The 57,671-nt window shown below is 40.5% G+C and carries 44 protein-coding genes (2 of these 44 only partly in view); 26 read left to right on the top strand and 18 right to left on the bottom strand.

Annotated elements, in window-relative coordinates; translation table 11 throughout:
• From B3600_RS12375 to B3600_RS12365, 3 genes are all read left to right on the top strand, one after another.
• On the top strand, nucleotides 1-2,401 hold the 3' portion of the coding sequence (locus tag B3600_RS12375; protein ID WP_286753151.1) for an efflux RND transporter permease subunit. Its footprint begins 707 nt before the window's first position; the window shows 2,401 of its 3,108 coding nt (coding positions 708-3,108); its start codon lies beyond the left edge, outside the window; the stop codon is at nucleotides 2,399-2,401.
• A gap of 230 nt (nucleotides 2,402-2,631) precedes the next feature.
• Nucleotides 2,632-3,465, top strand: coding sequence for a sulfite exporter TauE/SafE family protein (locus B3600_RS12370; protein WP_070562867.1), 834 nt, complete (start codon nucleotides 2,632-2,634; stop codon nucleotides 3,463-3,465).
• A gap of 78 nt (nucleotides 3,466-3,543) precedes the next feature.
• Nucleotides 3,544-3,945, top strand: a complete 402-nt coding sequence (locus B3600_RS12365; protein ID WP_070562870.1) for a DUF1634 domain-containing protein — start codon at nucleotides 3,544-3,546, stop codon at nucleotides 3,943-3,945.
• A gap of 7 nt (nucleotides 3,946-3,952) precedes the next feature.
• Here B3600_RS12365 and B3600_RS12360 read toward each other — a convergent pair whose 3' ends face one another.
• Nucleotides 3,953-4,492 carry a GNAT family N-acetyltransferase gene (locus tag B3600_RS12360; RefSeq protein WP_286753150.1) on the bottom strand — a complete coding sequence of 180 codons (540 nt, stop codon included), beginning with the start codon at nucleotides 4,490-4,492 and terminating at the stop codon, nucleotides 3,953-3,955.
• Between the two features lie 246 nt (nucleotides 4,493-4,738).
• Here B3600_RS12360 and B3600_RS12355 point away from each other — a divergent pair, with 246 nt between their 5' ends.
• Nucleotides 4,739-5,326 carry a Crp/Fnr family transcriptional regulator gene (locus tag B3600_RS12355; protein WP_070562877.1) on the top strand — a complete coding sequence of 196 codons (588 nt, stop codon included), beginning with the start codon at nucleotides 4,739-4,741 and terminating at the stop codon, nucleotides 5,324-5,326.
• A 105-nt stretch (nucleotides 5,327-5,431) separates the two neighbouring features.
• Entirely contained in the window at nucleotides 5,432-6,025 is a 594-nt protein-coding gene (locus tag B3600_RS12350; RefSeq protein ID WP_286753149.1) for a YceI family protein, read from the top strand.
• Between the two features lie 153 nt (nucleotides 6,026-6,178).
• Here the strand turns inward: B3600_RS12350 and B3600_RS12345 are convergent, their stop codons facing one another.
• From B3600_RS12345 to B3600_RS12330, 4 genes are all read right to left on the bottom strand, one after another.
• Nucleotides 6,179-6,964 carry an SDR family oxidoreductase gene (locus tag B3600_RS12345; RefSeq protein WP_286753148.1) on the bottom strand — a complete coding sequence of 262 codons (786 nt, stop codon included), beginning with the start codon at nucleotides 6,962-6,964 and terminating at the stop codon, nucleotides 6,179-6,181.
• Between the two features lie 77 nt (nucleotides 6,965-7,041).
• On the bottom strand, nucleotides 7,042-8,694 hold the full coding sequence (locus B3600_RS12340; RefSeq protein ID WP_286709728.1) for an ABC1 kinase family protein: 1,653 nt from the start codon (nucleotides 8,692-8,694) through the stop codon (nucleotides 7,042-7,044).
• Nucleotides 8,695-8,899: 205 nt separating this feature from the next.
• Nucleotides 8,900-9,541, bottom strand: coding sequence for a hypothetical protein (locus B3600_RS12335; protein ID WP_070562889.1), 642 nt, complete (start codon nucleotides 9,539-9,541; stop codon nucleotides 8,900-8,902).
• Entirely contained in the window at nucleotides 9,531-10,034 is a 504-nt protein-coding gene (locus tag B3600_RS12330) for an RNA polymerase sigma factor (protein ID WP_112375536.1), read from the bottom strand. The genes B3600_RS12335 and B3600_RS12330 overlap by 11 nt, the downstream gene beginning before the upstream one ends.
• A gap of 117 nt (nucleotides 10,035-10,151) precedes the next feature.
• Between B3600_RS12330 and B3600_RS12325 the strand changes: the two genes are divergently transcribed.
• Complete coding sequence (locus B3600_RS12325) at nucleotides 10,152-10,589, top strand: acyl-CoA thioesterase (protein WP_070562894.1); 438 nt, start codon at nucleotides 10,152-10,154, stop codon at nucleotides 10,587-10,589.
• 154 nt (nucleotides 10,590-10,743) lie between these two features.
• Here the strand turns inward: B3600_RS12325 and B3600_RS12320 are convergent, their stop codons facing one another.
• From B3600_RS12320 to B3600_RS12310, 3 genes are all read right to left on the bottom strand, one after another.
• A complete protein-coding gene (locus tag B3600_RS12320; RefSeq protein WP_112375535.1) occupies nucleotides 10,744-11,187 on the bottom strand; it encodes an Hsp20/alpha crystallin family protein in 444 nt (147 codons plus the stop codon).
• 464 nt (nucleotides 11,188-11,651) lie between these two features.
• Nucleotides 11,652-12,362 carry an AAA family ATPase gene (locus B3600_RS12315; protein WP_070562900.1) on the bottom strand — a complete coding sequence of 237 codons (711 nt, stop codon included), beginning with the start codon at nucleotides 12,360-12,362 and terminating at the stop codon, nucleotides 11,652-11,654.
• Nucleotides 12,363-12,440: 78 nt separating this feature from the next.
• A complete protein-coding gene (locus tag B3600_RS12310) occupies nucleotides 12,441-12,809 on the bottom strand; it encodes a dihydroneopterin aldolase (protein ID WP_046672427.1) in 369 nt (122 codons plus the stop codon).
• A 72-nt stretch (nucleotides 12,810-12,881) separates the two neighbouring features.
• On the opposite strand from B3600_RS12310, the gene B3600_RS12305 reads away from it, so the two are divergent.
• Both B3600_RS12305 and B3600_RS12300 read left to right on the top strand, forming a co-directional pair.
• On the top strand, nucleotides 12,882-13,610 hold the full coding sequence (locus B3600_RS12305; RefSeq protein ID WP_286753147.1) for a 3-keto-disaccharide hydrolase: 729 nt from the start codon (nucleotides 12,882-12,884) through the stop codon (nucleotides 13,608-13,610).
• Between the two features lie 269 nt (nucleotides 13,611-13,879).
• Nucleotides 13,880-16,063, top strand: a complete 2,184-nt coding sequence (locus B3600_RS12300) for a S9 family peptidase (RefSeq protein ID WP_286753146.1) — start codon at nucleotides 13,880-13,882, stop codon at nucleotides 16,061-16,063.
• A gap of 78 nt (nucleotides 16,064-16,141) precedes the next feature.
• On the opposite strand, the gene B3600_RS12295 is transcribed toward B3600_RS12300, so the two are convergent.
• The 3 genes from B3600_RS12295 to asnB form a co-directional block, all read right to left on the bottom strand.
• Nucleotides 16,142-17,113: a polysaccharide deacetylase family protein gene (locus tag B3600_RS12295; protein ID WP_286753145.1), complete on the bottom strand. Its 972-nt coding sequence runs from the start codon at nucleotides 17,111-17,113 to the stop codon at nucleotides 16,142-16,144.
• Entirely contained in the window at nucleotides 17,113-18,681 is a 1,569-nt protein-coding gene (locus B3600_RS12290; protein ID WP_112375533.1) for a M20/M25/M40 family metallo-hydrolase, read from the bottom strand. The genes B3600_RS12295 and B3600_RS12290 overlap by 1 nt, the downstream gene beginning before the upstream one ends.
• A gap of 313 nt (nucleotides 18,682-18,994) precedes the next feature.
• Nucleotides 18,995-20,683 (bottom strand): asparagine synthase B, encoded by a 1,689-nt coding sequence (gene asnB / locus B3600_RS12285; RefSeq protein WP_286753144.1) that lies wholly within the window; start codon nucleotides 20,681-20,683, stop codon nucleotides 18,995-18,997.
• A gap of 235 nt (nucleotides 20,684-20,918) precedes the next feature.
• On the opposite strand from asnB, the gene B3600_RS12280 reads away from it, so the two are divergent.
• Nucleotides 20,919-21,494, top strand: coding sequence for a Crp/Fnr family transcriptional regulator (locus tag B3600_RS12280; protein WP_070562917.1), 576 nt, complete (start codon nucleotides 20,919-20,921; stop codon nucleotides 21,492-21,494).
• Between the two features lie 178 nt (nucleotides 21,495-21,672).
• Nucleotides 21,673-22,134 (top strand): VOC family protein, encoded by a 462-nt coding sequence (locus tag B3600_RS12275; RefSeq protein ID WP_046672434.1) that lies wholly within the window; start codon nucleotides 21,673-21,675, stop codon nucleotides 22,132-22,134.
• A 203-nt stretch (nucleotides 22,135-22,337) separates the two neighbouring features.
• On the opposite strand, the gene B3600_RS12270 is transcribed toward B3600_RS12275, so the two are convergent.
• The 3 genes from B3600_RS12270 to B3600_RS12260 all read right to left on the bottom strand — a co-directional run bounded on the left by B3600_RS12270 (nucleotide 22,338) and on the right by B3600_RS12260 (nucleotide 25,591).
• Nucleotides 22,338-22,673 (bottom strand): HopJ type III effector protein, encoded by a 336-nt coding sequence (locus B3600_RS12270; protein WP_115046714.1) that lies wholly within the window; start codon nucleotides 22,671-22,673, stop codon nucleotides 22,338-22,340.
• A gap of 77 nt (nucleotides 22,674-22,750) precedes the next feature.
• The gene (locus B3600_RS12265; RefSeq protein WP_286753143.1) at nucleotides 22,751-24,589 is read right to left on the bottom strand and encodes a UbiD family decarboxylase; all 1,839 of its coding nucleotides are present in this window, start codon (nucleotides 24,587-24,589) and stop codon (nucleotides 22,751-22,753) included.
• Between the two features lie 132 nt (nucleotides 24,590-24,721).
• Nucleotides 24,722-25,591, bottom strand: coding sequence for a hypothetical protein (locus B3600_RS12260; RefSeq protein ID WP_286709734.1), 870 nt, complete (start codon nucleotides 25,589-25,591; stop codon nucleotides 24,722-24,724).
• Between the two features lie 482 nt (nucleotides 25,592-26,073).
• On the opposite strand from B3600_RS12260, the gene B3600_RS12255 reads away from it, so the two are divergent.
• From B3600_RS12255 to B3600_RS12240, 4 genes are all read left to right on the top strand, one after another.
• Complete coding sequence (locus B3600_RS12255; RefSeq protein WP_286753142.1) at nucleotides 26,074-27,330, top strand: deoxyribodipyrimidine photo-lyase; 1,257 nt, start codon at nucleotides 26,074-26,076, stop codon at nucleotides 27,328-27,330.
• A gap of 181 nt (nucleotides 27,331-27,511) precedes the next feature.
• A complete protein-coding gene (locus tag B3600_RS12250) occupies nucleotides 27,512-30,253 on the top strand; it encodes a 2-oxoglutarate dehydrogenase E1 component (RefSeq protein WP_115046707.1) in 2,742 nt (913 codons plus the stop codon).
• 61 nt (nucleotides 30,254-30,314) lie between these two features.
• Nucleotides 30,315-31,556 (top strand): 2-oxoglutarate dehydrogenase complex dihydrolipoyllysine-residue succinyltransferase, encoded by a 1,242-nt coding sequence (gene odhB / locus B3600_RS12245; RefSeq protein WP_286753141.1) that lies wholly within the window; start codon nucleotides 30,315-30,317, stop codon nucleotides 31,554-31,556.
• A 344-nt stretch (nucleotides 31,557-31,900) separates the two neighbouring features.
• On the top strand, nucleotides 31,901-32,971 hold the full coding sequence (locus B3600_RS12240; RefSeq protein ID WP_286753140.1) for a hypothetical protein: 1,071 nt from the start codon (nucleotides 31,901-31,903) through the stop codon (nucleotides 32,969-32,971).
• 11 nt (nucleotides 32,972-32,982) lie between these two features.
• On the opposite strand, the gene B3600_RS12235 is transcribed toward B3600_RS12240, so the two are convergent.
• Entirely contained in the window at nucleotides 32,983-34,908 is a 1,926-nt protein-coding gene (locus B3600_RS12235) for an LTA synthase family protein (protein ID WP_286753139.1), read from the bottom strand.
• Nucleotides 34,909-34,912: 4 nt separating this feature from the next.
• Entirely contained in the window at nucleotides 34,913-36,793 is a 1,881-nt protein-coding gene (locus B3600_RS12230; RefSeq protein ID WP_286753138.1) for an LTA synthase family protein, read from the bottom strand.
• 287 nt (nucleotides 36,794-37,080) lie between these two features.
• Between B3600_RS12230 and B3600_RS12225 the strand changes: the two genes are divergently transcribed.
• From B3600_RS12225 to B3600_RS12195, 7 genes are all read left to right on the top strand, one after another.
• Nucleotides 37,081-39,717: a valine--tRNA ligase gene (locus B3600_RS12225; RefSeq protein WP_286753137.1), complete on the top strand. Its 2,637-nt coding sequence runs from the start codon at nucleotides 37,081-37,083 to the stop codon at nucleotides 39,715-39,717.
• A gap of 638 nt (nucleotides 39,718-40,355) precedes the next feature.
• The gene (locus B3600_RS12220) at nucleotides 40,356-40,658 is read left to right on the top strand and encodes a DUF4342 domain-containing protein (protein ID WP_286753136.1); all 303 of its coding nucleotides are present in this window, start codon (nucleotides 40,356-40,358) and stop codon (nucleotides 40,656-40,658) included.
• Nucleotides 40,659-40,677: 19 nt separating this feature from the next.
• On the top strand, nucleotides 40,678-41,052 hold the full coding sequence (locus B3600_RS12215) for a MauE/DoxX family redox-associated membrane protein (protein WP_286753135.1): 375 nt from the start codon (nucleotides 40,678-40,680) through the stop codon (nucleotides 41,050-41,052).
• 347 nt (nucleotides 41,053-41,399) lie between these two features.
• A complete protein-coding gene (locus B3600_RS12210) occupies nucleotides 41,400-46,685 on the top strand; it encodes a translocation/assembly module TamB domain-containing protein (RefSeq protein WP_286753134.1) in 5,286 nt (1,761 codons plus the stop codon).
• The gene (locus B3600_RS12205; protein ID WP_286753133.1) at nucleotides 46,657-48,981 is read left to right on the top strand and encodes a BamA/TamA family outer membrane protein; all 2,325 of its coding nucleotides are present in this window, start codon (nucleotides 46,657-46,659) and stop codon (nucleotides 48,979-48,981) included. Before B3600_RS12210 ends, B3600_RS12205 begins: the two co-directional genes overlap by 29 nt.
• A 372-nt stretch (nucleotides 48,982-49,353) precedes the next feature.
• Entirely contained in the window at nucleotides 49,354-50,292 is a 939-nt protein-coding gene (locus B3600_RS12200; protein WP_046671868.1) for a malate dehydrogenase, read from the top strand.
• 153 nt (nucleotides 50,293-50,445) lie between these two features.
• Entirely contained in the window at nucleotides 50,446-50,889 is a 444-nt protein-coding gene (locus B3600_RS12195; RefSeq protein ID WP_070563232.1) for a retropepsin-like aspartic protease, read from the top strand.
• Here the strand turns inward: B3600_RS12195 and B3600_RS12190 are convergent.
• The gene (locus B3600_RS12190; RefSeq protein ID WP_286753132.1) at nucleotides 50,875-52,095 is read right to left on the bottom strand and encodes an MFS transporter; all 1,221 of its coding nucleotides are present in this window, start codon (nucleotides 52,093-52,095) and stop codon (nucleotides 50,875-50,877) included. The two genes, B3600_RS12195 and B3600_RS12190, sit on opposite strands and share 15 nt — an antisense overlap.
• A 181-nt stretch (nucleotides 52,096-52,276) precedes the next feature.
• Here B3600_RS12190 and fsa point away from each other — a divergent pair, with 181 nt between their 5' ends.
• From fsa to rnr, 3 genes are all read left to right on the top strand, one after another.
• A complete protein-coding gene (gene fsa, locus B3600_RS12185; protein WP_075994110.1) occupies nucleotides 52,277-52,936 on the top strand; it encodes a fructose-6-phosphate aldolase in 660 nt (219 codons plus the stop codon).
• A 267-nt stretch (nucleotides 52,937-53,203) separates the two neighbouring features.
• Nucleotides 53,204-53,632: a Fur family transcriptional regulator gene (locus B3600_RS12180; RefSeq protein ID WP_286753131.1), complete on the top strand. Its 429-nt coding sequence runs from the start codon at nucleotides 53,204-53,206 to the stop codon at nucleotides 53,630-53,632.
• A gap of 257 nt (nucleotides 53,633-53,889) precedes the next feature.
• On the top strand, nucleotides 53,890-56,022 hold the full coding sequence (gene rnr, locus B3600_RS12175; RefSeq protein ID WP_286753130.1) for a ribonuclease R: 2,133 nt from the start codon (nucleotides 53,890-53,892) through the stop codon (nucleotides 56,020-56,022).
• 121 nt (nucleotides 56,023-56,143) lie between these two features.
• On the opposite strand, the gene B3600_RS12170 is transcribed toward rnr, so the two are convergent.
• Entirely contained in the window at nucleotides 56,144-56,563 is a 420-nt protein-coding gene (locus B3600_RS12170) for a hypothetical protein (protein ID WP_286753129.1), read from the bottom strand.
• 584 nt (nucleotides 56,564-57,147) lie between these two features.
• On the opposite strand from B3600_RS12170, the gene rpsL reads away from it, so the two are divergent.
• Both rpsL and rpsG read left to right on the top strand, forming a co-directional pair.
• Nucleotides 57,148-57,561 carry a 30S ribosomal protein S12 gene (gene rpsL, locus B3600_RS12165; RefSeq protein ID WP_002993550.1) on the top strand — a complete coding sequence of 138 codons (414 nt, stop codon included), beginning with the start codon at nucleotides 57,148-57,150 and terminating at the stop codon, nucleotides 57,559-57,561.
• A 19-nt stretch (nucleotides 57,562-57,580) separates the two neighbouring features.
• Nucleotides 57,581-57,671, top strand: the 5' portion of a protein-coding gene (gene rpsG, locus B3600_RS12160; protein WP_046671863.1) for a 30S ribosomal protein S7. The gene runs 377 nt beyond the window's last position; only the first 91 of its 468 coding nucleotides appear in the window; the start codon lies at nucleotides 57,581-57,583; the stop codon falls past the right edge of the window.

The following is a 57,671-nucleotide window of genomic DNA, read 5'->3' as shown; positions in this document are numbered from 1 at the left end:
CAACTCGATCAATGATATCGAAAACATCACGGTAATCAACCAAAAGGGAAATCCGGTCTTTGTTAAAAATGTAGCCGAGGTAAGAGAAAGCGCAATGCCTCGGGTGGGCCAAGCTGGTTTTGGTAAGAATGATGATGTGGTAGCAGGAACCATCGTGATGCGGAAAGGCGAAAATCCAAGAGAGGTCCTGACCGCTGTAAAAGCGAAAATAGACGAGCTCAACAACAAAATCCTTCCCAAAGATGTCAAAATGCAAACCTTCTATGACCGTGACAATCTCATGGATTTCACGACCCATACCGTTATGCACAACTTGATTGAAGGTATTGTCCTCGTCACCTTGATGGTATTGCTCTTTATGGCAGACTGGCGCACGACGGTCATCGTTTCTATCATTATACCCCTCGCCTTACTTTTTGCTTTTCTATGTCTTAAACTAGCTGGCATGAGCGCCAACCTGTTGTCTTTGGGTGCAGTAGACTTTGGTATTATCATCGACGGTGCCGTGGTCATGGTGGAAGGGATATTTGTCATGTTGGATCACCAGGCTCATAAGCTGGGTATGGAGAAATTCAACAAAATGGCCAAAGCCGGCTGGATCAAACAGACAGGAACAGGTTTGGGAAAAGCAATCTTTTTCTCCAAGCTGATTATCATCACCTCCTTGATGCCCATATTCTCCTTCCAAAAAGTAGAAGGAAAGATGTTTTCGCCACTAGCCTTTACCCTAGGTTTTGCTTTGCTGGGTGCATTACTGTTTACCTTGACACTCGTTCCGGCTTTATCGCATATTCTGCTCAATAAAAATGTAAAAGAACGCCACAATCCATTTGTTGAATTCTGGAATAGAATTGTCGCCAAAGGTTTTGGATTTACATTCCGAAACAAGCGTCTGAGTATGATCATTGCAATTACTTTACTAGCTGCAATCTTGTTTTCTGCAAAATTTTTAGGGACAGAGTTTTTACCGACATTAAATGAAGGTTCCCTTTGGGTTACTGCCGAGATGCCCATGAGTACTTCATTACGTGAATCGGTTAAAACAACCAAACTGTTAAAGAGCACTTTGGAAACCTTTCCTGAGGTCACCGGCGTACTTTCCCAAACTGGACGGAGCAACGACGGTACCGACCCCAATGGGTTTGGTTTTGTTCAGTTTGCTGTGGCCCTAAAACCTAAAGAGGAATGGACACGTAAAATCACCATGGATCAGCTGATTGAAGAGATGGACCATAAACTCAAACAATTCCAGGGGATCACCTATAACTATTCGCAGCCTATCTCGGATAATGTTGCTGAAGCCGTTGCTGGTTTCAAGGCCGAAAACGGCATCAAGATCTTTGGCGATAACCTCGCGACCTTAGACCGCCTGGCGAAAGAAGTTTATGCACAGGTCAAAGGTATTCAAGGCATTAAAGAACCCGGTATCATCTTAAATATCGGCCAACCTGAAGTTAGTGTGGTATTGGATCGGACCCGTATGGCGGCATTCAATGTCCTGCCAGCAGATGCACAGGCGGTACTGGAAATGGCCTTTGGTGGAAAAACCGCTTCCATTTTGTACGATGGTGAGCGCAAATTCAACATTCGACTGCGTTATGCGCCCGAATATCGGAAAACAGAAAAGGATATTGCACAGCTGATGGTTCCATGTGGTGATGGCACATTAATTCCGTTGAAAAGTATCGCGACCATTGAAAAAGATAATGGTGCTGCTTTTATCTATCGCGACAACATCAAACGTTATATCGGCATCAAATTTTCCATCCGTGACCGTGACTTAGGAAGCACCATAGCTGAAGCACAACAAAAAGTAAGTAAAATTAAGCTTCCGGAAGGATATTCTATTGGCTGGACTGGACAATTTGAAAATCAGCAGCGTGCGACACACCGCCTAGCACAGGTTGTACCGATCAGTTTGATCGTCATCTTCTTTCTATTGTTTATTCTATTCGGAAATATCAAGGATTCGCTGCTCGTGTTGGCCAACGTTCCTTTTGCACTGATCGGTGGAATTATCGCCTTGCACGTGACGGGTATGAATTTTGGAATCTCGGCAGGGGTAGGTATGATCGCATTATTCGGGATCTGTATCCAGAATGGTGTTATCCTGATCTCAGAATTCCACCAGAATAAGAAGGATGGCCTACCCAATGACCAATCAATTTATAAAGGTGTAAAATCGCGAACACGACCTGTGGTCATGACGGCACTCATGGCTTCCATCGGGCTATTGCCGGCTGCATTATCGACCGGTATAGGTTCGGAATCACAAAAACCTTTGGCGATCGTCATCATTGGCGGATTAATCTCAGCGACGATATTGACATTGTTGGTATTCCCAATCATCTACGATATCTTCAACAGAAAAGAAAAGGTACAACAAACAATAGCTGAATAATATTGTCCATATTTTATATACTATATACTTAGACCAATAAAGGTCATCGGTACTGCCTCAGGCTGTGAAGCGACAGGCAGTACCATTTTTTTGATAATACTTTTGATGTAACATTTGTATCTATTCCAGGTTTAAAGTTTCAAAAGCAATAAAAAGCCCTTAAGTTTACAACAAATTACCTTCCATTAAACAGCTGCTGTTTTTTGGATCACACAAACAAACACATATTTATGACTATTCTCACCTTTACAATCATCCTTCTCCTGGGTGCTTTTGTAGCAGGACTCTTAGGATCCCTGACAGGCTTAGGCGGAGGGGTCGTTGTCATCCCTTTATTGACTCTTCTGTTTCATGTCGATATCCGTTATGCCATTGGAGCGGCCTTGTTGGCTTCCATAGCGACATCATCCGGTGCAGCCACAGCCTATGTCAAAGAAGGCATCACCAACATCCGGCTTGGCATGTTTTTAGAAATAGCGACCACGATTGGTGCTGTTATCGGGGCTGTCATCGCCATTTACATGCCGACGAATACCATTGCAATCATTTTTGGTATTGTACTGATCTTCTCCGCAGCAATGACTATACGGAAGAAAAACGAACATGCGCTATCCGGCGGTTCTGCTTTGGCTGAAAAATTGAAACTGAATAGCACCTACCCTGCTGATGGAAAATTGATCCCGTATAAGCTGACCAACGTCGTCGGCGGCTTCTCTTTGATGGGGGTTGCAGGAATACTTTCCGGATTATTAGGCATTGGTTCGGGCTCCCTTAAAGTACTCGCGATGGACAGCATGATGAAAATTCCATTTAAAGTCAGTACGACAACGAGCAACTTTATGATCGGTGTCACCGCAGCTGCTTCTGCAGTGGTCTATTTACAAAGAGGATATATGGATCCAGGTATTGCTTTTCCGGTTATCCTGGGTGTATTATGCGGTGCCATTACGGGATCCAAACTCTTAAAGCGCATGAACCCAAAGACTTTACGTATCATTTTCGCCGTCGCTATTACTTTGGTGGCCTTGGAAATGATCTTCAACGGATTCCAGCATAAATTCTAAAAACGGTAGCTTACCCGATTTAGGATTTTAAGTTTGTAACGTCCTTCTGCTAGACAATGAAGGACCTAATTACTCAAAATGAAACAAGTATTTTCGAAACACTATTGGGGAGACAAAGACATCTCACTGTTGGTAGGACAAATTTTACGAATAGGCGTTATATTGGCTTCCTCTATTCTTATTCTCGGCGGTATCTTCTACCTGATTGTTCATGGACAGGACACCGTACCGAATTATCGAGATTTTGTCGGTGAAGGGAATTCCAATACAACAATTACTGGAATTATTTCGGGGGCATTTAGCCGAAATATTCCCCAAGTTATACAGCTGGGTGTTCTTTTATTGATTTGTACACCTATTGTACGGGTGATTGGTTCTTTATTTGGTTTTGTAATCGAAAAGGACAGACTTTATATCATCATTACATTGATTGTATTAACCGTCATTATCGGCAGTATACTTAGCGGCATCAAGGGATAATAAGGCTTTATCTCTTGATCCGCCGCCAAGCGGATTTTTCCAATGCGTATTCAAAATTTTTACGTTCTGGCTCATTTACATAGCTGACCATCTTTTCGGCCACTTTCATAGCGCCCAAACGTTCCACGGCCTTCTGAGAACGATAGTTTTCCGCCCCCACATGCAGATAGATTCGATCCACAAAGTTGAAGGCAAAATCAAACATCATCTCTTTGACCAAGGGATTAATTCCTGCCCCCCAATAGGCACGGGCATAAAACGTATATCCAACAAAAATAGATTTTTCCGCCTCATCAAGTCCATAGTACCGGGTGCTCCCAATGCAGGCTCCACTTTCCTTATCCAGGATCAAATAAGCAGCCTTACTTTCCAAGGCCCCTTCAAAAAATCCCTGAAAAACCTCTTCCTTCCAGCGATCCTTATTGGGATGCTGTTCCCAGATCAGCGGATCTTTGGCAACCTGATACAGCGTATCAAAATCCGTTGGTTCGATGATGCGTAATACGACCTTATCATTTTCAAGGGTGTTGGGGGCGACAAACTTCATGAGACACTTTTATAGTTATAGCAATTCAAATATTTTAAATCTGACAAAAGATACCAATTATTGATCAAACTATCTGAATTTTGCGAATATCCGGTCAAATATTACACCAAGATGTAGATTTTATCACCGTGTTGACAAAATTGAATGCAAGAAATCCCCTACAACTGAATTATTTTACCTTAGAATTGATAGGAATTGGACAACTTATTCAATTAGCATGGCAAAAAATTCGTATTTTACAGCCAAATGGAACAATTCAGGGAATTTGTAAAACAGCGTATTGATGTCACTGAGGAAGAACTAAATGACATCGTCTCACGTTATCAGGTACGGAAAATAAAGAAAAAAGAATACTTTCTCCGGGCAGGCGAGGTATGCCACCATGAAGCATACGTAATCAGCGGTTTATTTAAATCATTCTATGTCACCGCCGATGGGATTGAACATATCCTACAGTTTGCAATTGAAGATTGGTGGATCGGTGATATTGCCAGCTTCAATTATCAGGAGCCGGCCCTCCAAAACATTCAGGCCCTGGAAAACTCCGTCGTCCTGACCCTTTCAAAAAAGGCTAAGGACAAACTTTACGAAGATCATCCCATCTTCGAGAAACTCTCCAGGATTATGGCACAACGTGCGCAAATCGCATCGCAGCACCGTATTATCTCGAGCATAGGTTTCACTGCACAGGAACGCTATCTGGATTTCATCAAAAGGTACCCTAAAATCTATCCGAGGATCTCCAATATGCAATTAGCCTCCTATCTTGGTGTTACGCAGGAGTTTCTTAGCCGCCTAAAAAGGCAGATCTTAAAGCCGAATCGAAATTCTTGACCTACATCAATTTTTTCTTTGTCTGTTTATCCCACCTTTGCAGAAGCTTGTTCAAACAAACAATTTGAACTTTTGAAGGTTAGATAAATAAAAAAAGAAAATAAGATGAATAAATTTTTCCAAATTCTGGCAGTAGCAGTATTAATGATTAATGTTGCTGTGGCACAAGTAAAATGGTCTGCAGACCCTGCACATACCAACGCAAGATTTGATGTAAAACACCTTGGTATCAGCTTTGTTGATGGTGAATTTACTAAGGTAGAAGGAACAGTTGAAACCCCAACAGGAACAAGTTTCAATAATGCCAAAGTTAATTTCTCTATCGACGTCAACAGTATCGATACGCGCATTGCTGCACGTGACAACCACTTGAAGACCGATGATTTTTTTGCTGCGGAAAAATTCCCTAAAATGACATTAAAGTCTATCAGTTTTAAAAATGCGAAAGTAAAAGGAAAATATGTGATGATAGCGGATCTGACGATCCGTGATGTAACGAAAAAAGTAACTTTCGAGATAACACAAAACGGTGGAATCATTACGGATCCTTGGGGAAAAACACGTGCTGGATTTACAGCTAAAACAAAAATTAACCGTCAGGATTTCGGCATGAAATACAATGATAAATTACCTTCAGGTGTAGAAGCGGTTGCTTCTGATGTCGACATCATTGTCAACACCGAATTGGTGTTGAACTAATTGAAAATAATAAATCACACTAACATTAAGGGGTGTCCAAACGGATTGGACACCCCTTTTTATGCAATTTTACACCGAGTTCTGGCTACAGCAATCAGCTATGGAATGCTCAAATCAAGGGCTTTGACCTGACGTAATTGAGCAGCTCATTTTTTATAAGCCTTTTAACATCCCGCCGTCCAGAGGAATATTGGCTCCAGTCAGATAACTTGCATATTCGGAGCAAAGGAAAGCGACGAGATAACCGTATTCTTCAGGTTTACCCAGACGCTGCGCAGGAACCTGTTTTAACCGCAATTGTAGCGCTTCCTCGTAGGATATACCCATACGTTGAGCGTCAAGGTTGGTTAGCGACTGGATACGGTCCGTATCAAATAGGCCTGTCAAGATGCTATTGACCGTCACCCCTTCTTTAGCGACATCCGTTGCCAGCGATTTACTCCAGCTAAGCAATGCTGTACGGATCGTATTAGACAACACTAAATTAGATACCGGTTCTTTCACAGTTGAAGAAGACACATTAATAATACGTCCGTATCGATTTGCCAACATATAAGGCAGCGCACATGAGGTCGTGTAACAGTGATTTTGAAATAAGAGTTCAAAAGCATGCTGGTAATCCGCCAATTTTTTTTGGTCTATGGTTCCTGCTTGCGGCCCATTCGAATTGTTGATTAAAATATCAACCTTATTCGACTCAAAATAATGTGTTATCTGCTTTTTGTATGCTTCGTGATCATTGTAGTCCACTACGATATATTGGTGTACCTGTCCTTTGGAGGTATCAAGACCTTCACAGGTACGTTGTAGCTTTTCCTCCTGTCGGGAAGCCAATGTTACAGATACGCCACATGAGGCAAGCACTTGGGCAATACCTGCACCTATACCAGCAGAGCTCGCTCCGATCAGGGCTTTTTTCCCATTTAGATTGATTTCCATATCTTTTTATTTTTTATTTTATAGCGTGTATGTATGCATAGCCAATCATCATGGCTGAAAATGCTTTCTAACCCCGGTTAATCGTTGTCCTTTGCTCGGATCATAGCAACAAATAAATATATGGCAAAGACCCATGCTGAGCCAAGGCATATCCAAGCAAAAATGGGAATTCCCCACCACTGTGGTTCTACGCGTGCGACAATAATCATCCCACCTAGTAAATTGAGTGACATAAACATAATTCCGATGACAATACGATTGACCCCCTTGCGTAAAATAGCATTAAAAGATCGCGCACTGATCAATCGATGGTTGAGTGTAAAATTTCCTGTTCGAAATAAGCGCACAAGGGCGCGCATATCTTCAGGAAGTTTTTCGACATCGCGCGCAAAAGATTCAACTTTATGTTTTCCTTTTTTGAAGATTGCCTCTGGAGAGAGCCGCTCCATCATAATCCTACGTGCAAAGGGCTTGATACTCTCCATAATATTAAGATCGGGATATAACTGGCGTCCAATACCTTCCATCAACGAAATGCCCCGCATCAATTGATAAATATATTCCGGAAAATACAAGCGGTTGTCACCAATGATGTTCCACAATTTATTGAACAATAAATCTAAGCTAAGATCCCCGAGAGATACATTATCAATCATATCGAAAATCTCATATAGGGATCTTTCAAACCGGTTACGATCCGGAATATGGCTCACCACGGCAACGTCTTCAATCACGTCAGCAAGCCGGACAGCATCTTCGGAAATAGCCGATTGAATAAACTCTTCAAGCTGCCTACGGTCTATCCCCAATAATTTACCCATATTTCCGAAATCCAAAAAAGCAATCCGCCCATCCGGCATCACCATCATATTGCCGGGATGCGGATCGCCATGAAAGAAACCATGGATAATCACTTGCTCAAGGTATAAATTGATCCCATTTTTTACCAGCGTTTGGACATCCATTCCCCGACGCTTAATTTCATCGGCATCAGTTACCTTGAAACCATCGAGATATTCCATGCAAAGAACATGGTCCGACGAGAGTTCAGGATAAACACGGGGTACCTTGATCAGTTTATTTCCTTTAAAGTTCTTTGTGAAGCGTTCGATGTTATGCCGCTCAATCACCAGGGACATCTCTTCCTGCATGGTCGTAGCGAAAGATTCAACAATCAGCAGAAGGTTAAGGTTTTCCAGTACATCATTGTACATGGTTAGGATTTTGGCAATATCACGCATAAGTGCCAGATCACAGCGCATAACCTCATCGATGCCAGGACGGCGGACTTTTAAAACGACTTGGGTTCCATCTTTTAAGATTGCGCGATATACCTGTGCGATAGAGGCCGCAGCAAAAGGTTCGGCAGTAATCTCCTGGAAATGCCCATCAATATCCAGCTCAAGTTCTTCTTTGAGATAAGATTTAATATCCACTTCAAAAGGGGGAACATTATCCTCAAGGCGCTTAAGTTCATCTACGAGATCTTTGGGCAACAACCCCTCCCGCGTCGAAGCCGATTGTCCAAGCTTGATAAAAGCCGGACCGAGCTCCTCAAGAGCCATGCGAATACGGGCATAAACACTGATATTATCGACGTCAATAGCATGTTCTACAGCAGATCGGGGTCCCTTCCACGGCAATCGAGCGATCGCATCTTTAAAACCATATTTGGCCAATATACTTAAGATCTGGGAACTGCGCTGTAACTTCTTTGTCGGATTAAACATAACGGACAATGGTTTTCAATGACAATATACGAAATATCCATGCCCCAAAAAGCAAACAAGCATAAAATGAAGCGGATATTCCATATGGACTAAAAAAACTAATCAGAAGGAGATGAAACAAAAACCTTACCTATTTTAGTTCGAGCCATTTTGAACGGAAAATCAAGTCTTCAACAGCATAAAATACATACAAGGACGCTGTAAACTATTCGGCTTCCATTTGATCTAGCTTTTCCTTTATCTGTGTAATATAATTGCTATAATAAGCACGAATCATAAATTCTGTCAGACCAACAACAAGAATAATGGAAGCAATTGCGGAAAGGATCATCCACACAATAAAGTTTGGATCCTGTTGGAAAGTTTCCTTGAAATGGTATAATCGATCAAACCAGACGGTAGTCCGATTCTGTGCGATCATAATAAGATAAAGAAATAGAGCTTGCGGTATCATCACGTAGGCCGCGATCCGATAGGTCTCTACGGCATACTTCAAATCGTAATACAATTTGAGCAAGTGTTCTTTAGAAGCCAACAACTCGATCTTTTTCGTACTCTTTACCAAATAAAAGAACCTCCGATAATATAAAAGACTAGATAAGGATATCTGTACGATAAAAAAGTAATAGGCAAATGCAGCATAACCTTCAATCTTATATATCGGTAAGATGGGCACCAAAAACAGAAAGCCCATACACACGGCCCAAGAGATAAACTCACGTTTGATATTCTTGCGCAGCTTACCCATGATATTGCCGACTTCCTTATAGTATTTGAGATTTGGATTCTGTAAATCCTCGTCTGTAGGCTGTTGCTGCCAAGATTTTTTTAACTCATCAAAATTCATACTTGTATTTTTTAATGATTTGTTGAATTCGCTCCTTCGTGCGGTTTAATTTTACGCGGGCATTGACTTCCGATATACCCAGATTTTCTGCAATCTCGCGATGACTCTGACCTTCCAAAAACAAAAATATCAGGGCTTTTTCAATGGCGTTGAGCTCTTGAACGGCCTGATAAAAAACGTTCAGTTGCTCATCTTTATCGGTATCGTAAGCTTCTTCTGCAAAATCATGTCGTTCCTCTAACGTATCATAAATCTGATGTTTCTTTTCTTTTTTTAAGAATACCATTGCGGTATTGAGGGCAACACGGTACATCCACGTTGAAAATTTACTCTGTTGCTTAAATGTTGCATAGGATTTCCACAGCTGATAGACGATCTCCTGATACAGATCTTGTCGCCCTTCATGATCATCCATATACATACGGCTCACCTTAACGAGAATACCTTTATTCTCGTCAATCAGTCGAAGAAATTCTATTTCTGATGGGTTCACCTAGCGATTTTTCTTTAAATATATTTAGGTAATAAGTATAGCAAACAAACAAAGTGTTACAGCTTTATTTAAAAATATGTAAATTGTTATGAAAAAAGAGGCTAATCGTTGAAGATTATGGAGAATATATTTTATCAAGGTCAGATTATATGGGCGCAGATCGATGCAAATAGACATATGCGGCATTCTGCTTACGCTGATATCTGCGCACAGGCCCGCAGTAACATGTTGAACAAAATGGGCTTTTCACTGGATAAATTTGCCGAATTTCATATCGGTCCAATTTTATTTCGGGAAGAACTCATCTATTTTAAAGAAGTGCATTTAGATGAATATGTACAGGTAAAAGTAGAACTGACGAAATACAACAAAACAAATAGTCGTTTCTCATTTATACACCAAGTTTTTCGTAATGACGGAGTTTTGTGCTGTACCGTCAACGTCGATGGAGCCTGGCTCGACCTTCATAAGCGGAAATTAACGAAGTTACCGGAAGAGATGGAGCCTTATCTCGCCAAAATTCCCCGATCTGAAAACTATGCGGAAACTGAATAGTCTTTTCATCATGTCAGGACCATCCTGATAAAAAAATCCCTCGGAACGCAAACGGAATTCCGAGGGATTAAAACATAAACTAAACCTAAAAACTATTGTCTTTTGCCCACCTTTGGTCATTTCCAAAATGAACTATTTCTTGTATGCTGCTGGATTATTTAACTTCAATCAAACGTTTTGCAATGATTGCATCTTCTTTTTTGCCAACAGTCAAAATTAATATACCACCTTCATAGGCAGCCTCGATATTGCTGTAATCTACGGTCTCTGGCAAGGTAAATGATCTTGAGAACGAAGAATAATTGAATTCTTTTTTGCTGTATAATTTTTCTTCACTCACACTTTCCTCTTTTTTCTCAGCTGAAATGGTAATTAGATTTTTATCGACATTGATCTTAAAATCAGATTTATCCAATCCAGGCGCTGCCATTTCAATTTTAAAGGATTTTTCTGTTTCTGATATATTGACCGCAGGTACACGGGACACCAAACGATCGGAGATGAAGTTATCATTGAATAAGTTGTCGAATACAGTGTTCACAAATGGATTTACTGCATCCGTGTTTAAACTTTTTGTAGGGAATTTAATTAATGCCATTTTTTTGTCCTCCTAATTTTTTGTTTTATTGTTAAGCTTTTTTTGTTCTACCTATTTGAAGAGAGCTATTCAATTTGCGTACCAGCAGGTTTTAAAAGACAAAATGTCATTTAAAAATAAAAAATAATGTCATTTTGTCTTAAAAACAATTATTTCCTACTACCTAGCGATCAATTTGTCATTAGCGGGCTCCCTGCCCCCTATCCCAAATTGTCCCTATACACAGACTAACGTATAGGAGATAAAACAGTTTATCAGAAATTGTCATTTTTTATTAAGAGTCTGAAACAGAGCGCTCAATTAGCAGCGTACCGTATAAGAGAAAAATCTTTTATGAAACGTTGTTATTTTTACTGAGCACCTCAAACAGAGCGTTCGAATAGTAGTGTATCATATAAGAGAAAAAGATTTTATCAGAAGTTGGTATTTTATTAGGCATCCGAAACGTAACGTTCAAAAAACCATTAAGGTTGATTTTGTTCCAGCGAAGCAATCAATAAGAATTTGACAGCATCGTAAATATAGTCCTTAGCCTCTGCATAGGAGATCCCATAGCGTCGCTGTACGACATCAGCATAATGTGGAAATGGCGTAAATAATTTATCATAATAGGCATCCAGTTGTACTATGGTCGGCAACTCAAAAGCCAAACGAAGCTGAAACCGCCGGATAATGGCTGTATCCAATATTTCAGGATGATTCGTTGCTGCAATCAATACCGCTTCAGCAGGAAAATAATCGATCAGCTGTATAATGGTGTTCACGAGACGGCGCATTTCACCCACATCCTTTTCTTCACTAATCCGCGCCTTTCCGATCTGATCGAATTCATCTAAAAACAGAACTGCTTTTTCACGCCCTGCTTTATCAAAGACCTGTTTGATGTGCTGCGAGGTTTCGCCAATACGAGAAGAAATGAGGTTGCTCAAATTCAACACATAAATTGGTTTTTCAAGCGCTGTAGCCAGCGCTTTCGCCGTTGTTGTTTTTCCGCAACCCGAATAACCGTGCAGTAAAATCTTATTGCTCACCGGCAGACCATATTGCGAAAGCTCTTTAATATAACGATGCTCTTTAATCAGCTGATGCAGCTTTTGACGACTGTCCTTTTCCAAGAAAACATCCTCCAAAGCAATCCTTTCCTTATCGGCTATGACAAGATCGTAAATATTCATACTATTAATTTAAGACTATCAGATAACGATTGGCAAAACTAATTCTTTCAGTTGATATTGCGCTGATCCAGTTTCGTTTTAATCCTTAAAATATTTAAGACTAACTTGGGAGCAAGAAAGGTCCCCTCCAAAGGGAGGGTTCGATTTGCGTATCACCACTTCGATCGTCAGAGCATGGGATACTCTTTCCCGAATCTGTTCAAGTATTTCTGAAGCCGCAGATTCCAGTAGTTTGCGTTTAGGTAGCATGACACCGGCTGTAATCTGGTAAAGTTCTTCGTAGTTGAGCGTATTGTTTAAGTCCTCTGTCTCGGCATTCAAAAAGGGAAAACATACGTCAATAGAAACAAAAAATTCATTGCCTAGCACCTGTTCTTCTTCATAGTAACCTATTGGTGCATAGAACCGAGCTTCTTTCAGCGATACTGTCTGTAAAATGGTTGCCATGCACAAACCTACTGAAATTGTTCCAAACAAGTGGGATTATTTGTATATTTAACCATACCAAAAACCCAACAGATGAACTTTTCTTTATCCTCAGCGATAGCAACAACACTCTTATTTGGCGCCACTGCATTACAGGCCCAAACAAATATGAAACCCAGCGACACCGAATATTATAGTCCGGTACCACCGACAGTTACAATCAATCAGGGTATACCAAGCGATGCCATTGTCCTTTTTGACGGCAAGGATCTTAGTCAATGGAAAAGTGAAAAAGGCAAAGCCAATTGGACGGTAGCCAACAACGTATTTGAAGTAAAACCGGGGGCTGGAGCCATTGAGACCAACGAACACTTTAGCGATTTTCAATTGCATATTGAATGGAAAAGCCCCGAAGTAATCAAAGGCGAGGGCCAAGGAAGAGGTAATAGCGGAATTTTCCTACAAGGGCTTTATGAAATTCAGGTATTGGACAACAATAACAACCCAACCTATGTCAACGGCGGAGCAGGCAGTATTTACAAACAGCGCCCACCCCTGGCGCAGGTAATTGCTCCGGAAAAATGGCATGTGTACGATATTATTTATAAAGCCCCTCAGTTCAATAAGGATGGAATCTTGACCGCTAAAGGAACAGTAACGGTCCTACATAATGGCGTCGTTGTACAAAACAATACTCAAATCGATGGCACAACCGAATATATCGGACTACCAAAACAAATAAGCCACGGCCCAGGTCCAATTGTACTGCAGGATCATGGTGATCTGGTCCAGTTCAGAAACATCTGGCTACGTAAACTATAACTTAGCAGCAAGACGTAGCGGTTTATAGCAAACAATTTAAGTTAGAAAAGCAACAATTCTGTACTAGGTTTTATAGGGCTATTTCCCTAATTTAGCCCTATAAAATTTAAAAACAAACGGAATGTAATGAGCTACTTGTGCCTTTAATTTCCTATCGCAACAGGTTTAGAAGCCTCATGTGATTATTGGACTAATGAAGCGCAAAATAACCACTGGAATGGGCTCACGTATGCCGTTGTGTATAAACATTCACACAATATTACAGTTTAATGAAAAGAATTGCGCTATTCTTCTTGTTGGCAAGCTCCATCAGCAGCTATGCACAACGCAACCTCAATTTAGAAGAAACAGTATTTGGACCCCGAACTTACGCCCCAACATCAATAGCCGGAGCATCGTGGATCCCAAAATCAAACAACCTCTCCTATCTCGATAAATCGTACCAGAACCTATTATCAAAAAGCGCTTCCAGCAACTGGAGCGAAACAAATCTGGTCTCTAAAACAGACCTCGAAAAAGCACTAAAAACGGCTATTCCGAATGAAACGTTCAATCTGCGGATGTTTCCTTACGACTATAAATGGCGTGATGGAAACGCGCTATTACTCCAAGTCGATGGAAAAGATAAAACTTACACGGTGGCTTACAATATCAAATCAAAAAATATTGAAAGCTTTATCGGCAATGACAACAAGGGAGCTAATCGCGAGGTAAGTTCGGATTTTTCAAAAATCGCCTACTTAGTAGACAATAACATCGCAATTGTTGACAAAGACGGCAAAATTACTTCCGTCACCAACGATAACGACAAAGGAATTGTCAATGGTAGTGATTACACCCATCGCCAGGAATTTGGCATCAAGAAAGGAATGTGGTGGAACAATCAAAATGACAAACTGCTGTACTATCACAAAGACGAAACGATGGTCGCCAATTATCCATTACCGCAATGGAGTTCCAAAATTGCGGATATCAAATGGATAAAATATCCAATGACAGGCCAAAAATCGGAAGAAGTTTCGTTGATCGTTTACAACACCACTACGGGACAAAAGGTAACCCTTCAAACCGGTGAGCATTCAGAGCAGTATTTGACCATGGTTACCTGGGATCCTTCTGGTAAATACATCTACGTCGGAGTACTTAACCGTGGGCAAAATGATCTTAAAGTCAACAAATATAATGCAGAAAACGGTTCTTTGGTCAAAACCCTGTTTGAAGAAACTGCGACAACCTGGGTTGAACCTGAAAACCCATTAACATTCTTACCAAACAAACCGGATCAATTCCTTTATCAATCCGATAGAGATGGTTATAATCAACTTTACCTCTACAACACGGAAGGTAATCTGATCAAAAAACTCGGCTATAAAGACATCGTTATGGAGGCATTGCTCGACTTTTCGGCTGATGGCAGCAAAGTTAGCTATACAGGAGTCACCAACAACGGTTTAGATCGCCAATTATTTGAGGTCGACCTAAAATCTGGGAAAACGGTTCAATTAACAAATGAATCGGGCACGCATCATGCTGCACTAAGTAGCGATGGCAAGTATATCTACGATCAATATAGTAATTTAAAAACACCAAATAAAGTTCAGGTCAAAGAAGTTAAATCTGCTAAAGAAACCACCTTAGTCAATGCAGAAAACCCTTTTTCCGGAAAAATAAATGATCCTAAAATCGAATTTGTACAGTTGACATCCGCAGATGGGAAATACCCATTGACAGGACGTATCATTTATCCCAACGACTTTGATCCAGCTAAGAAATATCCGGTCATGTATTATTTATACGGCGGATCACATTCGCAGCTTGTTTCCAACAAATGGCTAGGAGGCGCTGGATATTTTGATATGTATATGGCGCAACAGGGCTATATCGTCTTCACGATGGATAATCGCGGCACGAATTACAGAGGCCGGGATTTTTATACAGCTACGCATCGCAACCTCGGACAAAATGAAATGGCCGACCAGATGAAAGGAATAGAGTTCCTTAAATCAAAATCTTTTGTTGACCAACAGCGCATGGGTATTTTCGGGTGGAGTTTCGGTGGTTTTATGACAACTTCCTTCATGCTGCATCATAACGATATCTTCAAGGCTGCAGTAGCTGGAGGTCCTGTAATCGACTGGAAATTTTATGAGGTGATGTACGGCGAACGCTACATGGACACGCCGCAAGAAAATCCGGAAGGTTATAAATTGACATCACTCCTCAATAAAGCCGATCAACTGAAAGGAAGATTATTGATTATTCACGGCGCACAAGACCCTGTCGTTGTACAACAAAACAGCATGGAGTTTTTAGAAGCCTGTATTAAAGCCGGAAAGCAAGTAGATTATTTTCTATACCCGACTCATGAGCACAATGTAATGGGAAAAGACCGTATTCATATGTACGAAAAAATTGCGGACTACTTCAATCAGCACCTCAAAAATCCGTCATAAACTCAGGAAAACAAGAAAAACCAAAAAGGGCTATCCAAAAAGATTTGGACTGCCCTTTTTTATGCAATTTAGTACAGGTTAATGTGACTCCTGATCCAGGCCTTCGGATAAACTATACAATGTCCAGTGTTTTGTTTTTATGGCCTGAGATTCTGTCCGAAGCAATCGGATAAAATCCTGCACCCCAACTTCCTCATTCCCATTACCATGAATCAGGACAATACTTCCGTTTTTGGCCTGCTGTCCTTTAGCCAACCAGGCATCCGAGCCTACCGCAATAAGACCATAGGACAATAGCTGCTCAATGATGCGCCGATCGGAAACTAAGCCCGGACAACGAAAAAATACCGAAGGCAGAAGACCGTTTTTCAGCATCAATTTTTCATTCTCCAACACTTCATAACCTAGATTCGTATTTTTGGAAAGCAAAAAATTGGATGTTAAAGGATTACTAGTAAAAACATGGTCATACGTATGATTTACCCAGGTAATCTTTACTCCCTTTGCATCCAATGACTTTAGCCATGCTAGATCTGCGGCGTGATTTAGCATCCATTTACCCGAAACAGAAACGGCCAGTGGCAGGCTTCGATCTATCCCCTTAAATGCAGCGAGAAGATCTTCAAAAATAGCCCTGTCCAAAGGTTTATGTGAAGGACATAGATCAATCGTCAAATTAATACCAGCCTCTTTGGGAAGCCTAAAATTCAGCCCCGCATCCTGTAAGTTGTTTTCAGTTTTTCTGACTAAAGAGAAGCAGCTTTCGTATACCGAACCACTTAGACTTTTTGTAACCTGAGCCGCATCGTTGTACAGAACGCTGACCGATCGATCTCCTACTATACGCGTTTGCAGTGTAGTAGGATCTACCGTCAAATAATATTTTACAGTATTTGTCGTGAAACTACGGATCCCCACCAGAGAATTATTATTTTCACGGAGGATCAACCACTCGGTTCTGTAGTTTTCTAAATTGGCAAATGAAACCTGTCCATAAGAGAGTAGGGCGCACACCAAAAATAGACCAACAAAAATGAGCTGTTTCATCATCAGTTGCCACTCGTTCTTTTAGACTGTAGATTAGTTGGCCATACCGTCGGCTTGCCATCTTTATCAATTGGCAATGTGATCTTATCGCGGGAGACCAAAGCAGGCTCTTCACAGGCAAGGTAAGTCAAAATCGCAACGATAATGGCGTTTTGTTTTACTTCATCAAACACAATCTTATCATAGGTATCCCGATTGGTGTGCCAGGTCACCTTACCATAGTCCCAGGATGTGGAAGAGAGCCCAAAGGCCGGAATTCCTTTTTGAACGAAAGAAGAATGGTCACTTCCCCCCGTCCCCGGCATACCTGGAAAACTGGTTTGGATTTCATTACGGAACTCTTCAGGCAAATATTGCACCCAGCGGCTTATATATTCGTAAGATTTTTCAAAACCACTGCCTCCTATCCGGACAATTCGCCCTGTGCCGTTATCCTGATTCCATACCACCTGTATATTTTTAGCGATCTCGGGATGATCTTCGACAAAAGCTGAAGAGCCATTCAGCCCCTGCTCCTCACTTCCCCAGTTACCGACCAAAATCGTTCTTTTATTATCCGGGTAAACCTTCCTTAAAATGCGGACAGCCTCCATCATGGTAATTACTCCTGTCGCATTGTCTGTCGCTCCCGAAGCGCCGTCCCACGAATCTAGATGCGCCGAAAGCACAACATACTCGCCCGGTTTTTCCTTTCCCTTGATCTCTGCGATACTATTATAGGTCTTTGATATTCCAAGCTCTTTTGAATTTCCCTGCAGCGAAACCCGAGGTTTGACCCCATGTTCTGCCATGCGGTATAACAGACCGTAATCTTCCAGCCCTACGTTAAATACCGGAATCTGTTTGGACTTCGCATCAAAAATCCGTGTAATACCAGGCAACTCTGTCCAATAGGAATCAATGGCACCAACGGCGCCAGCATTCTCCAAAGCCAAGGGCAATGTCCGACGCGTGCTTCCCGTATAGGACATACTACTCTCCCATTTTTTCAACTGATCATTTTTTAAGGCTTGATATTTTTCATAACCTTTCGGGGAAGCTGACTCCTTCCAGTTGGCATCTGACCGTCCTGAAAGCGGATTCATTCCAATCAATACGATCTTGCCTTTGACTGTCTTAAGCCAAGACTGAAAATCAGACGGGGAACTAAATAAAGGCATTACCACAACCTCGGCTTCAACCCCTTTTTCCTTGGTCACGGGACTGAACGCCAACTGTGTACCTTCCAAAGATTTTATGCGGGGATAGGTCATCGTCACCTGAGAAGTTCCTCGTTCCCACGAACGCCATTCACCATAGGGCTCATTGCGGGCCTGTGCGCCAAGCGCATTATAATTTTTGACAACCCAATCATGCGCCTGTTGCATTTGTGGACTCCCGACAAGACGGGGGCCAATCATATCGACAAGCTCAAACGCATACTTCTCCAATTGTGAATTTGCATTTGCCTCCTGCACAATTGACGAAACCATCGCTTCTTTATTTTGAGCAAAAATAGCTGGAGTGCTCAGCAATAGAAGTGCCAGCCCTAAAGATTTCATTCCACGCTGTTTCATTAAATCTACCTTCATGTATATATCTTTATTTATTGTATAATTCTCCGTTAATACGCTAACGCTACGAGCGCAAACTACATGTTACTATATTCCACTAGCTCTCAAAGAAGCTCCAGAAAAAGACAGTGCTCCGGTCAACCTTAGTTAATTCAGAAACCCAAAGTTTCCTGTGATTGGCTTTTCCGAAAATTACTAAAGAATATTTAAAAACACACATTCATTTTTAATCAATTAAATAATATACCCTTATTTAGTTGAAAAGAAAACATAAAAAGCCTGAAAAGAAACTTTCCAGGCTTTACCAAATATAGATATGAGGGTTGATTAGTTACACGGCTTCCACTTTGGATTTTTCGTAGCTCTCTTGGTGAACCGAGGCCACAGCCCGACCCGATGGATCATTCAGATTCTGGAAAGAAGCATCCCAAGCTAAGGCTTCCGGCGTACTGCATGCGACAGATTTTACCGATGGAACAGTTTGTGCTGCCGCTGTTGAAGGAAAATGTGATTCGAAAATTGTCCGATATAAAAACTCTTCTTTGTTTTTCGGTGGGTTTATCGGGAAGCGCGTTGAAGCCTCGGCAAACTCCTGATCAGAAACTTTACTTTCAGCCTGCTCTTTCAAGGTATCGATCCAGCTATAGCCTACACCGTCAGAAAATTGCTCTTTCTGGCGCCATGCGATGCTTTCTGGCAGATAGTCTTCAAATGCCTTACGTACAACCCATTTCTCCATCCTTCCTTCGCGAATCATTTTATCGGAAGGATTGATACGCATCGCAATGTCCATAAATTCTTTATCTAGGAAAGGTACACGCCCTTCAACACCCCATGCTGCAAGTGATTTATTTGCCCGCAGACAGTCGTACAGGTAAAGCTTTTTCAGCTTACGTACCGTTTCCTCGTGAAATTCCTGTGCATTTGGCGCTTTATGAAAATAAAGATACCCACCAAAGAGTTCGTCTGACCCTTCACCCGACAATACCATTTTAATGCCCATTGATTTGATTACACGAGCTAATAAATACATCGGTGTAGAAGCGCGTACCGTCGTGACGTCATAAGTCTCCAAGTGGTAGATCACGTCACGGATCGCATCCAATCCTTCTTGGATGGTAAAGTTGATCTCGTGGTGTATTGTTCCGATATGATCTGCTGCTTTCTGTGCCGCAATTAAATCCGGTGCTCCCTTCAATCCCACCGCAAATGAATGCAGTTGAGGATACCAGGCATCTTCTTTGTCGTCACTTTCGATACGTTTGGATGCAAACTTCTTCGTTACCGCAGCAATAACCGATGAATCCAATCCACCAGACAGCAGTACACCGTAAGGTACATCTGACATCAATTGACGATGCACCGCATCTTCCAAACCTTTGCGCAAAACAGCGATATCGGTCTCGTTGTCTTTTACAACATCGTAACTTTCCCAATCACGTTGATACCAGCGCTGCGGAGCTTTCCCCATTTTGCTATACAAGTAATGCCCCGGAGGAAATTGTTCAATCGTCGTACAGAAACCTTCCAGTGATTTTAATTCGGATGCAACGAACAATTGCCCCTGCTCATCTTCACCATAATATAGAGGGATAATTCCCATATGGTCACGTGCGACAAAAAAGGAATCATCACGTGAATCATAGAGTGCAAAACCAAAAATACCATTTAATTCATCCACAAATGAGGGACCTTTCGCTAAATATAAAGCCAACACAACTTCGGAGTCACTTTGTGTCGAGAACTCATAATCAGGAAGGCTATTTCTTAATTCATGGTGGTTATAGATCTCGCCATTAACTGCTAGTACAACTTTACCGTCCGGACTGTACAATGGTTGACTTCCAGATTTAGGGTCAACAATAGCTAACCGCTCGTGTGCCAATAAAGCTTTCTCACCGGTGAATATACCCGACCAATCCGGACCACGGTGGCGAATACGTTTTGACATTTCTAATACTTGAGATCTCAATGAGCTTGCAGGTTGCTTTAATTCAAAAGCGCCAATAATTCCACACATATTATGAAAATTTTAAATATTTCGTTTTTACATTATGTTATTGACACAAAGTAAAACAATTAAAAACTAAATTCATAATAATTTTTAATATTTATTATATTTTTATCAAAAATACTTTTCAAAACAAACAAAATTATCAATGAAACACTTATTTGTTTACAATAATCACACAATCTATTAACAATTGATCTGCAGATTAATCGTTAAATTAACTTCGTAATCAAATAACCAGGACATGGATCTAATTAGAACCTTCTATAGTGAGCTTGCACTGACTCCACAGGAATTAACTGCAATTACAGAAAAACATGAAGCCATAACCGTCAAAAAGGGCGATTTTATATTGACCAAAGGACAGGTTTCAAATGCTTATTACTTAATTGAGTATGGACTTACACGCTCCTTTTTACACGATTATGAAGGCAATGAAGTTACCATAAGCTTCTGTACGGACAATGATGTTGTCATTGAAGTCGCCTCTTTTTTTCAACGCCATCCAACGGTGGAAAATATCCAGGCACTCATGGAAACCCGTCTCTGGAAAATAAAGTTTGAAGATTTTCAGGAACTTTTTCATCAGATTCCTGAATTTAGGGAATGGGGGCGTTCTTGGATGGCCAAGGAACTTGTTCACAGTAAAAATAGGGCTATTGCCATGATTACCGAGCCTGCTACTACCCGCTATTTGCGCTTGATAAAAGAAAAACCAATATTGATACAGCAGGCACCACTCAAGCATATTGCTTCCTACCTGGGCATCACCGACACTTCCCTAAGCCGCATCCGGAAAGAAATTGTCCACGGAAATTAAACCGTGGTAACGCCCAAAGGACTACTTTTTTAAATCTTGCCTTAAGGCAAGATTTTTAAGAAAACTTCAGCTTAATTTTACCAATGTGCTTCCAAGCTATTTATTTATAGTCTTAAAGGAAGGAAAAATTGAGAAAAGAGTTAAAAGAAGTAATCATTATATTCAAAAATTAGAAATCATGGCAAAATTACACGCTTATCTAAATTTCGACGGAAACTGTGAAGAAGCATTCAACTTTTATGAAAAAGTCTTCAATACAAAAAATCCTGGCTTCATGCGTTATGGAGATATCCCTGCCGACCCACAGATGCCACCTGTTCCAGACGAAGCAAAAAACAAAATCTGTCATACAGCAATTTCGATCAACGGCGATAGTATGCTGATGGGAGCTGATGTTGTTCCTGCTTTTGGACAACAATATATCCAAGGAAACAACAGCTATGTCATGCTGATGTGCGAAAGCACCACCGAAGCGAAAGCTTTGTACGATGCACTGAGCACCAATGCAAAGGTCGTTGAAATGCCACTTGGCGAAACATTTTTTGCCGAACTATACAGCGCTTTTCAGGATCAATTCGGTATCTGCTGGATGGTTTATTTTGGTGGGAACAAAGAGCAGGATTGCGAAAGTAACGCTTAAGCCAACCGCTTAGCCGACAAAACAGTTGAAAAAGAAAGGGCAGTAATCTATTGTTACTGCCCTCTCTATTCCCGTGGTTTCGTTATCGTGTAGCACCTATGCTACCCTGTGGAATGGCCATTTCAATGTTGTCTTTTCAAAACTGCCACAACAAGATGTTTTCCTGTGCATCTCAGGTTTTTACCGCTACTAGGTTAAATTTATTATTTTTTCACCAGTACTTCTTCCTCAAACAGGATCCCATCCCAACCATTTGTCCTAAATTGACGAATGTTTTGGTGGCCATCTCCGTCTGGATTATCGAGTACATTTCGATAATGTTCGGCAAAAAGGCGCAATGTATCCTCCTGCGAAAGATTATTTAACTGTGCAAAATAGAAAACTTTTGCACTACCTTGATTTTCTTCTTTCGAATTTTTCAGCGTCCCATTTTGAAATGCACTGGGACTATAACTGTACTGATCGGCAATATGCGCCAATACTTCCTGAAACTGTAATTCGCTTCCTTTTGATTTATTCAATAATTCTGTTGTAGTCATCTTGATATTAAACCTTTTAAAATCTATTCTAAATTAATTTTTCAACCATAAACCTGAATGAACAGGAATTAGCGCTCTTAAATAATTCCGTGTAGTGACCCTCCCTTTGCAGCAAGTTGATCCACACGCCTTTCCACCGCTTCGTCTTTAATCAACGCCGGCGCATGATGGGGTTTTGTCCGCGCATCAATAATTAGCGGTCCTTTACAACCCCAATGTTTAAATGTTGTAAAACTATGTATTCCATAAATATCAAACGCAGGGTTACTTCTGGTAAACGTTGTCCAAACAAAATTATTGACGGTAGCGGCGGTGAAGTGAGCATCATCACATAAGACGATCAACGGGAAACCTTCCCAGGCGAGTGCTGCGGCAGCGCGGCACCATTCGGCCATTATTTTCGGCTCATGCTCGTAAGTAGAGAATGCCTGACCATCGATGGCAATAATACCGGGCATAACAAATTTTGCCTGATTGAAAGGTCGGGGTAGTTCAAAACCAGCCGGCAATTCACGGCCCAATTCTCTTTTCTTTGTACCAGCGGCAGCAAAAACCACTTTGGAACCGGTATTTAATCCATCGCCAGAATAATCCAAGGTATCGATAGTCGTATTAGTCTGAAAATGAACATCTCGAGTAAGGTCTATGCGTTCAAGGATATGACCCAAAAAAGCCGGAATATCATAAATATCCAATTGCGGATTATCTTCATTTGCTGAAATAAACAAATATTTAGCAAGGCTGAGCTGATTTTTACCCAGTATCTGATTGGCTATCGTTAAAATTTCTTGCGGTCGATCCACACGCTGATAAGGCGTATACCGTTCAGACCCTATTGCAAAAAGTAAGGGATGTACACCAGCGGCATCAACAGCATTAACTGCATGGAGACCTGAAATCTCCTTTGGAATGGCCGCCCCCGTAATTTCGTGGATTAAGGCACCAAAACTGGTGTCTTCCTGCGGCGGCCGCCCCACAACGGTAAAAGACCAAATTGGATTTTTCTTATGGTACACATTATGCACCTTCATCAAGGGAAACGGGTGAGTTAAACTATAGTATCCGATATGGTCACCAAAAGGACCTTCCGGTTTATTTTCGTTGGGATAAACAGTACCGGTAATCACAAAGTCTGCATCTGCCGAGATACAAAAACCTTCATCATCATAAAAATAACGGAACCTTCTATTTCCCAATGCCCCGGCAAAGATCATCTCAGAGAGTCCTTCCGGTAGCGGCATTACAGCAGACAAGGGATGTGCTGGCGGTCCGCCGATAAAAATACTCACCTTTAAAGGTTTACCGAGCGCATTTGCCTTAGTTTGATGGATTCCGATACCACGATGCAACTGATAATGTAAACCAATCTCCTGATCAGGCAGATAATCATTCCCAGAAAGCTGAATCCGATACATCCCCAGATTGGCCTGCATAATACCGGGTTTGGCAACATCTTCTGTATATACCTGCGGCATCGTCACAAAAGCACCGCCGTCCATTGGCCAGTTGACGATCTGCGGAAGTTTACTAATTGATGTTTTACCATGAAGTATGGGAGCCCCCGATTTTTTTTTCCAGGGTAAAGCCCCAAGGGCTGTCATCGAGGAACCAATATATTGAAAAGGATTTTTAAGTACTGCAGCAGGATTCATCTTAACATCCACCAATTTCTTCAGGTGGTCTAACGAATCCCGGAACATAAACTTCGAGCGTTCCAGCGTTCCAAACAAATTAGATACAGCCGGAAATTCCGAACCTTTGATATTTTCAAAAAATAAGGCGGGCCCTTCAACATCAAACACCCGCATATGGATGGCGGCCATTTCCAAATAGGGATCGACCTCTTCTTTGATCCGGATTAAATGACCATGTTTTTCAAGATCCGCAACACATGCTTCTAAACTATTGTATCCCATATATTAAATCTGCTTCAACATGTTAATCCACAAATTTAACAGAATAATTTATTAAACAGGATATAAAGAAAAAACCTTTAGCGATCTTGGATCCCGCTCCCTTATCATCAGTATAACAACCTCAACCATTACCTAGGTATCCATGCAGACATAGGATTTCAAGGGCGTAAATTCAAATGCCTGTACGCGCTGCCAAGTTGAATTATCTACATTTTTCTCATAATAAAGTACTCGCCTAAATTCATCAATATCTTCTTTATTGATATCATTCAACCTTGTCAACAAGAGCTTAGCAAAGAATTTATTGACGCCTATTTCTCTCTTTTGGCCTTCGGAAGTGCACTTCAGGAAATGGTAAAATAAGCCTCTAAATGTCATTTCCTCATTGCCACCGAGGTAAATAACTTCTGATATAAAATTATTTTCCCAAGGCATTTCTCGTAGCCAGCGGTAAACATCGAGCAAAGGCAGGGGGCGAAACTTCAGGGAAGCCACCCAGTTCCAATAAAATATGGTCTGCCGTTTGGCAAGTTTCGCAAATATGCGGTTCAAGACACTCTCCTTCCCGATGACGCTACTTTTAATCACGATGGTATATTGGACGCGTAAATTTTCCAGCAGATCGCGCACAGGCTCCAAAAAATGTTCATCCATTAGCCTCGCGACATAAATGACGCGGTTATTTCCGGCACGTCTACAAATTTCCACGAAATTACGCAGACCAAGCAATTCAAGCTGAAGCTGTATATCATTGTCAAGTGAGGGAACCTGTGTAAAATAAATTCCAAAATTGAGATCAGCAATCTGAAAATTCTCAAAAGCTTCCCCTTTTCGCAACAGGTCCAATTCAAAAAGCTTTGCCGTCACCTTTTCCTTTACTATTTTATTAAAAAGAGATAAGTTGCGCACTAATCCAGTTACATCAAAATCTCTGGATTGCAAATAACAGGATGCCCGTCGTCCCAAATAGGTATTTAGCCCGCTGATTAAAACCTTTTTCATTCGAATTCTCTATATTTTTGGCTTTGAAACTACCACGATTTAATGATTCGTTCTCACGATCGTGAGCCATTAAATAGGATCGTTCCTTCCTAGTACGCTGAATTTATATATTACCCTTTTATTCGCTAAAACGAATAAAATCCCTAGGACGGTTCCATTGGTGATGCAGCAATCTTTTCCATGTTTTTCTTACGCTTTTAGTATGTTACTCGGATTGTTTCAAGAGTAACGGAAATAACTTACAAATATCATAATTCCCTGATTTTAGAACAGAGAAACCTCAAATAAGTTTAACACTATTTTTATTTTTTCCTAACCAAAATAGCGTAAACCATCCAAACAAGTACCGCCATTGTCCTTTTTTTGTCAATTCGCGCATAAATACTTTCAAGAACACAATATCCTTATATATTTGTAAATCTTCTGAAAATAGGCTGCACTAAAAAGTATTTATCTTCACCTCTATGGACAAAAGGGCTACAATGATCTGGTTTCGAAATGATTTAAGACTTCATGACAATGAAGTATTTTATCAAGCTTCTGAAAAAAGTTCATTCATCATCCCGGTATACTGTTTTGACCCCCGATATTTCGACCGCAATCAATTTGGCACTTTAAATACAGGTGTTCTGCGAGCGGCCTTTGTCATTGAAGCCGTGACGGCTTTAAAAGAAAAATTAAAGAGTCATGGTAGCGACTTGTTGACTTATATTGGCAAACCTGAAGATATTATCCCAAGAATAGCACAAAAATACCAAGTTAACGAAGTTTATCATCACCGCGAGGTGGCACTTCGGGAAACTTCTATTTCGGAAAAAGTAGAAAGTGGGCTTTGGAGCAGCAAAATAAATTTGCGCCATTTCATCGGTCACACCCTCTACCATAAGGAAGATCTTCCTTTCCCTATTAAAGACATACCCAATGGTTTTTCCATTTTCAAGAAAAAAGTAGAGCGGGAAAGTCTGGTGAGGCAACCCATCCCATTTCCGACCAATTTCCTTACGCCGCCCCATCTTGAGGACACCAAAATTCCTTCATTAAAAGATTTGGGCTATTCAGAAGAGGAGATCAAATCTGTTGATGACATCTATATTCTCGGTGGCGAAGACACTGCGCTTAGTATTATGCATGCGCTATTGTCAACCTTTCCGGAGACAGAACAGGACCCTTTGATTCTAGGGCCTTTTATAGCGTCAGGGGCCTTGTCGCCTATTTTACTCTATAACAATATCAAAAAACTTGGTGAAGGTAAGAAAGACAAACGATTTGAAAAGATTGTCGACATTCTGCTCTGGCGCGATTATTTTAGGTTTATGCTTAAAAAATATCCGAATATATTCTTTAAGCCACAAGGCACTAAAAACAGCTCCCCTCAGGATCATCCGGCCTTAGACGGGAATGAAGAATTATTTGAAAAATGGAAATCGGGCCACACGGAACATGATTTTATAAACAGTGTGATGATCCAGTTACAGAAGACCGGCTATATCCCTTATCAAGCACGCTTAATCGCAGCCAGCTATTTAGTTCATGAGTACCAGGTCAACTGGCTTCGTGGCGCTTCCTGGTACGAGGAGCACCTATTAGACTATTCTCCGGCAACTGTTTACGGACAGTGGTCTCATATTGCTGGAGTTGGGACAAGCGAAAAAGACAATAAAGCGCTGGACTGGCAAAAATTGATCAAAACTCATTTCCCAAATGGACTTCCAAAATTGGACGAAATACTTGTTAAATAAATCTTCGGCAGAAATAAATAATTCCAATAGAAAATAAATTTGTAGGACGCTGGAAGCCCTTTTTAAATCATGCTAAAAATGTTAAGAATTGGATAGGTTTATTGATTAAATTATTCAATTTCAGTATTAGAAACTCTTTTTTTATTCATAACTTTGACAAATTTCATAGTTTTAATTGTAAATGGACAATCTGACATATTTGAGTAATGCTGATTCGGCTTATGTCGATGGCTTATATCAATCGTACAAGCAAGATCCCCAATCGGTAGATTTCGGATGGCAAAAATTCTTTGAAGGTTTTGATTTCGGTCAAAATGCTGGCGGAACAACAAGTTCAGTAGGCGAGGCTACTCCCGAGCACGTATTGAAAGAAATCAATGTGCTGAACATGATCAATGGCTACCGCGACCGTGGCCACCTATTCACACACACTAACCCTGTTCGTGAAAGACGTAAATACTATCCTGGCAAGGAATTGGAAACGTTTGGTCTTGCAGAAGCAGACATGAACACCGTTTTTAATGCTGGTGTTGAAGTCGGTTTAGGTCCAGCAACATTGAAAGACATCCGTCAATTGGTGGAGGATACTTACTGCCGTTCTATTGGTGCAGAATTCAAATATATCCGTAATCCAGAAAAAATTAAATGGTTACAGGACCGCATGGAAGCGGATCGCAACATGCCAAAATTTTCGTTGGATACCAAAAAGAGAATTTTAAACAAATTAAACCACGCCGTTGTATTCGAAAACTTTTTAGGCACTAAGTTTTTAGGTCAAAAACGTTTCTCGTTGGAAGGTGCAGAAAGTTTAATACCAGCATTAGATTCGGTCATTGAAAAAGGTGCAGAAATCGGTATCCAGGAATTCGTTATCGGTATGGCTCACCGTGGCCGTCTGAATGTCTTGACTAATATCATGGGTAAATCTTACAAATCAGTATTCTCTGAATTTGAAGGTAAGACCTACGCTGATGATCCTGAAGTAAACTTTGGTGGTGACGTAAAATACCACTTGGGCTTTTCTTCTGAGGTTAAAACAAACGATGGCAAATCTGTCCATTTAAGTTTGGCACCGAACCCTTCGCATTTAGAAACTGTAGATCCAATCGTTGAAGGCATGGTTCGTTCTAAGATTGACTTCAAATACGAAGGTGACTCGTCTAAAATTGCACCGATCATTATTCATGGTGACGCAGCAATTGCTGGACAAGGTGTGGTATACGAAGTAACCCAAATGTCGAAATTAGATGGTTACAAAACTGGTGGTACGGTACATATTGTGATCAACAACCAGATCGGTTTTACAACGAACTATAAGGATGCGCGTTCTGGAACATATTGTACAGACGTCGCAAAAATCACTTCTTCACCCGTGTTCCATGTGAACGGTGATGACGCTGAAGCGGTAGTTTATGCGATTAATTTAGCTGTTGAATACCGTCAAAAATATAAAACAGACGTATTTATCGATCTATTATGTTATAGAAGATTTGGACACAACGAGGCAGATGAACCGAAATTCACGCAACCATTGTTGTATAAAATCATCGAAAAACATCCAAACCCAAAAGAAGTTTACGCTAAAAAATTAATTACTGAAGGAAGTATTGACGAGGCGTATTCAAAAAATATCGAAAAGGAATTTAAGGCTGAATTACAAACTAAATTTGAGGAAGCTAAAACAGTTGAGGTATTGACTGAAGAAATTCCGATGTTTAAAGGAGCATGGGAAGGATTACGTCCCGCTAAAAAAGGTGAAGTATTAACAACCTCGGATAAAACGAAAGTTGCAAAGGATTTATTCTTAAAATTAGCGAAAGAAATCACGACCTTACCTTCGGATAAAAAATTCTTCCGTAAGATCACACGTTTATTTGAAGATCGTGCCAAAATGATCACTGCTGATTCATACGATTGGGCAATGGGCGAATTGATGGCTTACGCGACTTTATTGGATCAAGGTAACCGTGTACGTATCTCGGGTCAAGATGTACAACGTGGTACATTCTCGCACCGTCATGCGGTATTGACACTTGAAGATTCGGAAGAGAAATACGTTCCTTTAGCGAATATTAAAGGTGGTGATAAATTCTCTATCTACAATTCATTACTTTCCGAATATGCTGTTTTGGGATTTGAATATGGTTATGCATCTTCTAATCCAAATTCGTTGACAATCTGGGAAGCTCAATTTGGAGATTTCTACAACGGTGCTCAAATCATCGTCGATCAATATCTATCGAGTGCAGAGACAAAATGGAAACGTTCTAACGGTTTAGTGATGATGCTTCCTCATGGTATGGAAGGTCAAGGTCCTGAACACTCTTCAGCGCGTATTGAAAGATTCTTAGAGTTATGTGCAGATGAGAATATGATCTTAGCAAACTGTACTACTCCAGCTAACTATTTCCACCTGTTACGTCGTCAACTGGTACGTGAGTTCCGTAAACCATTGGTTGTATTTACGCCAAAATCATTGTTGCGCCACCCTAAAGTGGTATCACCGTTAAAAGATTTTACAGAAGCTGCTTTCCAAGAGGTAATTGATGATGCAAATGTTGCGGCGAAAGACGTTAAACGCGTGTTATTCTGTTCGGGTAAAGTTTACTACGACCTATTAGAGAAACAAGAGGCGGAAAAACGCAAAGATATCGCTATCGTGAGATTGGAGCAGTTATTCCCAATTCCTACAGAGCAATTGAAAGCAATCCGTAAAAAATACAACAAGGCAAAAGAATTTGTTTGGGTTCAGGAAGAAAATGAGAACATGGGCGCATGGTCTTATTACTGCCGTAAACTAATGGGTACTGAGATTGCATTTACAGGTTTTGTTGCCCGTAAAGAAAGTGGAAGTACGGCTACGGGTTACATGAAACAACACGTTGCACAGCAAGCAGAAATCTTAAATAAATCATTCGAATAAAAACAATTTAAAATCAATTGCGTCTTAGCTATAGGACGCAATTGTCAATAAAGAACATTATATGAGCTTAGAAATTAAAGTACCAACCGTAGGTGAATCAATCACGGAGGTAACCTTATCACAATGGTTGAAACAAGATGGCGATTATGTGGAGATGGATGAAAACATCGCCGAACTGGAATCAGACAAAGCAACGTTTGAATTACCAGCTGAGAAAGCGGGTATCTTAAGAATCATTGCACAAGAAGGTGATACTTTAGAAATCGGTGCCGTTGTTTGTACAATTGAAGAAGGCGCTGCTCCTGCCGGTGGTTCAGCTCCAGCTGCTGCCCCTGCTGCAGAAGCGTCAAATGCAGCTCCAGTTGCGGCTGCCGTTGCAAAAGATGAAGATCCAGACAGCTATGCTGCTGGTACAGCTTCTCCTGCTGCTGCTAAAATCTTAAGAGAAAAAGGAATTGATCCTTCTACAATAAAAGGAACAGGTAAAGAAGGTCGCATCACAAAAGAAGATGCCGAAAAAGCTCAACCTGTCGCTAAAGCTGCTGCACCAGCAGCAAAACCTGCCGCTGCTCCTGCTGCGACAGTTGCTCCGGTAGCGGGTGCAAGAAACGAACGTCGTGAGAAATTATCTTCATTACGTAAAACAATCGCGAAACGCCTAGTTGCCGTTAAAAATGAAACGGCTATGTTGACAACATTCAATGAAGTCAATATGCAGCCGATCATGGATCTTCGTGCTAAATATAAAGACACCTTTAAAGAGAAATTTGGTATCGGTCTTGGCTTCATGTCATTCTTTACAAAAGCAGTAACAACTGCATTGGCTGAATGGCCTGCCGTAAATGCCCGTATCGAAGATAACGAGATTGTATATTCTGATTTTGCAGACGTTTCAATCGCAGTTTCTGCACCTAAAGGTTTGGTTGTTCCGGTTATCCGTAATGCTGATGCCATGTCATTGGAGCAAATTGAAAAAGCAATTGCTACATTGGCAGGTAAAGCCCGTGACAACAAATTAACGATTGACGAGATGACTGGTGGTACATTTACCATTACCAACGGTGGTGTATTCGGATCAATGATGTCTACGCCGATCATCAATGCTCCACAATCTGCAATCTTGGGTATGCACAACATCATCCAACGTCCTATTGCTGAAAATGGCCAAGTGGTGATCCGTCCAATGATGTACATTGCGCTTTCTTATGATCACCGTATCATCGATGGTCGTGAATCAGTAAGCTTCTTGGTTCGTGTAAAACAATTATTAGAAGATCCAGCTCGTTTATTGTTGGGTGTTTAAACCGCAATAAAATTGGAAATATAAAAAGACCTATGCTTTGCGGCATAGGTCTTTTTCTTTCTCAAAGTGTCTCCTATCCTTGGTCTGGAGGCACCTTCAGTTCGTTTCCATTGCTGTTGGTACCAGCGAAATTATGAAGGTTTTATTTACATCGGAATGAAGCAATATACTTAACGAATATGAATCGGAGATAGACGAATATAAATCACCTTTTTAATTTCTCCCTTTTAATTTTTACTTTCAGCTTGTTAAAGATCAAGGATATCCTAATATGCAAACACCGCTATCATGTAAAGGTCGGTATCCGAATATGGAACTTGATATTAAGCAGACATAACAAGCAAATGAAGTATAAAATTCTAATAACAATTGTATATCTATTACTTGCTGTAATGACCTTGTTTGCCAACATGGCAAATCCAATGAGCCCCCATAGCATAACAGGACAGCTCGTTCCCGCAGGGAAAGTGAGCGTTACCAGCGAACGTATTGACATTCGTCTTTTAACGGACACTTCGGATGATCATGCGGACTATCAAAGCCACTTCAACATTGTTTATAACATCCATGCAGAAGAGGCTATTGAATTGCCGCTGGTATTTCTCGCTTTAAATATGAACGGATTGGATCGCGTCCTTGTCAATCAGAACGAAATTGAAGGAAAAAAGATGGATCAACCCGGTTCAAAATTCCCCTTTTTACGTTTAAAGGATGGCTATTATGAGCTCAGTTACGACAGCGATGAATGGAAGCGTATTTCGCTGAATGATGCCTTTTATTTTACCGCGAAGCTTCACAAAGGTGATAACAGCATTCAGGTTCAATACCGTGCTTATATGGGCTATGACCGACGGGATATTCGGACCAGATACAAAATTGATTATCTCTTATTCCCCTCCAGATACTGGTCGTCCTTTGGCCCGATTGAACTGTATCTGCACCTCGATGGGAAGATGGAGGTACTTACACAAGATCTGGGAACCGCCAAATTACAGACAGATTCCATTGTTCACTGGAGAATTGATCAGGTAGAAAAGAAAGAGCGTTTTCATATTGAAGTTGTCTTAAAAACCTCCTTGTTGGCGAAAGTAATTCTTTGGATAAGTCCAGATGTACTTGCGCTGATCGGATCGTTATTTTTGCTATACCTACATATCCGGTATATTTATCTAAAATACAAAACTGGCAAATACCGATATGCACTCCTGATCGGGAATCTAGTCATTCCAAGCTCTTTCTACTTGTTCATTTGGTTTTGGTCCAGTCTGGCCAACTATTTTGTCAATGGAGTCTTTGACGAAAAATCCCGTGGTTTTATCCTGTTGGTCATCTTCACCTTACCCTTGATCTATCTCGTCTATGATTTGGTTTTACTTATTATCGATAGAAGCATTCGCGCTAGATTAAGCAGGTAGAAAACCGGCTGTTATTTTTTATAGGTCAGCTTGTTTTCAATCATACGATTGTTATATTGCTGGATAAAAGCTTTCATCTTGGTTTCCATCGTATCCAATACCGCTGGATGCTGTTTTAACAAGTCCTGTTTCATCAAGCGGTCCTTCTTAAGATCATAAAATGAGGTCACTTTCAGTCCATCATAAGACATCATATAATCTTTATAATAGAGGTTGTAGCTCCCTGAATTATTATTGAGCACAAAATTATCCTTGCCCGGTTTCAAGGCATCTGAACCAAAGGCAAAATAAGGCTCGTCATAGTGCAGATAATTCAACACTGTCGGCATGATATCTATTTGCTGCACCAATTTATCCGCTTTGCCCACCAGATTATCACCAGGTGCATAAAATATAATAGGGATTTCAAATGCTCCTGCAGTGGTTTGATATTCCGGCAGATAGCTTACAGTAGCATGGTCGGCACAGATAACAAATACGGTATTCTTGTACCAGGACATTTTAGAGGCTGTGGCAAAAAATTCGCGTAAGGCATTATCGGTATATCCAATAGGCTCCTGTACGGGCAGAGGTCCCTTAGGGAATTTCCCCTGATACTTTTCAGGCACCTTAAATGGATGATGTGATGATAAAGAGAAGAAACTAGCAAAAAATGGCTGATGAAAGGTATTGATCTTGTTTGCTACAAATTGCAAAAATGGTTCATCCCAGATTCCCCATATCCCGTCGAAATCAGCATCATTGTTATACTCGTTTTTGCCAAAATAATGTTGGATACCTGCCAATTTCATATAGGCAGAGAAGCCCATGCTCCCATTTGGTGCGCCATGAAAAAAAGCAGTCTCATATCCCTTTTTCCCTAAGAGCTTCGCTAAGCTGGTGGTTTCATTTCCAGAATAGATGGAAAGCACAAAAGGCTCACCTATCGAAGGAATGCCCGTAATGACTGACGGTAGCGCATCAATTGATTTACGGCCATTGGCATAAGTATCTGTAAAGGTGTAAGCATTGCGTATCAAGGAATCCAAAAAAGGCGTATAACCTTTGTATTTTCCACCTTGGATATCTTTATTCAATTCTCCAAAATGTTCTTTTGCAAAACTCTCCAAAATCAGAACAACGACATTTTTCTTTGTAAAGGGCAGGTCTGATTGCGGTACATGAATGGGATTGTATAACTGTTCAAGCTCTGTTTCGGAAAAATAATGAACGGGTTTGAGGCTCACGGCCTTTAATGTTTTCAATATACTGAATGGCGTATTGAGCACAATATTCATTTCTTCCGGTGTCTCCACATAATCACCCGCATTGCTCAATGTTATGGGACGTGTGCTATGCGCCCAACCGCCACGCACTCCACCAATAAAAAGGAAGGCTGTCAGTAAAAACAAAGGCAATTGGATCAAAAATGACTTCCAGCTATATCTCGTCGTCCTTTCAATCTGAATAAGTTTATAGGATTTAATCAACCCATAGACAATCAGCACCAATAGTATAATGAGATACCAATAATCCAAACAGAAATCAAAGGTCAGCTTGATCAAGTTAGATTCATTGGAGAACTGGTCAATTACCGTTCCAGTGGTCCTTTTGAGGGTAAATGGGTAGTAGGCAAAATCAATCAAATTTAACGCTATGCCAATTGAATTGGTCACGATGAAGATCCATTTCGCAACATTTTGATAGTGTTTATTTAATTTAAACGGTCCTGGAATAGTCTGCATAACAATATACAGGATATTTAAATAGAGGAGTGCCACAATGTCAAAGCGTACGCCACCGGCAAACATAACCAGAAGCTTACCGGCATCGACATGGGGGAATAAGGAAGCATTTATGCCATAAAAACCCAATCGCAATAGTGCGTAGATGAGCAGAAGAAAGACGAAACGAATTGCGACAGCAAAATAAGGTGCAAATACTCCTTTTAATTTCATAGCCCTAATATTTTAAAAATTCACGGTATACATCTTGATAGTACGCTTTGGCAATATTCAATAAGCTATCTGTTTTGCCAACCGGATATTCCTTATTGGCTCTATAGTTAATGATCCTTCCAACGTTATCAAATGAAACGGCTTGTTTTGGTGTAATTACACCGAAGGCGTCTTTAGAATTATAGAATGCTATTTGTGGTGTTGTGGGATTAAACAGATCCCGGCTCCAGTGATAATGATCTGTCGGAAGCTTCAATTGTGTCAATAAAGTTGCCGCCAGATCCGTTTGGTTACCAATTCTATTGAATATTTTGCCGCGATATTCAGGTTTGATCACATCGCCGAAAAAGATCAGCGGAATATGAAAGCGATTGGGGTGAAACAGCTCCCATTTTTCTGAAGGAAGGCGATGTCCATGGTCAGCGACAATAACGAAAAGGGTATTTTTATACCAAGCTTCCTTTTTGGCTTTATTAATAAAATCAAAAACAGCTGAATCTGTATAATTTGCCGTACTTCGGAATTTATCTGCATTGGTAGCATTCCCAAATTTATAGCCGTGTTTTAATTCAAATGGTTCGTGATTAATTAAAGTAAAGATCGTCGAAAAGAAAGGTTGTTTTTCTTTTTTAAAATCCTTGATCATCTGATTAAAGACGACATGGTCATAGACACCCCATGAGGCACGTTCCGCATCCAAGCCAAAATTGGCATTATCCACCACCCTAGATATCCCGTGTGTCAGCATATACGATTTAAAATTGTAAAACTCGCTCTGACCACCGTGATAAAATGATGTTTCGTAGCCGGCATGATCGAACTCCTGTCCAATGGCAGGCATATTTTCATGCTTGTCGATATATTTGATAATACTCTCGGGCCCCTGCGCCGGAAAACCGCTCAACACCGCTACCATGCCTTTGTCGGATCGATCAGCTGCAGAATAAATATGGTCAAACAAAATACCACCCTTAATCAATTCTTCCATGTGTGGCGTAATTCCCTTTTCCCCTCCGAGAGACTGAATGAGATCGCCAACAAAGCTTTCCAGCATGATAATAACGACATTTGGACGAGTGGTTGACAGGACCTCAACAGCAGAATCAGGCTGACTTTGAAAGGCGGGCCGTAGCTTGTCCTGAATGTCCTTCTGATCACCATAATAAGTATAGGGATTTTTAAGCTTGGTACTTTTAGCAAAAAAATCCCGCAAAAGCGACCATTGTGTATTGACTGCTGCGTGGTTGTAAAATGTTTCCTCGGAATAATAGGCTTTACTAGGGTTTAACGTCGCTCTTCCGTAGCCACCGCGGATAAACGTGAAAAGTACAAAAACTCCGATCGCCAGTTTGAGAAAATTACTGACAGGAGACTTGAGATTGAAAAAAGAGACTTTTTTAAACATCCAACGGTACAGAAAATAACCGCAGAATATACCGATCAACATCCCAACGATGGGGAGAAACACCGGCGTGGATTCAGCCGAAGCGACGGCACCCGAAGGCGAAGCAAAAAATGCATCTATGGCACGTTTAGAAATCTTGTCGCCCCACTCCCGATAAATATTGACATTGATAAAACTTGTCACAAAGAACAATACCAGGACGATAATGGTATAGATATCAAGGATCAGTCTTTTGGGTTTCAGTTTTGGAAAGAAACTTAATAGGCAATACACCAGAAATGGTAATGCACAGATATAGGAGACTGCAGAAAAATCCAGATTCAGACCATGGTAATAAATCCTGAAAATTTCTGTGAAATTAGAAAAACCTATCTTCTCAAAAAAAGCAATAACAAAAATCAATCTATCTATAAAACAGATAATTAACCAGAACAGAAAATACTGTGTTAAAGCTCTAAGCTCATTAGCAAATCGTTGCATCCCTTCGTGTAAAAATAAAACAGGCAAATTTACATTAATTTACATGAAATACGGGCTAATTACTTAGTAATATGAAGAAAAGATTAAAAAAGTATAAATCTTACGTTATGCTTTACCTAACTGCAATAACCGCCTCTTCTGCTTAGGAGGATCCTCATTAAACGTATTGCTTAGCCATTATTCATAACTTCTTTTTGTTTGAGAACAAGATCAATGGATTACTAAGGAAAATAACATAGAATTCCTTACTTTTGTGTTCCTTAAAAGTTTGAATACAAAAATTTAAAATGAGCATAGCGAAAACTTACAATCCAAAAGAAGCTGAAGAAAAATGGTACAGCTATTGGAAAGCGAATGGATTTTTCCGTTCCACCCCGGACGAACGTGAACCTTACACGATTGTGATGCCCCCTCCGAATGTCACGGGAGTATTGCACATGGGGCATATGCTGAATAATACCATTCAAGACGTTTTGATTCGCCGGGCACGTATGCAGGGGAAAAACGCTTGTTGGGTACCGGGGACCGATCACGCCTCCATTGCCACTGAAGCTAAGGTCGTCGCTATGTTGAAAGAACAAGGAATTGATAAACGATCTTTATCTCGTGAAGATTTCTTAAAACATGCTTGGGAATGGAAGGAAAAATACGGTGGTATTATTCTAAAACAGCTCGAAAAACTTGGCGCTTCCTGTGACTGGGATCGTACACGTTTTACCATGGATCCAGAATTATACCAATCTGTTATCCGTGTATTCGTCGATCTATATCATAAAGGATTAATCTATCGTGGTTACCGCATGGTCAACTGGGATCCTGAAGCAAAAACAAATATCTCAGACGAAGAGGTTATTTATAAAGAGAAAAACGGCAAATTATACCACTTGAAATATCAGGTTGAGGGAACAGATCAATACATTGTTGTGGCGACTACCCGTCCTGAAACCATCTTTGGTGACACAGCCGTGTGTATCAATCCCAATGATGAACGCTATACCTGGTTAAAAGGAAAGCAAGTCATTGTGCCGATCGTTGGCAGAAAGGTGAACATCATCGAAGATGAATATGTCGATTTGGAGTTTGGTACTGGATGCCTTAAAGTTACTCCAGCACACGATGTGAACGACTATGCACTAGGTAAAAAGCACAACCTGGAATTTGTCGACATCTTTACCGACGAAGCAAAACTAAACGACAATGGCCTGCATTACGCAGGTATGGATCGTTTTAAAGTACGTAAAGAAATCGAGAAAGAGCTTGAGGAAAAAGGGTTATTGGAGCAAGTTGAAAACTATACCAATAATGTTGGAACTTCAGAGCGAACAGGTGCTATTATAGAGCCAAAAATCTCCAATCAATGGTTCCTAAAGATGGAAGATCTTGCAAAACCGGCATTGGATAATGTGATGAATGATACCATTAAATTTCATCCGACAAAATTCAAAAATATCTACCGCAACTGGATGGAGAATGTTACCGATTGGAACATTTCAAGACAATTGTGGTGGGGACATCAGATACCGGCGTATTTCTATGGCGACGGAAACGAAGACTTTGTGGTTGCACAAACGGTTGAAGAGGCCCTTGTTCTAGCGCAAGAAAAATCAGGTAATACAGCGCTTCAATTGACCGATCTACGTCAAGATGAGGATGTGCTTGATACTTGGTTTTCAGCTTGGCTATGGCCAATTTCAGTTTTCAATGGCATCAACGAACCAGAAAATGCAGAAATTAATTACTATTACCCTACGCAAGATTTAGTCACTGCTCCGGATATTATCTTCTTTTGGGTAGCACGTATGATCGTTTCGGGCTATGAATTCCGTGGACAATTGCCTTTTGAAAATGTTTATTTCACAGGTATTGTACGGGACAAACTGGGCCGCAAAATGTCTAAATCACTGGGCAACTCTCCCGATCCGATAGATTTGATGAACGAATATGGTGCAGATGCAACGCGGATGGGCATGTTATTGACTGCTCCAGCAGGTAACGACCTTCCTTTTGATGTAGAACTTTGTGTACAGGGCCGTAATTTTGCCAATAAAATCTGGAATGCCTTCCGCTTGGTTAAAGGCTGGGAAATTACTGCTACTCCGGCTTCAGATTCAGATAGGATTTCAGCATCTTGGTTTGAGGCAAGGCTAAATCAAGCCTTGGTCGATATCGAAGAAAACTTCAAACACTATCGTTTATCAGATGCATTGATGACAACCTACAAATTGGTATGGGATGACTTCTGTGCTTGGTACCTTGAATTAGTGAAACCGGCTTATGGCTCCCCTATTTCTAGCGAAACCTTAGAGACAGTAAAATCTTTTTTCCAACGTATACTCACTTTAGTACACCCTTTCATGCCTTTCTTGACAGAAGAATTGTGGCACGACGAACTGTTCGGTGTGAAAGACGAGAAAGATTGCATTATCGTCGCCGCTTATCCGACAGCAACTGATTTTGATGAGCAGCTTATCAAAGATTTCGCTGTCGCTCAGCAAATTATTTCGGAAGTTCGCAATATCCGCAATTCTAAAGGTATCTCCCCTAAAGTAGCATTGCCATTGGCTATCAATCAACAATCAGATATCAATTTAGCACAATATATTGACATCATTACCAAAATTGCAAACTTGGAAGGCGTAACTTTTGTTTCTGAGAAAGTAGCCGGAGCCGCAAGTTTCCTTGCTGGCAAAGACGAATGTTATGTTACTTTGGAGAACAATATTGATGCGGATGCTGAACGTGAACGTATTGCCAAAGAATTGGAATACCTAAAAGGTTTCCTTGTATCTGTAGACAAAAAGCTTTCCAATGAGCGGTTTGTGCAAAATGCTAAACCTGAAATTGTTGAAAACGAAAAAAGTAAAAAGGCAGATGCCGAAGCAAAGATTAAAATTCTTGAAGAAAGCTTAATAGCATTGGGCTAAGACCTATGCAATAAACCTTATAAAAAATCCAAGTTTTGTAAAAAGTCCCGCCGGTTGTGCGGGACTTTTTTTTAAACAAGCAAAAGTCCCTTCAACTCCGCTCAACTCCGCATACCATTCGACAACGATTCGAGACTGAGCCGGGACAGGGTCAGGGCAGCTTCGGCTCCCGTTCGGGTACGCTTCGCCTGGCCTTCGGTCAACGCTCGGCATCGGGCCAACCAGGAGCCAAACAGCGGCCGAACAAACCCAAGCAAGTTCCAACAAGTACCAATCAAGAATAGAACAATACCAAGAAAAATTCTTACAAGCACCAATCAGCTAAAGAACAACACCTAGCAATTACAATAGCGACAAAATACAGCTCACAGCGCGCATAGATGAATAGCTGCACTAGGTCCTTCACAAGGTCTATCGGAGACTATCTTATTGGTTGAGTATGGTCTTAAGACTATCGTATCCATACCTAAACAATACTTGAACTATACTGCAACCATACTGCAATTGCACACGAAAACAGTGTCGGGGTAACCGCTTTAAAACTACGGATCATTAATCGGTAGACAAACAATAGGTTGCATGATGAATTCCTACAAAAAATGAATAACTTTATAAGAGCGAACTTAAATTATAGCATTATGGGATTCAAAGAAACATTTCAGATTAACGGTGAAAACCTTTTACAGAAGATCAAAGAAATCATTGCTGAGGGCAATGTGAGCAAAATCAGCATTTCAGACAAACATGGCAAAGAAATTATGAGCTTTCCTGTCACTATTGGTGCAATAGGGTTGATCTTAGCGCCTGTCTTTGCAGCAATTGGCGCTGTAGCGGCATTGCTTACAGAATGTACGATTACCGTAGAACGAAATACAAATAAAGACGAAGAAGACAAAGAAGATAACAGCACTGATCCACCGACAACGATAACAGTAAAATAATTAAATAAAATTGACCGTTATGAAGATCTTTAAAAACATACTTTGTATTTTATTTGCCTTGTTATTCATCAACGCAGGGCTGGATAAACTTTTTCATTATATGCCTATGCCACCAATGGATATGGACATGAAAAAGGTATTTGAGGCTTTTGCTACGATAAAATGGCTATTGCCACTAGTCGGTATTATCGAACTGCTGGGTGGTTTACTGTTTATTTTTCCAAAGACAAGAACTTTAGGTGCATTAGTCATCTTTCCAATACTCATTGGCATTTTTACCCACAATATGATTTTTTACAGCCAACAGGGATTAATTATCTGGGCTGTATTGTTTATTATTTGGTTATGGGTGGTATTTGAAAACTGGAACAAGTATAAAAAATTGATGGAATAATTACCCCCCGTTGTGGCCCCTATTAAATACCTGTTTTTTTGATAAATTGACAGGTATTTAATGTTTTTATTAACATAAAATTAAAAAACAAAAAACTTTATACGAATAGAATGGTTTGGTCAATTATTTGATATGTTGTTATAACATTCCTAAGATAAAATAATGTTATATAGGAAAGAAAAGCGGTTTACTATTGACTTGTGGTATAGCCGATAAATTAAACTTGCATTTGCAAGCAAATTTATCTTAGTTTGCTGAAATAGTAACGCTGTAAGTTAATAGCTGAATCTTGGCAAACTTTTTTCCGTTTTAATTTTTATTAATAGATACTTAAATCAAATTATACGTTGAACAGATTTACCCGAATTGCTTTCAAAACAATATTGTGGATTATTGGAGTAATAATTGCGCTGGCTATTCTAATTGTATTTTTAATCAGATTACCCGCCGTTCAGAATTATATTGCGGGAAAAGTAACGCAATATGTAGAAAACAAGATTGGTACACCCGTTAAAATTGGATACATTAATATTGATTTTCCTAAAAAACTGGTATTGGAGGATATCTATTTAGCCGACCAAAGTAAAGATACCTTAGTAGCAGGAAAAAGCATTGCTGTTGATATCAATATGCTCAAGCTGTTGAAAAACACAGTTGAAATACAGCGTCTTGAAGCAGAAGGAATCACTGCAAAAATTCGACGTACATTGCCGGACAGTTCGTTCAACTTTGATTATATTGTTAAAGCTTTCGCTTCCCAAAAAGAAAGCACAGCAACTGCAGACAGCAGTTCAGCCCTCCTATTTAACCTCGATAAAGTCAAATTTGACAAATTTCATATTGTTTATGCCGATGACGTCATTGGAACAAGTGCCGATGTTTACCTGAACAGCCTAAATACCAATATCAAAAAGTTCGACCTCACAAAAAACATGGCCTTCAATCTTCCAAAAGTGAAAATAGATGGTCTGAGCGCCACAGTGAAACAATGGCGGCCGATTAAGGACGGTACAGCTCCTTCGGTCGAAGACTTTGGCATTACGGATAAAACCGCACAAACAACCGCCTTGCTTCCCGATGTCGGTATACAGATCGCAGACCTGACGAATATCTTAGTACGCTACGAGGATCAGTCTAGCCTGTTGAACACTAAATTTTATATCAAAAACCTTCATGCGGACATTAACAAGATCGACCTTAACAAAGAACTTGTCGATATTCAGACGATCAATCTTGATGGTTCAGACAATACTGTGCTCTTTGGAAAGATCCAGAAAAAAGTAAACGCCGCAGCGAAAAACACCGCGGATACGACCAAAATAAACTGGGTTGTTTCTGCCAAAGAAATCCAAATCAATAAGACAAGCTTAGCTTATAGAGACGATAATCAGGCTCGTATGAAAGGCTTTGATTACTTCAACATTAAGATCCCTGGGATGAAAACCAGTTTAAATGATCTTTACTACAGTGCCGATTCCATCAGTGGATCACTAAAAGAACTTGTAGCCTCCGATCAATCGGGGTTTGTGATCAAGCAATTGAAGGGGGATTTTAAGTATACAAATACCGGGGCGGAGATCAAAAATCTATATGCAGAGACGCCACGCACTCTGCTGCGTGATTACTTAAAAATAACTTATCCTTCGTTGGATGTTATCGCTAAAAAACCAGAACTGATCTACGTCAATGCAACCATCAAAAAGAGCCGTGTTGATATGCGCGATATCTACTATTTCGCTCCTTTTTTGGACACCATGCAGGTGATGAAACCGTTGATGGACAAAAAATTTAATATTGATGGTCGCGTTGTCGGGAAGCTAAATGACCTCAATATTCCGGCAATTGATTTTCAAACCCTGTCCAACACACGTGTCATTGCAAGCCTACATTTAAAGGGGCTACCCAATGTCGATAAAATGTCTATGGATCTTAATTTAAAAAAATTGACTACAGGACGTTCGGATATCGAAAAGCTGGTTTCAAAAAAAATGTTGCCGAGCGGAATAGAATTACCCAATACAATCGGGCTCACCGGAACTTTTAAAGGCGGAATGAATGCCTTTAACACCAATCTTTCGTTGGTAACAGAGAAAGGGACGGCCAAATTTAATGGTAAAGTTGGCATGATAGGCCGCGACACGACCTACGATGCTTATGTGAGTATTCGTGATTTTGACATTGGTAAAATCATGAAAATGGACAGTACCTTAGGAATACTTTCATTTGAGGGGAAAATTAAGGGTCATGGAACAGATCCCAAGAAGCTTGTCGCCAACTTTGATGGCAAAGTAAACCGGATGGACGCCATGGGCTATCGCTACCAAAATATTGATATGAATCTTACGGCAGACAAAGGGGACATAAAAGCCGCTGTCGTTAGCCCTGATCCTAATATCCAATTGAGATTAAATGCGACAGCCAATATGAAATCCAAGTACCCACAGGTGGATTTTGAGCTTATGGTAGATACCATTAATCTTAAAAATTTAAAGTTGATGGATGACGAGTTCAAATACCATGGTAAACTCGTTGGAAATTTCAGTTCAGCCGATCCAAATTTTTTGAACGGAGAAGCACACATTACCAATTCATCCATTGTTTACAATGATGCTTATTACTCGCTAGACAGTATATCACTAATTGCAAAAGCGGATACTAGCCGCAACTTGCTACTTTTAAAATCGGACTTTTTAAACGCCCATTTGGTCGGAAAATACAAAATTCTAGAATTGCAGAATGCCGTTCAAGACATCTTACAGGTATATTACCAACCAGGCAAAGCTGTTAAAGTGCCCAAATACGAACCACAGAACATCGAGTTTTCGGCCCAATTGACGCGAACTAAGTTTATCAAAGATTTCTTGCCAGAACTGACAGAGATGTCGGATATCACATTGGATGGTATGTTTAACAGTCAATCAAAAACAATTCTCGCCAAGTTGGATGCACCGAAAATAATCTATAATGGCACTGAAATCAATAACGTTACTTTGGATATCAATACCCTCGACAGTACACTGTATTATTCGGCATTGATCAATAAAATCAAGGTAAGCAATATTGAACTGGTGAATACCGTATTCAGTGGTAAAGTCATCCAAAACAATTTGGATTTCGGTCTCTGGATAAAAGACAAGAAAGAGAAAGAGCAGTATCATTTGGGTGCCAATATGCGCGTTGATAATGGCGCATTCGTTTTTAGCCTACTTCAGGACGGCCTTATGCTGAACTACGACAAGTGGACCATAAATCCAAACAATGTACTCAAATTTGGAAGCACAGGTATTCAGGCCAATGATTTTATCTTAAGTAATAAGGGACAGGAGCTGAGCATATCATCGCAGGATAGTGTGCTCAATTCGCCGCTCAACATTGCATTTAAGAATTTCCGCATTGAGACATTAAGTAAAATGCTCGAAAGTGAAACAGTCGATCTTGGCGGCGGCATTAATGGCCAGGCCACGATATCACGCCTAGAAAGCAGCCCAGTATTTGTTTCTGATCTTGTGATCGATAAATTTTATATTGGAAAAGATACCGTTGGTAATGTCAATATAAAAGTGAATAATCAAAAAGAAAACACCTATAATGCGAATATCAGTATCAGTGAAAATGGCAATAATGTCGTATTAAGTGGTGATTTTATCAGTCCTCCTCAGGGAGAGGCAAGCCTGGATTTCACTTTAGATATTGCACCGCTTTCTATGCAGACGGTTCAGGCATTTAGTCTGGGCTATCTAAAAGACTCGAAGGGAAACTTGGAAGGCCAGTTAAAAATAACAGGATCGCCATCCAAACCCCGCATTAACGGCGATGTTAAGTTTAAAGATGCTCAGTTCAATATTGCTATGTTGAATGCACTATTCAAAGCGAAAGATGAAACCATTCATTTGGATGAAAGAGGCATTACTTTCCCAAAATTTGCATTGGAAGACAAAAAAGGAAATATTGCCAAGGTAACGGGATCCATAGAAACCAAAACGTATACTGATTTTGATTTCAACCTCAATGTCAATACAGACAATTTTGAGGTGCTCAATTCAACACAGAGCGACAACGACATGTTTTATGGTAAAATGTACCTCACGTCTAACCTACGCATTCGTGGAAACCTCGATAAGCCTATCGTTGATGGCACAATCAAGGTGTTAGATGATACGGACTTTACCTTTGTCATGCCAAATGAGGATCCCGGGATGGCCGACCGGAAAGGGGTTGTCGAATTCGTTGATAAGAGTGATACAACAAGAGCCAATGTATTTGCAAAATTAGATTCTATGACTGTTACCCGATTGACGGGAATCGACGTAGATCTGAATCTGCAAACCGATAAGGATGCTAAATTTAAGATCCTCTTGGATGCTGGTTCACAGGATGCACTGAATATCCAGGGTGAAGCGGAACTGAACGCAGGTATTGATGCAAGTAGCAAAATTACCTTGTCGGGTACATTTACCGTAGACAAAGGAAGTTACTCCTTCAGTTTTGGTCCCGTAAAAAAAGATTTTACATTCCGAAAAGGAAGTACGATCACTTGGAATGGAGATCCCCTGGATGCGCAGCTTAATATCACGGCAGCATACACAACCAAAGCACCGACCCTCGAACTTGTAGCAACGCAGCTGGGGTCGGAAAACGCTAATTTGTACAAGCAGCGGATTCCTTTCAATGTCTTACTGAAGATCACAGACAAACTTTTCCAACCGCAACTAAATTTTGATATCGACTTGGACGAAAACAACTCGGTTGTTTCGCAAGATGTGATTAGCAAAGTCAACAATGCCTTGACCACCTTGCGTGAAAATCCATCTGAACTGAACAAACAGGTCTTTTCACTCATCGTTTTGGGACGCTTTATGTCGACCAATCCATTTGAGAGTTTATCCGGTGGCGGGGGTACGGAAGCCATTGTCAGAAATAGCATCAGTTCGTTCCTGAGCGGTCAATTGAACCGCCTTGCCTCCGAGCTTATCAGCGGAGTAGAGCTGGATTTCAACTTAACTTCGGAAGAAGATTACGCAACTGGAGCAGGCCAGACCCGAACAGATCTGAATATCGGTGTGTCTAAAATGCTTTTAAATGACCGCCTAAAAATTACTGTTGGCTCTAATTTTGAAGTTGAAGGAAATACACGTCCGGGAGAAACAGCCAACAACATTGCTGGAGATATCCAATTGGATTATCAACTTTCGCAAGATGGCCGCTATTTTGCGCGGGTATATCGTAAAAATCAATATCAGGTTACACTCCAAGGTCAATATGTAGAAACGGGTATCGGATTTATCATCAATATGGATTACAACCGATTTAAGGAGATCTGGATGAGTTCGAAAAAACTCAAAGAGTATTACGACACCAATAGTAAGGGTTTCAGAAAACGTTTCGATGTAGAACGTATGGAAACCGATTCAGTCTATCGCGACAGTGTACGCACCGTCATCCGAGATAGTTTGATGACCCATAGTCCTGAATACAGAAAGCGTATGGAGGAAAGAGAAAAAGAGAGACGTAAGCAACAGCTGGACTCAACGAAACGTACGCCGAAAAGCGATAGTCCAAAATCAACTATAGATACCATCAGAACGACAGCTATAAAAAATGAAGATGAGGAAAGGAATTACCATGCAAACTAAACTAAAGTATATTGTGGGAATAGTTTCATGCGCTGCATTTATAGCATCCTGCTCTTCCACCAAGAATCTAAAAGAAGGGGAAAGCTTATATGTCAAGGGCAATGTGATAGTCGATTCGGACACGATTTCCAAAGAAAATAAGGAAAAGATTGCGACTCATTTAGAAGCTGCACTGATGCCAAAGCCCAACAAACGTTTGGCCGGCGTGCCATTCAAGCTCTATTTCAACAATATGGCCGGGGACTCTGCGGGGAATAACATCATTAAAAAATTCCTCAAGAAGATCGGTGAAGAACCGGTAGTATTGAGCGACGTCAATCGCGAATATAATGAAAACCTATTGCGCAATCGTCTGGAGAATTTCGGATTCTTCAATGCGGAAGTGAAATCGGACACCTTAGTTGAAGACAAAAAAGCAACCATTAATTATACAGCCAAGCCTAATCTGATCTACCGAATCAGATCTGTTCAATTCGACATCGACAGCACAACACAGTTGGGTAAAGATATCCGTTCGAGCTCCGATAAAAGCCTCTTGCAAGTGGGTAAGAATTACAGTTTAGATGTTATCCTCAATGAGCGCGACCGCATCGACAATGACCTCAAAAATAGAGGGTATTATTATTTCAGTCCCGATTACATCCTAGTTCAGGTAGACAGTTCGCATCGGAACAACAAAGTCGATATGTATGTTACGGTGAAAAAGGAGACACCGGCACAGGCAAGGGTACCGTCCAAGATCAATAAAATCTACATTTTCCCGAACTACACGGAAACAAGCTCCGGTTATCAGCGATCCACCCGCAACGGGGAACTATATGATAGCAGTTACTATTTTATAGACCGCCAGCATCTTTATCGAAAGCCTGTTATCGCAAATCATATCTTCTTCCATCCCGGTGACGTCTACAACCGGAATGCGCATAACCAGACCATCAGCCACCTGGTGAATCTCAATAGCTGGAAATTTGTCAAAAACAACTTCGTGGACAGCAAAGAAGTACCCAATGCACTGGATGTCTATTACTACTTAACGCCATTGCCTAAAAAATCACTCCGTGTGGAACTTTTAGGAAAAATGGCCTCAGTATACAATGGTACCGAGGTGAATGTCAACTGGACTTTACGCAACGCATTTAAAGGCGCGGAGCAGTTGAGTTTTAATGTATTCGGTGGTTATGAAACCCAAACCGGTGGATCGGCTGACCTCAATTCGAGTTATTACCGCTATGGTATGGAGGCTACACTGACCTTTCCACGGATATTGTCCCCTTTTGGACGGATTTCACCGACACGACGTTTTATCCCCAAGACTTACGTCAAAGGGCGGTATGAGTTTTTAAATCGCCGCAAAGCATATACCTTAAATTCCATCGCATTGGATTACGGTTATATTTGGCAGGAGTCTGAGGAGAAGCAGCACGATCTTGCTCTAATGGAGATTACCTATGTTCAGCCTAAAGGGATTTCAGAAAACTACCAAAAACAAATGGATACCATTCCGGCGTTAAGGCATGCAATAGATCCACAATTTACGATTGGCCCAAATTACAATTTCACGTTTCAAAACACGATGAAGCAGCATTTGAAAAATACCTTTTATTTCAAAGGCAACTTGGACCTCTCGGGGAATATACTCGGATTAATAAAGGGAGCAGATTTCAATAAAGGGAAAACCTTCAAATTGTTCGATGCGTATTTTTCCCAATACATCAAGATCAGTGGCGATGGAAGACATTATCTCAAATTGTCGGAGAATTCGCAGCTTGCCTCGCGGGTCAGTTTGGGCTTAAGTTATTCGTATGGCAACTCGCGGTCACTCCCCTATTTAAAACAATATTATGTGGGTGGACCTAACAGTATCCGTGCTTTTGGTGCTCGTGCAATTGGCCCAGGAACAGTTGCCCCTGAAAAATTAAGCAATGGGCTTTTCTATGCAGACCAAACCGGTGACATCAAATTAGAGCTGAATACCGAATATAGAGCCAAATTAGCGGGCTTTGTTCATTGGGCAGCATTCATTGATGCGGGGAATGTGTGGTTGCAACGGGATGACGTCAACAAGCCCGGCGGTAAGTTCAGCAAAAACTTTTTGAATGAATTAGCTGTTGGCGGTGGCGCTGGATTACGCTTCGACTTTACTTTTCTGATCATACGTACGGATATGTCAATACCTTTCCGCATCCCGTATCTTCCCAAAGGAGAACGTTGGGTATTTAAGGATATCGACTTTGGAAGTTCAAGATGGAGGAAGGATAATTTGATGTTTAATTTAGCCATCGGTTATCCATTCTAGGATTTAAAATTTGATTTACACGATAAAAAAAACAGGCTTGAACGAATTTCAGGCCTGTTTTCTTGGGGGCATTCCATCAGAATCATACCCTTTGGACGCTATCATTATGCATTATTTGTTCAATGGCATTTGCCCTCTTATCAATTATGTCAAAAAACAAGTTATTCCCACGAAATACATTGATTTACTGACAATAATTGATTAAATTCAAGAATTATTTATTAATCCACATCAATGCACATGAAATATCCATGTAAAAAATACGCGCATTCGTGAAGAGAGACTGGATATTTTATACGGCATAGAAAACCGCCGAAGGCAGCATGAATTCTTAAGCGGAAATTAGCTCATGAATAAACAAATAATTTACATATGAAAGTAACTATTGTTGGTGCCGGTGCTGTAGGAGCAACTACAGCGGACAATTTAATCCGTCGAAATGTCGCCGAAGAGATTGTATTATTGGATATTAAAGAAGGATTTGCGGAAGGTAAAGCGCAAGATATGGCACAAACTGCCGCCTTGTTGGGTTTTGAATCAAAAATCAAGGGAGTAACCAATGACTATCTGTCCACTGCAGGTTCTACCGTTGCCGTCATTACTTCGGGAATTCCGCGTAAACCCGGAATGACACGCGAAGAACTAATTGGCACAAATGCGAATATCGTCAAGTCAGTGGTGGAGAACCTGGTAAAATATTCTCCGGATATTATCATTGTCATCGTTTCCAATCCCATGGACACCATGACTTACCTGGCACTTAAATCAAGTGGATTACCAAAAAATAGAATCATTGGAATGGGTGGCACATTGGATTCAGCCCGGTTCAAATATCAACTGAGCGAAAAACTGAATGCTTCTGCGGCCGATCTCAATGCCATTGTCATTGGCGGCCATGGAGATACAACGATGATTCCACTTATCAAGCACTCCACGTGGAACAGTATTCCAGTCACTGATTTCCTTACCCCGGAAGAGCAGGACGAAATTGTACACAAAACGATGGTTGGTGGAGCAACCCTAACCAGTCTAATCGGGACCTCAGCCTGGTATGCTCCAGGAGCCGCAACAGCCGCAGTGGTCGAAAGTATCGTGCGTGATCAAAACAAGTTATTTACTGCATCCGTTTACCTCGAAGGTGAATTTGGACAAGAAGATATTAATCTTGGCGTACCGGTTATCATTAATAAAAAAGGATGGGATCGGATTGTCCCCCTTCAGCTGGATGAAGAGGACAAAGAAAAATTCAGTAAAAGTGCAGAAGCAGTGCGTACAATGAACAATGTACTAAAAGAAATAAAAGCGCTGTAGTGCATAAACTATAAAAAGGTGAAAGGCTGTTATTCTTCAAATAACAGCTTTTTTATGATCGGCTTAACGCATAAACGTTTTCAGGGCATTTTAAACATACGCTAGAGGCCTTAAATTTCTTTTTTAAGGGATTTTTTGGGTATGTTTGGTTATATGACAACAGTACCATTTCAATTACTGGATCTGCAGGGCCAGGGCACACATATTTTAGTCGATGTAGAATTATATAGCCGTTCATTCAAGATGGTGATTGATACAGGTGCCTCTAAAACTGTATTTGACAAAACACAGTTAGTCCATCTTTTGGAAGACCAATTACAGCTTGAGCCTTCAGAAACATTATCAACAGGACTTGGCACCAATTCGATGGAGAGTTTCAACATGAAAATTCCGAGTCTGACCATAGGTGAATGGCGGATAAAAAACTTGAATACGGCGGTATTGGATTTAAGCTCGATCAACTATGCCTATCAGCAGATGGATCTGGAACCCGTGATCGGCGTATTGGGTGGAGATATTTTTGCAGACTATGGCGCTGTCATTGATTATGCCAAACGCACCTTAAAATTAAGAAACCGGAAATTAAAACTTAAATAGGCGTTTGTGGATATGGAGCCGGAGATAGCCATAGTACACGATTGCGATCAATATACCCAGTCCCCCCATGACGTATAATGTCATTCGAAGCCCACAGTAACTGGCTAAGGAACCGATCATCAATGTACCAATGGGAAATATTCCCTGAAAAGCCATAACGTAATACGAGATTGCCCGGGCACGATAGATTGGTATGGCATGCGTCTGAATATACGTATTGATACTTGAGTTTTGCATCATCATGGCAAAGGATACCAACATCACATAGACGAGTGCCATCTGCAGCATACTCGAATGCGCCAAAAACAATAATGCAACCCCCATAAGCGCAGCTGCCCCCATCACCTGATAGCGCAAATTGGTACTCGATTTTAAACGGGCCATATTAAATGCACCAATCATGGCACCCAGGCCGGCCGCACTTTCAAACCAGGAGAACGTGCGTTCATCACCATGAAACATTTCTTTTGCTATGGCAGGCAGCAACGAGGTATACGGAATAACAATCAAGCTGGAGAATGTCATGATAATAATCAGCGAGGAGATGTGCGGTGAACGTTTAAGGTAACGAAAGCCTTCGACCAAGCCTTCCCAATTGCTTCCCTTACTCAGTTGAACATGTGTTTCATCGACCCGCATCATCAATAATGTAATAATGACCGGAACAAAACTGATAAAGTTCAGGGCAAAACAGACGAGTTCACCGTATGTACTCAGTAAAATACCTCCTATTGCAGGCCCCAACATTCGGGCACCATTGAAAATTGTTGAATTCAGCGCTATGGCATTCGGCAGATCTTTACGGTCCCCAACCAAATACATCATCAGCGACTGACGCCCCAAAACATCGAAGGAATTAATGACTCCCTGTATAAGACCTAAGATGGAGAGCCATAAGACACTCTCCCATTTCAGATAAACGACCAGGGTCAAGATCCCAGCCTGTATCATCAGACCAATTTGGGTCATCAGAACCAATTTATACTTTTTATGCTTATCGACAAAACTGCCGATAAATGGAGACAGGACCAAAGAAGGCAATAGGGAGATAAACTGCACAAAACCAAGCCAAAACACTGATCCGGTCAATTCATAGACTAACCAACTGATGGCTATCCGCTGCATCCAAGTTCCCATAAGGGAAATTGCTTGACCTATAACATGTAACCGGAAATTTCTATAATGGAGCGAACGAAAAACCTGCATACGTAAAGATAATACTATATTAAAAGTATAACAAAAAATTAGGAGAAGAGATTCCTTTTTGCTAAAATAAAGATACAATAGGTGAAAATCAATGCTTCAATACTGGAATATAATCAATAACTTTGCATCATTATTTTGAACTTTAGAATAATCAAATTATTATCATTCAATAACATATACAATGAAATTTTTTATTGACACAGCGAACCTAGAGCAAATCAAAGAAGCCCAAGACTTAGGCGTATTAGACGGGGTAACAACCAATCCAAGTTTAATGGCTAAAGAAGGTATTAGCGGTGATGAAAACGTAATCAACCATTATAAAGCGATCTGTGCAATCGTTGATGGCGATGTCAGTGCTGAAGTTATTTCTACAAATTATGAAGAAATGATCAAAGAAGGAGAAGCGTTAGCAGCTCTTGACAGCAAGATAGTTGTCAAAGTCCCTATGATCAAAGATGGCGTAAAAGCAATTAAATATTTCAGCAAAAAAGGTATTAAAACAAATTGTACATTGGTATTTACAGCTGGTCAGGCACTATTGGCTGCTAAAGCTGGGGCAACCTATGTATCTCCTTTTATCGGTCGTTTGGATGATATCTCTACAGACGGATTAGCGTTGATCGAAGATATTCGTTTAATCTATGATAACTACAACTATCCTACACAAATTTTAGCTGCTTCTGTACGTCACAGTGCACACATTTTAGGATGTGCTAAAATCGGTGCTGATGTTATGACAGGTCCTTTATCAGCGATCCTAGCCTTATTGAAACACCCATTGACAGACAGCGGTCTAGCGACATTCTTAGCTGATCACGCTAAAGCTGCAGGCAAATAAGATTCCTATATTTCCATATAGTAACGAAAACCGATAAGTAAGATGACACTAATCTTAAACTTATCGGTTTTCTTATTTTTAATAGATTCCGTATTTTTGTACTGTCAAAAGCATCTTTGAGAAAGGAAATGGCCCATTTCTGTTCGTTAATGGTCTATGCAAAGGGAAAAAATACGATGAATAAATTCGTCGGATAGTTTTTAAACTTGCAAATAAAAGTAAATTTCTCTTAGTTTGTATTTGATCTAAGGCTTAACGAAGAAATCCATGGAAGATTCCAACACTGTATATCCAGAAATTCTCAAACGAAATAGTTTAAAAGTTACCCAACCCCGGTTGAAGGTGCTTGAAATTATTTCGAGGAAAGAGTCTGCAATTTCGCAGCCGGAACTGGAAAAATTACTGGGCAAGGATATTGACCGTGTCACATTATACCGGGTATTGGCCAGCTTTGAAGAGAAAGGGATTATCCATAAAATCTTTGATCTACATGGTACAGCTACTTACGCCATGTGTTCGACAAACTGTTCAGAACATGATCATCATGACCAACACGTACATTTTATTTGCCGGGTATGCAATTCGGTGTACTGTCTGGAAGATATGACCTTACCAAAAGTATCGATCCCAGCAGGCTTTAGTCTCGAAGCGATTGCTGTAAATGCACTTGGTGTGTGCAATCATTGCAAAAAGTAAATCAGGCTGTACCAATCCAAAACTATTTTTCGGCTAAACTGTCTATACATTGGCTATCGGAAGGTGCTTCGTTTAGCTCTTATTGTCGTGTCAACTGCTGTTTTTTTCGTACCTTGTATTGGCATCGATCTTGATGTATGGCTTACTCATGATCTGCGGTAAAGACTGGTTTTTCGAAATCCATTATCCTAGCCAGTCAAAGGATCTATTGGCCTGTCGAAGACCGATGTATATGAATAATAATAAATAATAAGTGAATGAAAACAAGAAAAGAAAATCCATATAAAGAGGTGTTAACACAGCTGATTATCGATATCTTCGAAAAATCGGGTAATAAGCCGCTCAACTATAAACAAGTTTCTTCTAAATTGAACCTCACGGATAACGACTCAAAAGTCGCTATCGCCGATATATTACATGATAATGTAAGGAATGGGCTTTTTATTGAGGTGGACAGAGGCAAATTTAATTTGAAGCAACTCAAAGTGTATGTCACTGGGAAAGTAGATATGACCGCCGATGGTTCTGCCTATGTAATTCCTGATGACGAATTTGAAAATGATATTTATATCGCTCCACGGAAACTTAGACAGGCACTCCACGGCGATATTGTAAAGGTTCATACCTTCGAAAAAAGAAAAGGCGGCCGCAAAAAAGAGGGTGAAGTGGTTGAAATTCTGCAAAGGGCCAAGACTGATTTCACGGGAACGATCAGCATCTCCAACAATTTTGCTTTTTTTATTGCGGATGACCGCAAGATGCTACACGACATTTTTATTCCTTTGGACAATTTGAATGGAGCCAAGGACAAAGAAAAAGTGGTCGTATCGATTATTGACTGGCCTAGCGGGAGCAAAAATCCTGTTGGAACGGTCAAACATGTCTTGGGCACCAAAGGGGAAAATAACACCGAGATGAACGCTATTTTGGCCGACTATGGTTTCCCATTGGAGTTCCCTAAAAAAGTAGAGGATGAAGCGAATCAGATTTCGGAAAAAATAAGCAAGGAGGAAATAGCCAAGCGACGCGACTTTAGAAACGTGACGACCTTTACCATTGACCCCGCGGATGCAAAAGATTTCGATGACGCCATCTCCTTTCAAAAATTAGAGAATGGCAACTATGAAATCGGTGTTCACATTGCCGATGTTTCGCATTTTGTGATACCCGATACAGAATTGGACAAAGAAGCATTTAACCGTGGTACATCGGTCTATTTGGTGGACCGTGTTATCCCGATGCTTCCGGAGCGTCTTTCTAACGGAGTTTGTTCCTTACGTCCACATGAAGATAAGCTATGCTTTTCGGCTGTTTTTGAATTAGACGAAAAAGCCAATGTACACCATCAATGGTTTGGCCGCACGATCATCCATTCCGACCGCCGTTTCAGTTATGAAGAAGCACAGGAGGTGATTGAAACGAAATCGGGCGATTTCAGTGAGGAGATCCTGAAATTAAATGAACTGGCTTATATTCTTCGGGAGCGTAAATTTAAAAATGGGGCAATTGCCTTTGAAAGTGAGGAAGTCAAGTTCACCTTGGATGAAAATGGCAAGCCTACCGGGGTCTATACCAAAGTGCGTAAGGATGCGCACAAGCTGATTGAAGATTTTATGTTATTGGCTAACCGTAAGGTTGCCGAGTTTATCGGTAAGCAAGGGCGCGGAAAAAACAAGCTTACGTTTGTATACCGGTTTCACGATGTGCCTAATCCGGAGACGCTGACGACGTTCTCTCAATTTGCGGCGCGTTTTGGTCATAAATTGACCATCAAAACGGACAAGGAAACGGCTAAATCTTTAAATGCTTTGATGACCAAAATAGAAGGCAGCAAAGAACAAAACATGCTGACTTCGCTTGCCGTTCGTTCGATGGCCAAAGCGATCTATACGACAAAGAAGACAAGTCACTATGGATTGGCATTTGATTATTATACCCATTTCACCTCCCCTATCCGTCGTTATCCCGATGTAATGGTACACCGTCTTTTGCAATTCTATCTGGAGGGAGGTACCAAAATCAATGCGGAACATTATGAGAAGATGGCCGAGCATTCTTCCCAAATGGAGAAAAAAGCGGCTGAGGCCGAACGTGCATCGATCAAATACAAACAGGCAGAATACTTGCAGGATCAGATTGGCACTGAATATACAGGTATTGTTTCAGGTGTTACAGAATGGGGTATGTATGTAGAGATTGAAGAGAATAAATGTGAGGGTATGGTCAGGCTGCGGGATATCACCGATGACTTTTACGTACTTGATGAAAAGAACTATGCAATCATTGGCCAAAGGAAGAAAAAGAAATTCCAGCTGGGTGATGAGGTGCAAATCCGGGTAAAGAAAGTAGATCTGGATAAAAGGCAGATTGATTTTACGTTGTTGTCTTAAAAATAAATTTGCATAATTGGTTAAATGTGTGTAATTAAAATCGACCAATTGGCTATATGACAGAAAAAGCGGTATTGACTTTAGTCAATACCGCTTTTTCATTGAATAAGAAAGAATGAGCTTATTGTTTCGTTCCTTCGAAAGTATAAAAGACTTCTGTTGCACTCGTTTTTTCTCCCTGGCAAAGAAGGGTCTTATTTTTTACATCAAACAAGAATGTTCCTTCAGGAGAAACACCTGCTGTTTGAATCGATACATTCATATTATTAATAACCTTGAATTCTTTTGTTGGTATTTTTAATGCCTTGTCTCCGATCTCAACTTTGAGCGTGTTGTCAGATACTTTTGTAACCGTCACGATTTTATCAAACATAGGACCAGTTGTGTTTGATAGATCCAATTTACCTTTATACGTACCAACAGCTGCATCAATGCTACCACCTGTTTGGATGGGTTCATCTTTGTCCTTTGAACATCCAACAAAAGCGAAAGTGACCAAGGTCAATACCACTGCATACATTAATTTCATTTTGATTTTCATAACTTGAATACATTAATTTGTTTCTACTAAATATTTATACGTTTTTATCAAACGCTTTGCCAAACAGAACGCAAAAACATGCAAAGCAGGCAATATACTCAGAAACCAGTAGAAGAGAAATTTTGAAAAAAGGCTGTTTTTAAAGAATATTACACAGAGAAAGAACAGCTTACGACAGATATAAGAAAAAACCTATTCACCCCATTGAGCGGCTATTCGATCACCTAAAATCGTCTATATTTTTGTACAACCAAGCATAAGGAGTTATCTCTTCCATTTTAGCAACATATGACAGCATAAGTGGCTGACAAATTAGTTTGATAGTGGAAGCGTACAAATGATGAAGATGTTGGACTACAGGCTAAACATCCCGGAGAGGGCGACCAGGTCATTAGGATAGTGAGATAATAAAGAAGCATGAAGAGGTAATAAAGAAGGGCATGGGTATATTCCAGAAAAGAGCAGCGCCAATTCAAAAAATAATCTAAATTTTATACACTAACTATTTCATATTCAAAAGAGAATCAGTATCTTTGCGAACTTAAAATATTTAAGGTACAAAATTTATAAACAAAAACAGGTAAATGCCTACTATTCAACAATTAGTTAGAAAAGGTAGAGTAGCTCTGGTTGATAAGAGTAAGTCACCAGCGTTGGACTCATGTCCACAGCGAAGAGGTGTATGTACACGTGTATATACTACTACCCCTAAAAAACCAAACTCAGCAATGCGTAAAGTAGCTCGTGTACGTTTAACAAACGGAAAAGAGGTCAACGCTTACATCCCTGGAGAAGGTCACAACTTACAAGAGCACTCGATCGTATTGATTCGTGGTGGTCGTGTTAAGGATTTACCAGGTGTACGTTACCACATCATCCGTGGTGCATTAGATACTTCAGGTGTAGCAGGTCGTAACCAACGTCGTTCTAAATACGGAACTAAGCGTCCTAAACCAGGACAAGCAGCTGCAGCTCCAGCAAAAGGTAAAAAGAAATAATTAAACGGAGGAAAGAAAAATGAGAAAGTCAAAACCGAAAAAGAGAATCATTTTACCTGATCCAAAGTTTAATGACGTTCAGGTAACACGTTTCGTAAACAATATGATGG

This window comes from Sphingobacterium sp. UBA2480, from assembly GCF_002341965.1.
In the GTDB taxonomy this organism is placed as follows: Bacteria; Bacteroidota; Bacteroidia; order Sphingobacteriales; family Sphingobacteriaceae; genus Sphingobacterium; species Sphingobacterium multivorum.
Note: the sequence above shows the minus strand (reverse complement) of the source record. Positions and strands in the feature narration are given on the sequence as shown.

Bases quoted from the DNA above. Each gene is read 5' to 3' on its own strand.
- B3600_RS12370 (WP_070562867.1), top strand. From the start codon at position 2,632: ATGACTATTCTCACCTTTACAATCATCCTTCTCCTGGGTGCTTTTGTA.
- B3600_RS12365 (WP_070562870.1), top strand. From the start codon at position 3,544: ATGAAACAAGTATTTTCGAAACACTATTGGGGAGACAAAGACATCTCA.
- B3600_RS12360 (WP_286753150.1), bottom strand. From the start codon at position 4,492: ATGAAGTTTGTCGCCCCCAACACCCTTGAAAATGATAAGGTCGTATTA.
- B3600_RS12355 (WP_070562877.1), top strand. From the start codon at position 4,739: ATGGAACAATTCAGGGAATTTGTAAAACAGCGTATTGATGTCACTGAG.
- B3600_RS12350 (WP_286753149.1), top strand. From the start codon at position 5,432: ATGAATAAATTTTTCCAAATTCTGGCAGTAGCAGTATTAATGATTAAT.
- B3600_RS12345 (WP_286753148.1), bottom strand. From the start codon at position 6,964: ATGGAAATCAATCTAAATGGGAAAAAAGCCCTGATCGGAGCGAGCTCT.
- B3600_RS12340 (WP_286709728.1), bottom strand. From the start codon at position 8,694: ATGTTTAATCCGACAAAGAAGTTACAGCGCAGTTCCCAGATCTTAAGT.
- B3600_RS12335 (WP_070562889.1), bottom strand. From the start codon at position 9,541: ATGAATTTTGATGAGTTAAAAAAATCTTGGCAGCAACAGCCTACAGAC.
- B3600_RS12325 (WP_070562894.1), top strand. From the start codon at position 10,152: ATGGAGAATATATTTTATCAAGGTCAGATTATATGGGCGCAGATCGAT.
- B3600_RS12320 (WP_112375535.1), bottom strand. From the start codon at position 11,187: ATGGCATTAATTAAATTCCCTACAAAAAGTTTAAACACGGATGCAGTA.
- B3600_RS12315 (WP_070562900.1), bottom strand. From the start codon at position 12,362: ATGAATATTTACGATCTTGTCATAGCCGATAAGGAAAGGATTGCTTTG.
- B3600_RS12310 (WP_046672427.1), bottom strand. From the start codon at position 12,809: ATGGCAACCATTTTACAGACAGTATCGCTGAAAGAAGCTCGGTTCTAT.
- B3600_RS12305 (WP_286753147.1), top strand. From the start codon at position 12,882: ATGAACTTTTCTTTATCCTCAGCGATAGCAACAACACTCTTATTTGGC.
- B3600_RS12300 (WP_286753146.1), top strand. From the start codon at position 13,880: ATGAAAAGAATTGCGCTATTCTTCTTGTTGGCAAGCTCCATCAGCAGC.
- B3600_RS12295 (WP_286753145.1), bottom strand. From the start codon at position 17,113: ATGATGAAACAGCTCATTTTTGTTGGTCTATTTTTGGTGTGCGCCCTA.
- B3600_RS12290 (WP_112375533.1), bottom strand. From the start codon at position 18,681: ATGAAGGTAGATTTAATGAAACAGCGTGGAATGAAATCTTTAGGGCTG.
- asnB (WP_286753144.1), bottom strand. From the start codon at position 20,683: ATGTGTGGAATTATTGGCGCTTTTGAATTAAAGCAACCTGCAAGCTCA.
- B3600_RS12280 (WP_070562917.1), top strand. From the start codon at position 20,919: ATGGATCTAATTAGAACCTTCTATAGTGAGCTTGCACTGACTCCACAG.
- B3600_RS12275 (WP_046672434.1), top strand. From the start codon at position 21,673: ATGGCAAAATTACACGCTTATCTAAATTTCGACGGAAACTGTGAAGAA.
- B3600_RS12270 (WP_115046714.1), bottom strand. From the start codon at position 22,673: ATGACTACAACAGAATTATTGAATAAATCAAAAGGAAGCGAATTACAG.
- B3600_RS12265 (WP_286753143.1), bottom strand. From the start codon at position 24,589: ATGGGATACAATAGTTTAGAAGCATGTGTTGCGGATCTTGAAAAACAT.
- B3600_RS12260 (WP_286709734.1), bottom strand. From the start codon at position 25,591: ATGAAAAAGGTTTTAATCAGCGGGCTAAATACCTATTTGGGACGACGG.
- B3600_RS12255 (WP_286753142.1), top strand. From the start codon at position 26,074: ATGATCTGGTTTCGAAATGATTTAAGACTTCATGACAATGAAGTATTT.
- B3600_RS12250 (WP_115046707.1), top strand. From the start codon at position 27,512: ATGGACAATCTGACATATTTGAGTAATGCTGATTCGGCTTATGTCGAT.
- odhB (WP_286753141.1), top strand. From the start codon at position 30,315: ATGAGCTTAGAAATTAAAGTACCAACCGTAGGTGAATCAATCACGGAG.
- B3600_RS12240 (WP_286753140.1), top strand. From the start codon at position 31,901: ATGAAGTATAAAATTCTAATAACAATTGTATATCTATTACTTGCTGTA.
- B3600_RS12235 (WP_286753139.1), bottom strand. From the start codon at position 34,908: ATGAAATTAAAAGGAGTATTTGCACCTTATTTTGCTGTCGCAATTCGT.
- B3600_RS12230 (WP_286753138.1), bottom strand. From the start codon at position 36,793: ATGCAACGATTTGCTAATGAGCTTAGAGCTTTAACACAGTATTTTCTG.
- B3600_RS12225 (WP_286753137.1), top strand. From the start codon at position 37,081: ATGAGCATAGCGAAAACTTACAATCCAAAAGAAGCTGAAGAAAAATGG.
- B3600_RS12220 (WP_286753136.1), top strand. From the start codon at position 40,356: ATGGGATTCAAAGAAACATTTCAGATTAACGGTGAAAACCTTTTACAG.
- B3600_RS12215 (WP_286753135.1), top strand. From the start codon at position 40,678: ATGAAGATCTTTAAAAACATACTTTGTATTTTATTTGCCTTGTTATTC.
- B3600_RS12205 (WP_286753133.1), top strand. From the start codon at position 46,657: ATGAGGAAAGGAATTACCATGCAAACTAAACTAAAGTATATTGTGGGA.
- B3600_RS12200 (WP_046671868.1), top strand. From the start codon at position 49,354: ATGAAAGTAACTATTGTTGGTGCCGGTGCTGTAGGAGCAACTACAGCG.
- B3600_RS12195 (WP_070563232.1), top strand. From the start codon at position 50,446: ATGACAACAGTACCATTTCAATTACTGGATCTGCAGGGCCAGGGCACA.
- B3600_RS12190 (WP_286753132.1), bottom strand. From the start codon at position 52,095: ATGCAGGTTTTTCGTTCGCTCCATTATAGAAATTTCCGGTTACATGTT.
- fsa (WP_075994110.1), top strand. From the start codon at position 52,277: ATGAAATTTTTTATTGACACAGCGAACCTAGAGCAAATCAAAGAAGCC.
- B3600_RS12180 (WP_286753131.1), top strand. From the start codon at position 53,204: ATGGAAGATTCCAACACTGTATATCCAGAAATTCTCAAACGAAATAGT.
- rnr (WP_286753130.1), top strand. From the start codon at position 53,890: ATGAAAACAAGAAAAGAAAATCCATATAAAGAGGTGTTAACACAGCTG.
- B3600_RS12170 (WP_286753129.1), bottom strand. From the start codon at position 56,563: ATGAAAATCAAAATGAAATTAATGTATGCAGTGGTATTGACCTTGGTC.
- rpsL (WP_002993550.1), top strand. From the start codon at position 57,148: ATGCCTACTATTCAACAATTAGTTAGAAAAGGTAGAGTAGCTCTGGTT.